The organism is Collinsella aerofaciens (assembly GCF_028207065.1).
GTDB classification, from domain to species: Bacteria; Actinomycetota; Coriobacteriia; order Coriobacteriales; family Coriobacteriaceae; genus Collinsella; species Collinsella aerofaciens_AR.
In genome coordinates this window covers 20,535-78,205 of sequence record NZ_JAQLFP010000004.1, presented here as the reverse complement: position 1 = coordinate 78,205, position 57,671 = coordinate 20,535, and the positions used below count along the sequence as shown (strand labels likewise).

The following is a 57,671-nucleotide window of genomic DNA, read 5'->3' as shown; positions in this document are numbered from 1 at the left end:
GTTGAGCGAGAGCAGGGTCTCGTCATCGATCTCGAGGTTGAACTCGTCCTCGATAGCCGTAACCAGCTGCAGGCGCTCGAGCGAGTTGGCATCGAGGTCGTCAAAGGTGGTCTCCTCGCTAATTTCGGCAACATCGACGCCCAGAACGTCAGCAGCGACCTCGGCGATCTTGTCGAAGATTTCGGAGCGGTCCATAGCGCTTCCTCTCATAGTACATGAATACCAAAAGAATGGTACCGCCCGGGCGGTACCAAGACACGGTTCTGATTCTACCCCACGACGTGCGCCGCGAAGCACATAACAGCGCTCTAACTCGCTCTTACAAAACGATACTGTCCATAGAGTTGGCGACATTCTCGACCAGCCCGGCGCGCACGGCTTCGGCCGCCGCGAGCGTACCGTTTTTGACAGCCTCGACCGAGGTGGCGCCATGGCCGATCAGGACCACGCCGCGCAGGCCCAGAAGAATCGCGCCGCCCTTGGCGTCGCCAGAGAGCTTGGCCTTAATCTCGCGCATCTGCTTTTTGATGAGCAGCGCGGCGATCTTGGTGCCGAGCGAGGCCATAAAGGCGCCCTTGAGCTCCTGCAGCAAAAACTTGGCAGCGCCCTCGGTAGCTTTGAGAGCGATATTACCCGACATGCCATCGGCAACGACGACATCGAAGTTACCTGAGGTGAGGTCGGTGCCCTCGCAGTTACCAACAAAACCGGGAACGGCGGCCTTCATAGCAGGGAAACAGGCCTTGGTAAAGTTGGAGCCCTTCTCATCCTCGGTGCCATTGGCAAGCAGGCCCACGCGAGGATGCTCGATGCCCAGGACGACGCGGGCATAGGCGCTACCCATCTGGGCAAAACGCACCATGTCATCGACCTCCACATCGGGGTTGGCACCCATGTCGCACAGCATCGTCAGACCGCCGGCGCGATTGGGCAGTGCATTGGTGAGGCACGGACGCACCGGCTGCTTCTTACCCTCGGCCTGATAGCGAAACGGCGTCACGTAGGCGGTAGCGGCAGCGGTCATGGCGCCGGTGGAGCCGGCAGAGAAGAACGCGTCCGCGTTACCCTTCTTGATAGCGCGGCAGGCAAGCACGATCGAGGACTTGCGCTTGGTCATCACGGCTCGAATGGGATCGTCATCCATGGCGATGACATCGGGCGCCTCCAAGGCCTCAACGCGAGCGTGAGCCGCGGCAAAGGGGTTCACGAACTCTGCGGGACCGACGGCCAAGACCTCGATATCGGGATCCGCCGCAAGCGCCGCCTCGATACCGTCGAGGACAACCTGTGGCTTCTCGTCTCCACCCACAACGTCTACACAAACGCGAACGTTACTCATATACATGCTCCTTATACAAAAATGGCCGACTCATTAAGCCGGCCATTGTGGTTCCAGTTGGAACGGCATCGCATCCAGAGTATACAGTTACTCGGTAACGATAACCTCGCGGTCCTTGTAGAAACCGCAGCTGGGGCACACGTGGTGCGGGAGCTTAACAGCACCGCAACGGGGGCACGTGGACTGAGCCGCAGCCGAGATCTTCATGTTGGCGGAACGGCGGGTGTGAGTGCGGATACGACCCTGCTTTTGTTTAGGTACGGGCATAGTGACCTTCCTTATGAACTATCCAGTGTGGCGATTACGCGCAAGTAGCGATACTACCACAGTTTTACTCGTCAAGCTTGAGATTCTTTAATGCTGCAAATGGATTTTCCGTGGCAGCGGCCCATTCGGCCTCTGCTTGAGCGGCGCAATCGCATTGCTCGACGTTGAGATTGATGCCGCAAGTGGGGCATAGGCCGCGGCAATCGGGCTTGCACAGGACAACGAACGGCGTGTCCATGACGACCGCGTCGTTGATGGGCTCACCCAGATCGACGATGCGATCCTCGCCCAGCAGCTCGTAGCCATCTTCGTAGGCCTCGGGGTCCTCGGGCTCGTTAAAGAGATAGAATTCCTCGATCTCACCGGCAATATCAAACGAAGCAGGCTCCAGGCAACGGTCGCACTCACCGGTTGCGTGCGCGCGGACCATGCCCGTAAGCAGAACACCGGTGCCGGCATTGGTAAAGACCACATCGTAATCAATGCCGTTCTGCAGCTGGTACTCCTTCTCGCCCACCGTATAGGTGGCAACATCGACCTTACCGGTCAGCGGGTACGAGTCTCCGGGAAACTCGAGCTGCTCGGAAAGATCGACGGTAACGCTCGGGAACTCAGCCATTACCACTGACCATTCTGCTGGGCGGCACCCTCGTTGAGCTGCTGACGGCAACGGGTCACCGTGCCGGTCAGGCTCTTGAGGTTCTCCTCGAGGTGCGTAAAGACCTGCTCGGCGTAATCCTCGGCGGCATAGCGCGTCTCGCGCTCATACTGCTGGGCACGATCGCGAATGTCGTCGGCCTGCTGCTGAGCTAAGCGGACAATCTCCTGCTCACCGGCAATGGTAAGGGCCTGCTGCTGAGCATCGGCGATGATGGAATCGGCCTGAGCGGCGGCGGAAGCCATAAGCTCCTCGCGCTCCTTGAGGATACGGCGGGACTTCTGCCATTCCTCGGGATAGCTCATGCGGATCTCGTCGAGGATGTTAAAGAAGACGTCGGCGTCGATAACCTTCATCTGGGCGTTCTTGCCGAACGGCGTCTTAGCCTCTTCGATGAGCCCCTCGAGCTCGTCGACAAGACTCACGATCCTGTCGCCAGGAAAATTCTCGCCCGGCATCCGGTCTCCTTTCATAGGTAACATATCATCGAGTTAGTTTACCACATGCCACCAGGCATTAAAAAACGTCACGAAAAGCGATGTTTGAGCGCCTTGACCACATTGGGCGGAACAAAATTAGAGACGTCGCTACCGAGCGAGGCAATCTGGCGAACCACCGAGCTCGAGATATAGCCGTACTGCGGCGCGCTCATGACGAAGATGGACTCCAGCTCGTTATCCAGGCGGTAGTTGAGGTCGGCCTGCTGCAACTCGTACTCAAAGTCGGTCATAGCACGCAGACCCTTGACCACGGCTCCTGCTCCCTGTTCGCGGGCAAAATCGACCAAGAGGCCGGTGAAGGGTAGCACCTCAACGCCGTCAATATCACCGAGCGCCTCACGTGCCAGCGCCACGCGCTCATCGAGCATAAAGGTGGTGCCCACGCCGTTTTTTCCCTGCGACTCGGCAACGGCCACGATCACGCTGGGGAAAATGCGGCGGGCACGGCGAATCACGTCGATGTGGCCAAACGTGATGGGATCGAAGGTGCCCGGGACGATTACGCGGTTAATGGTGTCACTCATGAGCATCCTCCGTGGGTGCGTCGCTATCGTTGCCATCATCCTCGCCGTTACCAACCCAACGAAGCAGGTCGACCGAGGTAATGCCGTAACGCTTCTCGCGCACGGTCTCAAAACCTGCCGGATGCGCACCCGCATCGGCGGCAGCGTGCTCAAACAGCGCATAGGCACCCTGCGCCAGCAAGTCCTGCTGGGCCAAGTTCTGCAGCAGCTCCTCGACCGGCTCGGCGCCATAAGCATAGGGCGGGTCGAGCAGGACCAGGTCAAAGGGACCGCCCGGCACGCGGCCGCGCGAAGCGCTTGCCAGCACGTCGCCGCCCACCACACGCCAACGCGCACGGTCGCGGCACAGCGACTCGATATTCTTGGTAATCAGACGAGCAGCGTTGCGATCGATCTCGAACGTGGTGAGCGAGCGGGCACCACGCGAGAGCATCTCTAAACCTAAGGCACCGGAGCCGCCAAAGGCATCCAGCACGCGGACCTCGTCCAGATCAAAGTCGAATGCCGACATGACCATAGATGCGCACGCCTCGCGCACGCGATCGGTCGTAGGGCGGGTGACATCGCGACCACGGGGCTCCTCGATCTTACGACCGCGCCATTCGCCGCCGATGATTCTCATCCTCCGCTGACCTCCTTAAAGATGTGTCGATACCGCATGGCGACCGCATCGCGCAAGGGGCGCGTCGCCACGGAGTCAAGGTTGCAAGCATACCGCAAGAGCTCGACCGCGTCCAAATGGGCCCACTCGATCAATTCCTCATCGGCGTCCAGGTCCACAAAGCGCAAGGTCACGCCGCCATGCTGGCGGTAACCAAGAATCTCGCCCTCGTGGCGCAGACGCAGGTCCATCTGGGCGAGCGTAAAGCCGTCCGAGGTCTTCTCGAGCGACTGGAGGCGTTCCTGTGCCGCCGACGCGCCGCCGTTGCCCTTGGAGTGAGTCATGACCAGGCACGTACCCGACACGCTGCCGCGGCCTACGCGCCCACGCAGCTGGTGCAAGGCCGCCAACCCAAAGCGCTCGCCATTCTCGATGACCATTACGGTGGCGTTGGGCACGTCGACGCCCACCTCGACCACCGTAGTCGAGACGAGCACATCGATTTCGCCACGCTTAAAGGCATCGATGACCCGGTCCTTCTCCCCCGCAGGCATGCGACCATGAAGACGCTCGATGATAAGCCCCGGTAATGCCAGACGGAGGCGATCGAGCTCGGTCACCGTGTCATGCAACGGCACGGGAACGGTCACGCGACCTTCGTCGTCGCGAGCGATGCCGGGCACGTCTTCGAGCTCATCAGCCGAATCGCTCGGCTCCACGAGCGGACAGATTACGTAGGCTTGCTGCCCCTTTTCGTGCGCCTCGCGAATGGCGCCATAGGCCAGGTCGCGACTCGACTCGGTAAGGACGCGCGTCGTCACGCCGGCACCCGGAACGGGACGATGGCGGATGATGCTCGTATCAAGGTCACCGTACACCGAAAGCGCCAGCGTGCGCGGGATCGGCGTGGCAGTCATGACCAGCAAGTCGGCGCCCGGGCCCTTGGCACGCAGGGCATTGCGCTGGCCCACACCAAAGCGGTGCTGCTCGTCGATGACGACAAGCGACAGATGCTTAAACGCCACGTCATCCGAAAGGACCGCATGGGTACCAAAGAGCACGTCGAGCTCGCCCGATTCCAGCTGCGCATGGATCTGCTCGCGCTCGGCCGCCGGCGTGGCACCCGTCAGGAGCGCCCAGGACATGCCAGCCTGCGAGAGCAAGGGGCCGGTCTTATCGGCATATTGACGCGCCAGCACGCCCGTAGGCGCCATAACGCAGGACTGAGTACCCGAATCGGCCGCGACGGCCAGCGCGCAAGCGGCGACGGCCGTCTTGCCGGTACCGACGTCGCCCAGCAGTAGGCGGTTCATCACGCGCCCGCCATCGCACATGTCGTGCAGGATGTCTTGGAACGCGGCCTCCTGCTCGTCGCTCAGCGAAAACGGCAGGGCCTCCTTGAGCGCCGCCAGGTGCCCGCCCGCGGCATGCGCACAAGGCACCACGTCGACCATACCGCCATCGTTGCGCAGACGCAGTGCGAGCTGCAAGCAGAGACACTCCTCGTACGCAAGACGCCGGCGTGCGATGTCGCGCTCGGCAATGCTCGAGGGAAAGTGGATCGAGCGCAGCGCACGGGCATTGCTCATGAGCTTCCGCTTTGCGCGCAGCGGCGCGGGAATGGGATCAAACGGATTGGCAGCCACTTCGAGCGCACCGCTCACGATACGGCGCATCCATGCCTGACTCACGCCATCACTCACGTAGTGGACCGGCAAAATGGTACCCGCGGCACGCCCGTCCTCGAGCTTTTCAAAGTGGGGCGAGGCCATCTGCTTAAAACCGTAGGCAAACTCGACCTTGCCCATCACGGCCAGGCGGTCGCCCTGCTTAAGCTGTTGGGCAATCCAAGGCTGACGGAAAAAGGCAACCTGCAGCACGCCCGTCTCGTCCACGAGCGAGACCTCAGTCACCTGCATACGCGGACGGGGCTGCTTTTGGACAATACGATCGACCGTGGCGATGATGGTACACACGGTACCGATGGGCGCCATCTCGATGGACCACGAGCGAGTGAAGTCCAGGTAGCGATGAGGAATATGGAGAAGGAGGTCCCCCACCGTCCGAATTCCCAGACGGCGAAGGGCCTCCTCACGTTTACCCGAAACATATTTGAGTCGCGCGATATCCTCGTCGAGCGCATTGCTCTGGGCAAAGCGCTCCGAGACGCGCGGCACGGAGCACAGCTCGGACATGGGCAGTTGCCTACTCGATCGAGAAGATCACGGGATAGAGCGGCTGCTCGCCACGATGGGCGTCAATCTCCAGATCGGGCTGAGCCTCCTCGATAGCGTCGACGATCTCCTGGAAGGCCTCATCGGACAGCTCCTCGCCGGCCAGAATCGTCAGCGCGTCGCCCTCCTCTTCCTCCTGCATGCGGTTGATGCAGTCGAGCGTGACCTGCTTCACGTCGGAGCCGACCACGTCGATGGAGCCGGCGATGATACCCATGACGTCACCGGAGTGAATCGGAGAACCGTCAGAGGCACTGGAGTCGCGCACGGCGCGGGTGACCTCGCCATCGCGGACCTCGCTGATGGCGTCGACCATGGCGGCGACGGCATCCTCGAGCTCGGAATCGGGCAGGACCGCGAACAGCGCGGAGAAGGCCTGCGGGACGGTCTTGGTGGGAACGACGGCGACCTTCTTGTCGGTGCAGGCTGAGGCAGCAGCCTCAGCGGCCATGCGGATGTTGCCGTTGTTGGGCAAGATGATGACCGAGGTCGCGTTGACCTGGTCCACCGCGCCCAGCAGGTCGGCGGTCGAGGGATTCATAGTCTGGCCACCGGACACGATCACGTCGACGCCGAGGGACTTGAGGATGTCGGCCTCGCCGGAACCGGCGGCAACGGCGACAAAGCCCAGCGCCTTGGCGGGCTCGGCGGCCTTTTCCTGATCCTCGTGGATCTTGGCGGTACGGTCGTGGGCCTCCATCTCCATGTTGTGGATAAAGACCTCATAGATCTGACCGAGCTGCAGCATGTGCTCGAGCACCAGGTTGGGGGTGTTGGAGTGCACATGGATCTTGTAGTCGGGATAGGCGCCCACGAGTAGCTCGCAGTCGCCCATGGAACCCAGGAACTTAAGGCACTCGTCCTCGTCAAACGGGGCGTCGGCCTTAAACAGGAACTCGTTGCAGTAGCGGAACTCCGAGCCCTCCCAATCGTCGTTGGCCTCGATCTCAACGCGACCAAGGGCCGCGTCGCGGGCAGAGCCAGCGGAATCAAACGTGGCGGAGAAATCCTCGACAACGGTACTGCGGCCAAGTGCTGCAGCCACAAAGTTCTCAAGGAAGATGGCGAAGCCAAAGGCACCGGAGTCGACCACGCCGTTCTCCTTCAGAACGGGCAACAGATCGGGTGTGCGGGCGACGGACTGGTACGCCTCAACGACGATGGCATCGAGCGCATCCTCAGCCGAGAACTTCTTCTTCTCGCACTCATCGGCCTTGGTCGAGACATCGCGCAGGACCGTGAGGATCGTGCCCTCGATGGGCTTGCGGACAGCCTGGAAGGCGACCTTGACGGCGCGACGGAAGGCAAAGGCGATGTTGGCAGCCGTAATAGGCTCATCGGCAGAGACGAGGCCCTCGGCCACACCGCGCAGAATCTGCGAGGTGATGACGCCGGAGTTGCCGCGGGCACCCATCAGGGAGCCGTGGGTGATGGCGCCGGCGATGGCTTCCATGTCGGCGTCGGCAGGAAGAGCAGAAAGCTCCTTGGTCACCGAGGCGAGCGTGAGCGACATGTTGGTGCCGGTATCGCCATCGGGTACGGGGAAGACGTTGAGCTTGTTGATCTCCTCGGCCTTGTCGGAAACGGCAGCCGCAGCGATCGGAAAACAGGTGCGAATGGTCTTTGCAATCATGGGTATTTGAATCTCCGTTTTCGGATGCTAGTTCAGACGGCTCTTGAGCGCGTCGATGTGGATGCCGATCTTAAGGCTGGCGGGATCGATCTGGGCGATCTCCTGCAGAGTGAAGGCAACGGAGCTCGAAAGATTGTGGCAGACGGACTTCATGTTGACGCCGTTCTCGAGCACGACGTGAAGATCGACCGTAAGGCCGTTCTCGTCGGCGGAGACAAGCACGCCCTTGCGGAGGCGCTGACCGGCAAGCAGGCGCACGCTCTCGGCGCCCTGGAGCTGCTCAGCCATACCGACGACGCCATAGCACGTCATCGCGGCATAACCGGCAATATCGGCAATAACGTCGTTCGAGACACTCAGGCTGCCGTTAATGGTCTCAGACACAAGAATCTCCTTATCTGGTGCTCGCGGCACCATCTCGTGGGAGCAATCATTGCATTATTCTACAACGAGCGCGCCATGTTGAGGTGGTGGGTCGCGGGATTACATCCTCGACACGAAATGTTGATATGGCAACGTTCGCGCCAGGTGATCGCGGCAGAAAAAAACCCGCCGCATAAGCGACGGGTTTTACAACCTGGCTCCCCGGGTAGGACTCGAACCTACAACAGCGCGGTTAACAGCCGCGTGCTCTACCATTGAGCTACCGAGGAATTTAAAAGCCCTACGAAATGGGCTGAGAAATTCTGGCTCCCCGGGTAGGACTCGAACCTACAACAGCGCGGTTAACAGCCGCGTGCTCTACCATTGAGCTACCGAGGAATAGGTGCGTGCTCTCAAGCAACGAAGTTTATTATACGGACGATTGGGCGAAGGGCAAGAACTTTTTTAAGAAATTTTCTCGCCTTGATCCCTTGGGGACGGGCTAACTGCCGGCACCGGCAACGGAAACGCCGATGTTTTAACAATGCCAGCGAGCGGGCACCAGAGCGAACAAATTGGCATGAAAAGAGGACGGCATAGACCTTCTGGTCATGCCGTCCTCTTTGAATGACAAGTTGTCGCTCTGGTGTCCGCGCAGCGTCGGCCAGTTACGGCGTTTGGTAAAACGCCGTAACTACTAAGACTCGATGTAGTCCTTCAACTTGCTAGAGCGGCTCGGGTGGCGAAGCTTGGCCAGGGTCTTGGACTCGATCTGGCGGATACGCTCGCGCGTGACGCCAAACTCGCGACCGACTTCCTCGAGCGTGCGGGGGTGTCCGTCAACGAGACCAAAGCGCAGCTCGATAACCTTGCGCTCACGATCGGCAAGCGAATCGAGCACCTGGGTGAGCTGCTCCTGCAGCATGGAGAAGCTGGCCGCATCGGGCGGAACGATAGCCTGGGAGTCCTCGATGAAGTCGCCCAGCTGGGAATCCTCTTCCTCGCCGATCGGGGTCTCCAACGACACGGGCTCCTGCGAAATCTTCTGGATCTCGCGGACGCGGTCGGCGCTCATGTCCATCTCGGCACCGATCTCCTCGGGGGTCGGGTCGCGGCCCAGATCCTGGAGGAGCTGGCGCTGCACGCGGACGAGCTTGTTAATGGTCTCGACCATGTGCACGGGAATACGAATGGTACGGGCCTGGTCGGCAATAGCGCGCGTAATGGCCTGACGAATCCACCACGTGGCGTACGTGGAGAACTTGAAGCCCTTCTGGTAGTCGAACTTCTCGACGGCGCGGATCAGACCGAGGTTGCCCTCCTGGATCAGATCCAGGAACAGCATGCCACGGCCGACATAGCGCTTGGCGATGGAGACGACCAGACGCAGGTTTGCGCTGATGAGCGCCTGCTTGGCCTCAAGACCAACGTTCTCGATACGCGTAAGACGACGCATCTCGGCACGCGTGAGCTCGATCTCGCCAGCCTCATTTGCCTCGAGCTTCTCGGTAGCCTCGAGACCGGCCTCGATCTTCATGGCCAGATCGACCTCTTCAGATGCGGTCAGCAGGTCGACCTTACCGATCTCCTTGAGGTACATACGAACCGGGTCGCCGGTCAGCATCACCGTGGAGGCGTCGATACCACGCACGCGCGAACGCGAACGGGACGTGCGCACGGTGCGCTTCTTTTTGCTCTTGGAAGAACCCATCTCGGCGTCGGCCTGACGGGCCATCTTAAGCTCGTGATCGTCGAGCGAGCCGGAATCGTGCTCGTCGTCGTCATCAAAATCGTCGGTATCGTTATCGTCATCGTCGACGTCCATCGGGGCGTCGTCGTTTCCGCTCGCGGAGATAATCTGGATGCCGCTGTTGCGCAGCGCGGAATACACCGCGTTGAGCTGCTCATCAGAGACATCGATATCCTTCAGGGCGACCTGAATCTCGTCCTCGGTTACCGAAGTCCTGTTTGAGCCGTTGCCCATGAGCTTTGCAACGTAGGATTCCAGCCCAGTACCCGTGCTCTCAGTCTTTTTTGGCACAGATTCTCCCTTCGTAGTCCACAGGACTCAATACTTTAGCACACACATAGACGTCTATACCCAAAATAAAGACAGGATATTGGCGAGAATACGCTGGTTGACCACAACATCTAGGCCTGATCGGCACCTGCGGTCTCCAAACCGATCAAACGGAACGGGTCGGCCACGCCACCGATCGACTTTTGGAGCTCGCGCTGGCGCTGCGAATCTTGCATCGCCTGCATCGTCAGCACGCGACGGGCCTCATCGTCGAGTGAACGGTTCTGACGCAACTTGGCCTGCGCGGCTCGCATGCGACGCTTGATGGTGTAGAGCTCGAGCGTATCGAGCATAAAGACGATGTTCGTCTCGGTCGGGTGCTTACTCGTTGCCGAGATGCGCCCGGCGCTGACAAGGGAGGCCGCCTCGGGACACACCGCGCGCGCCGCATCCATGCAGGCCGCAGGATCGGTGCCCGGCGGCATCGCGAGCACGGCCCACGCAATGGACTCGTGACGCGGATCGACCCATTCGATAGAACAAATGCGGTCGGCATACGTGCGGAACAGATCGGGGTAGCTCGTGAGCATCGTCAGCAGCTCGCGCTCCCCCGCTAGGGATTTCCGCTCCAGATCGGTCAAAACAATCGGCATCGAAGGAGCTGCCGCCGCGTTTGAACTATCGGCAACAGGCGCAGCGCTTTCCATCCCCGCTGGCACATCGATTGGCGGCAGATCCTCGTCGACCTCCACCGGCGCGGCCCCATAGGCATCAACCGGAACGTAGTCGTACGGGTCCTCTTCGACCGGTGCGGACACCGGTGGCGTCGCACCCGCGGCCCAGGCACCGCGACCGGCACTGCGCGCGCCAGCCGCACCGCCGCCCGAGCCTCGACCCTGCGAACCGCCCGCGCGCTCAGCTTGCGCGCGTTGACGCTCGTAGCTCTGCTCACGCCGGCGCTCGGCATCCTCGCGCTTGGCGACATCGCGAAACACACGGCCCGAACTCGCGCGCACGGTCTCCAGGTCCAAACCTAACAGGTCGGCAATCTGGATAAAGTATGTGTCGATCATATAGCTGTCGCGCAGCGGATAGATGAGCGTCAGCGCATCCTCGAGCGCCTTGGCACGACCGCCCGGTGTGGTAATGTCGCTCGACTCCTGCAGCGAACGGTAGACAAAGTCCATGAGGGGCTCGGCGGCATCGATGCGCGCCTGAAGCTCCTGGCCGCCATGCGCCGTGATGAACTCCATGGGGTCGTTGCCGTCGGGCAGCACCACGCAGCGCAGGTCCATCGAATCCTGCTCGATAAACTGAATCGCGCGGCGAGCGGCCTTTTGACCGGCGGCGTCGCCATCGAACATATAGACAATGCGCTTGGCAAAGCGGGTGAGCGTCTTGACGTGATGCTCCGTGAGCGCGGTGCCCAGCGTGGCGACAACGTTTTTGATCCCCGCCTCCCAGCAGGCGATACAATCGGTATAGCCCTCCACCACGATGGCGGTATCCTGCGCGACGATAAACTCCTTGGCCCAGTTAAAGCCGTAGAGATTTCGTTTTTTATGAAACACGCTCGTCTCGGCGGTGTTGAGGTACTTGGGTTGGCCGTCACCCATGATGCGACCGCCAAAGGCAATGTTGTGACCCTGCTCGTCAAAGATGGGAAACATCACGCGGTCGTAGAAGCGGTCGGCAAGCTGCCCGCGCCCGCGGCTCACGGCAACGTTGGCGTCGATCATCTCCTGCGGGGTAAAACCCGCCTGGGACAGGTGCGACACCAGCGCGTTGCGGCCCGGTGCAAAGCCCAGGCAGTAGCGGCGGCAGACGTCGCCACCCATACCACGGCTGGCAAAGTACTCGCGTGGACGGCCGTCCTTACCGCGCATAAGCATGGTGTGGTAGAACTGGGCGGTCTCGGCACACAGATCGTAGATGCGGGCACGCTTGGTACCGCGCTCGCGACGATCTCCGGTGTCATGCAGCTCAATACCCGCACGATCGGCCAAATATCGGATTGACTCGGGAAAGCTCAAGTTCTCGCGCTTCATGATATAGGTGAAGACGTCGCCACCCTCGCCGCAGCCAAAGCAATGCCACACCTGTGTGGCAGGGATAATGTGGAAGGACGGCGTCTTTTCGCCATGAAACGGGCAGCAGCCCCAAAACTCATGGCCACGGGGCTTGAGCTCAACCGTTTCCTGCACGATGGCAACCAGGTCCGACGCCGCGCGTACCTGATCTTTTTCCTCATCGCTAATCACGGATACTCACCCCCTGCTCACCCAAGTTATGACGTATATCGTCGATATTACCCTCGACGGTCGCGATAAGCTCATCCAGGGAATCGAACACGCGAGACGGACGCAGCCAGCGCGTAAACGCCAGCGACACGGAAGCGCCATACAGGTCGCCCGCATAGCCGATTAAGTTGGCCTCGAGATGCGCCGAGGCGGCATCATCGGCATAGGTCGGCGGCAGACCGACGTTAACGGCAGCAGGCCATACGGTATCGTCGACCAGCACCAGACCCTCATAGACGCCATCGGCAGGCACTTGGATGCCGTCGGGCACCTGGATGTTTGCCGTGGGAAATCCCATGTCGGAGCCCTCGTGACGGCCAGCCGCCACAACGCCGCGCACCATATAGGGACGGCCGAGAAGCTCGGCAGCCAGCTCCACATGACCCTGGGCCAGCTCATGGCGGATGCGCGTGGCACAGATGGTCTGCCCGTTAACGCAGAGCAGGTCGTGACCGTAAACGTCAACCCCACGCTCAACACCCCAGGCGCGCATCTCGGCAACGCCCGAAGCGCCGCCACGGCCGAGCCTAAAGTCGCTGCCTACACGAATGGAGCGAATGTCGACAACGCGCGACAACAGCGCCAGGAACCCGACATGGTCGAGTGCCGCCACGGCGGGTGTAAAGGGAACGGCCACCACCGCATCGACCCCGGTTTGAGCCAGGGCGTGCAGGCGGTCGGCCGTCGTCATCAATTTTTGAGCGGGCGAAGGACTCACCACGACGTCCGGATCAGGATCGAAGGTGACCACGACCGCTTTGCTGCCGTGACCATGCGCATCGCGAATAACCGCGTCGATCAGCTCTTGGTGTCCACGATGCACGCCATCAAACACGCCAATGGCGATCGACGCGGCACCCAAGAACTCGCACCCATCAAATACATCGGCAGAAACGATACGGGCCTCATCCAACTCACCCGCGAAAAAGACACGCGCGAGCTCGTGGGGCGCCAGCATCATCGAACACCGCCGATCGCCTGCGGAAAGACGTGCTCCATCACAAAGCGGCCACCCTCGATGCGGGCCAGCGCCTTGAGCCCCCCATCAAGCACGAGCGCGAACGGCGCCTTCGCCGTATCGAAGTCCACAAGCGCGCGTTCAATGGGAATGCGGCGACCACAAAGCAGGTCGTCTGCAAGATTGCCCGGCAAATCGACACGCGTGGCACCAAGGGCGGCGATGGGATCCAGAGCAAAGCCAGCCGCGGACTCGGGAGAAAGCTCCTCAACCGCATGACAGGCGCCAATGGAAACCACGCCGGAGGCCGTGCGGCGCAGCGCGGAAATATGCGCAGCGCTATCGCAGGCGCGACCCAGATCGCGAGCAAGCGCGCGAATGTAGGTGCCCTTGCTTACCGAAAACGCCACGGTCCAGACGCACGTATCGCCTTCGCCGCACACGGCGATCAGGTCGGCGGCATAGACCTCGACAGGGCGCGGAGGTAGGTCCACCGCATTGCCCTCGCGAGCACTCTTATAGGCGCGAACGCCATTGACCGAGATGGCCGAAAACGCCGGCGGCACCTGCATCTGCGGGCCAAGCATAGCGGCCAGCCGCTCACGGGCGTAAGCGAGATCGCGCAGCTCGGGGACAACGGGCACCGTGCGGACGGCCTCGCCCTCCGCGTCATCGGTATTGGTCTCGACGCCAAACGAAATGTCGGCGACATAACTTTTGGTATCGAGGGTTAGCATGCCCAGCAGCCGGGTCGCCTGGCCCACGCCCACCACCATGACACCCGAGGCCATGGGGTCGAGCGTACCGGCATGGCCGACGCGTCGCTCATGGAGGGCGCGTCGGCACTGCGATACCACGTCGTGGGACGTACAGCCCACCGGCTTATCGACGGCGAGCAGCATATTCAATTGAGAAGGCGTACGACGAGCCATGTACCATCCAAAATGTTAGAGCTCGACGGTCACCGAAGCGGGATCCTCCCCTACCAGCTCGGCCAGCATGGGGAGTGCCGCGGTGAGCGTCTCGAGAATCGTTCCGTTGTTAGAGAAACCAGCGGCCGCGGGATGTCCGCCACCGCCAAAAGCAGCAGCGATCTCGGAAACATTGAGGTCGCCCTTGGAGCGCAGGTTGCCGCGTACCTTGGTATCGCCCTCAATGCCCTTCAGGAACAGGCAGACCTCCACACCCATCACCGAACGCACCACATCGACCAGGCCGTCGCACTCGTCCGAAGTGACGCCGCAGGCCTCGAGGTCGCTCTGATACGCATAGCTATATGCCACGCGTCCGTGCGCCACTGTCTTGATGCGACCCATAACGATGGACTTGAGATGCAAGAACTCTACGCGCATGCTCTGGTAGACCTCGAGCGCAACGCGCGCCGGATCGGCACCGTGCGCGACCAGGCGCGAGGCGGCGTGAAACGCAGCGGCATCGGCGTTTTGATACTGAAAACGACCGGTATCGGTCACCAGGCCGCACAACAGGCAGGTCGCGACACCATCGCGAGCCACAATGCCGCAATTATCCAAAAAGCGGTCGATGATCATGGCACAGGCCGCGGCATCGACGCACCTCAGGCTCAGCTCGGCAAATTCCTCGCGCGCCGGGTGGTGATCGAAGCACACCACATGCGACGAGCGGCGGAGCACCTCGGCGGAGTTGTTCAGACGCTCGACGACCGGCACGTCCACCGAGATGAACAGGTCCGGATTGCCGGTATACGCAGATGCCGGCACCAGACGGTCGGCGCCCTCCATAAAGCGGTAGATGCGCGGAACCGGGTCATCGTCTGCCAGCAGCAGGGCAATGTCCTTGTTGGGAAAAAACTTCATAAGCGAGAGGCCCAGACCCAGCACGGAGCCCAGGGCGTCGCCATCGGGAGACGTATGTCCCGAAATCGCAATGGAGGACGCACCCTCGATGAGCTCAAGGATGCGTCGCTGAATATCTGCAGACTCGCACGATGCAAGGTCGGCGGAATTACTCATCTAAAGCTGCCTCCTGGGCGGCATCCGCAATTGGATAGCCGTCCTCGTCCTTTTCGATCGCAAGCGTGGCGGGAACGTTTTCCAGCGCACGCGTGATGCGCTCGGCCTCATCGGTCGAGCGATCGATGCGAAAATCGAGCTCGGGCGTGACGCGCCAATCGAGCGAGCGGGCCAGCAGGCTACGGATGCGGCCCTTGGCGCTGGCGAGCGCCTCCATGACCTCGTCGTAGCGGCTCGCGTCGCACGACACATACACACGCGCGAACGAACGGTCCACCGCGACCTCGACCGCGGTCAGGGTGACCAGGTCGAGACGCGGATCGGAAACCTCAAAGAGCAGGATATAACCGAGCTTCTCGCGAAGCTGCTCGCCCAAACGGCGGGTTGCCTGCGTTTGCTTCATAGCGCTACCCCCTACTCGGTACGGGCAACCTGGTCGATGCGGTAGCCCTCAATGGTGTCGCCAGGCTTGATGTCCTGGAAGTTCTCCAGGCCAATACCGCCCTCGGAGCCGCTCTTGAGGCTCTTGGCCTCGTCCTTGTAGTGGCGCATCGAGGCGATTTTACCGTTGAAGACCACGATGCCGTCGCGCACCAGGCGCACGGAATCGGTCGCGGCGATCTCGCCCTCTTCGACGCGGACACCGGCGGCGATACCGACCTTGGGCACCTTGAAGGTGTCCAGAACGGTCGCGGTACCCGTGGAAACCTCGACCTCGGTGGGCTTGAGCATACCGATACGGGCTGCGTCGAGGTCCTCGAGGCACTTGTAGATGACGTCGTAGCAACGGATCTCGACGCCCTCGCGCTCGGCGGCGGAGCGGGCCTTGCCGTCGGGACGGACGCCAAAGCCGATGATGATGGCGTTGGAGGCGTCGGCCAGAACGACGTCGGTCTCGTTGATGGCACCAACGGCGGAGTGGATCGTGTTGATGCGCACCTCGGACTGGTCCATCTTGTCGAGGGAGTCCTGAAGGGCCTCAATAGAACCCTGGACGTCGGCCTTGATGATCAGGTTGAGCTCCTTGACCTCGGCGTCGGCGATGGTCTCGAAGAGGTTCTCGAGCGTCACATGCTTCACGCGGCTCTGCTCCTCGATGCGGGCCTTGAGCGAACGCTCGTCGGCCAGGGCGCGAGCCTCGCGCTCGTCCTCGAACACGCGGAACTCATCGCCGGCGTTGGGGACGGACTGCAGGCCCAGAATCTCGACGGCGTCGGAGGGACCGGCCTCGGTGACGGCGTTGCCCTTGGGGTCGAGCATGGCGCGGACGCGGCCGTAGGTAAGGCCGGCGACCAGCGTATCGCCCACGTGCAGGGTACCGCGGGTCACGAGCACCGTGGCAACCGAGCCGCGGCCCTTGTCGAGCTTAGCCTCAAGGACGTTGCCCGAAGCGAACGTATCGGGGTTGGCCTTGAGCTCGAGCACGTCGGCCTGGAGCAGGACGGTCTCGAGCAGGTCGTCGATACCGATCTTCTGCTTGGCCGAGATGTTGACGAACATGTTCTGTCCGCCCCACTCCTCGGGGATGATGCCGTACTCGGTGAGCTCCTGGCGCACGCGGTCGGGGTTGGCACCCGGCTTATCGATCTTGTTGACGGCGACGACGATGGGAACACCGGCGGCCTTGGCGTGGTTGATCGACTCGATGGTCTGGGGCATGACGCCGTCGTCGGCAGCCACGATCAGAATGACGATGTCGGTCACCTTGGCGCCGCGGGCACGCATGGCCGTAAAGGTGGCGTGGCCGGGGGTGTCGATGAAGGTGATCTTGCGGTCATTGATCATGACCTGCGAAGCGCCGATGGCCTGCGTAATGCCGCCCGCCTCGCCGGCAGCGACGCCGGTGTGACGGATGGCGTCGAGCAGGCTCGTCTTGCCGTGGTCGACGTGACCCATGACGGTGACGACCGGGGCGCGCGGCTTAAGGTCGGCGGGATCGTCGTAGAACGAGAAGGTGTTCTCCTCCTCGGGGGTGATGATCTTGATCTGACGGCCCAGGTCGTCGGCAACGAGCTCGACAAGGTCGTCGGACATGGACTGCGTCATGGTAAGCGGCGTACCCAGCAGGAACAGGCGCTTGATGATGTCGTTGGCCGGAACGTCGAGCGCCTCGGCGAGCTCCTGGACGGTAACGCCCTGGGAGACCTTGATGGCGTCGAGGTCCTCGGGGTTCACGCCCTGGGCCAGCGCCTCCTCAATCTTGCGCTCTTCCTGAGCCTTTGCGGCCTCGCGCTCGCGCTTCTCCTTGCGCTTTTTGCGACGACCAGTGGACTCGCGAGAGGCCTCCTCGACGGCGGCACGAGCCTCCTCGAGCACCTTCTCGCGACTGTACTCCTCGGCCTCGCGAGCCATGCGGCTGTAGTGGTCCTCTTCGTTGTTGTGACCGCCCTTGCGCTTCTTGCCCTTGCCCTGCTTGTCGGGGTTGGGGAAGTCCATACCGGCAGCGACGTTGTTGCTGGCATTGGTGCGATGGCTGTGCGGGCGGTTCTCGGAGGCGTTGCGCTCGGAGTTGTTGTCGGAGGCGTTGCGATCGTTACGACGGCCACCGCGACGGTCGTTGTTGCCACCACGACGGTTGCCGCGCTCGGCAGCGCGCTCGGCCTTGGCCTTCTGCTCGGCGTCCTTCTTCTCCTTGAGCACGGTCTCCTGTGCGGCGATCTGGTCGAGCAGAGAGCGGAAACGCGAACCGGAGTCGGAAGCGGGAACGGCGCGGCGCTGGGCCTCGCGGGCGGCCTCCTCCTTCTCGCGAGCAAGACGCTCCTGCTCGGCCTTCTTCTTGGCCTCGGCCTCGGCACGGGCGGCCTCCTCGGCAGCCTGGGCGGCGGCGAACTGACGGCGCTCCTCCTCGCGTGCCTTCTCGGCGGCGATGCGCTCGCGCTCGGCCTCGGCAGCGCGTGCTGCCTCCTCGGCGGCAGCGGCCTGCTCCTCGGCCTGCTTGGCGGCCTCGACTTCCTGGGCGCGGGCCTCGATCACCGAGGCGAGCTGCTTGCGGACCATGGCGACGTAAGCGTCCTCCAGGGCGGAGGAAGCGGACTTAGCGGGAATCTTCATTTCGGCGAGATGACCCATCAGTTCCTTAGAGGTCATGCCGAACTCTTTGGCCAGGGTGGACACACGGACTTTTGCCATATGACTTCACCTACCCTTTCTGGCACCTTGGGTGCCTAGAGACTGAACGAGCGTGGGGTATGCGCTGGGACCTGCCCGACGCGACCGCGCGCTAGATCAGGTCCTCCGCATCATCGAAGGCGTCGGTGTCGTGGACACCGCAGAAACGGGAGCCGGGACGGGCCTGGTTGCGGCACTGGATGCCGTCCTCGGACACGAACTCGCAGCGACGGACGTCCTCGTCCTCCTCGTCACCGATCAGGTCGGCGGCGGGCTCCTCGTGAACGGGAACGTTCTTGAGGATGTCGGCGGCAAGGGTCTCGGACTTGATGTCGATATGCCAACCGGTCAGGCGCGCGGCGAGGCGGGCGTTCTGGCCCTCCTTGCCGATGGCGAGGGACAGCTGGTCGTCGGGCACGATAACGCCGGCGTAGGCCTTCTCCTCGTCGATAAGGACGCGGGTGACCTTAGCAGGCGACAGGGCGTTGGCGACATAGACGGCCGGATCGGCATCCCACAGGATGACGTCGACGCGCTCGCCACGGAGTTCGCCCACGACGGCGCGAACACGGCTGCCCTTGGGGCCGACGCAGGCGCCAACGGGATCCAGGCGATCGTCGAGCGAGTGGACGGCGACCTTGGAGCGCTGGCCGGGCTCGCGGGCGATCGACTTGATCTGGACGGTGCCCTCATAGATCTCGGGCACCTCCTGCTCAAACAGACGACGCATGAGCTCGGGGTGGGTACGGGAGATGACAATCGGCGGACGGCTGTGCTCGCCACGAACCGGCTGCAGGTTGGAGTTGGGGTCGCGAACGTCGATGATCACGGCCTTGATGTGCTGATTGTGCAGATAGCGCTCGCCCATCGGACGCTCGTTGCGCTCGTTCTCGTAACGGCGCTGGTCGAAGTGCGGAAGCTCGGCCTCGACGCCCTCGCGGATCTTGACGATCGTGAAGTCGGGCGTGGACTGCAGCACGGTACCGCTAATGAGGTCACCGATACGGCCGGCGAACTCCTCGTAGATCTGCTCGCGGGCGGAGTTGCGCACGATGGCGTTGATCTCGGCCTTGGCGTGCTGGGCGGCGATGCGGCTCGTGTTCTTGGGGGTGACGTCGATCTCCTCGAACTCGGTGAAGTTGCCTTCCTCGTCCATGGAATCGTCGATCGGCTCCAGGCGGTAGACGTAGATCTTGCCGGTGGTGCGGTCGATGGTCACCTTGGCGCCCCACTCAAGATGCAGGATCTCGGCATAGCTCTTGGCGAGCGACTGCTCCAGGCGGTCGATCAGGTAGAGCTGGTCGATGTGCCTTTCCTGGCAAAGCTCCATCAGGGCGGTCATCATGTCGGATGCTGCCATCTTACTTTCCTTCCTTCGCGGGCTTGAAGTCGTAGGTGGGCTTCAACTTGCACTTTTTAACATCAGAGAAATCGAGGGTGACGGACTCGCCGTCCTCGAGCTCGAGGGTCACGTCGGTCTCGGTCGCAGCGGCAATCTTGCCGGCGTACTTGCGACGGCCCTCGGTGGCGGTGGAGGTGAGCTCACAGTTCTCGCCCACAAAGCGGGCAAAGTCGCACGGGCGGCGCAGCGGACGCGCCATACCCGGGCTCGACACCTCGAGCGTATAGCTCGAAGAGATGGGATCGAGCTCCTCAATCACGTCGCCGACCCACTTGGTGTTGGCCGTGACGTCGTTGAGAGACAGGCTCTGACCCTCGGCACCCTCGATACGCACACGCACGCAGGGGGCCTTGGTGGCACCCACGAGCTCGACGTCAACGATGTCGACATCGTGCTGGGGAGCAACGGCCTCGAGCGCGTCGATGATCGCCTGCTCGGTCTTAGTCTTGACCATTGCGGCACCTCCATCCATACAAAAAAGAAGCGGGGCCGAAACCCCACTTCTTTCAATTACAACTTCATTTGCAAGCAAACTATACCAATAGCTGCGGAAACGTGCAAGCACCGTACGAATCTGCAGGTCAGCGTGCGCACAGCTTCTCCACAAGAATAGGACAATTGGTCGAGGAACCCCATGCGGCGCACCCTCAACAGCCCCAAAACGGGCCATGCGTCCCAATCCACAGGCCCGTTCGAACCCCAAGGGCATTCCTCCCCGAGCCCCTATCGAACAGACTTACGCTAAGGGACATTCTGTAACAAGCCGGCCAGCAAGTCGCGCAACGACGAACCTTTCCAAATCCTCTACGGCAAGGAGGCACACATGAAACGCCTAGGAACCCCCTGCATGACTGCACTCGTCATCGCAACGTGCTCGTTGGCCCTCTTGGGCTGCGGCAACACGAATGGCAAAACCGGAACATGCGAGCCGGATCTCGGCAGCACAAAAGCCATCGAGAAAACGACGCTATCGGAGAGCTTCGACAAAATAAACGAAGACACCGTCGATCCCCAGGGCCTGGGTCCCGACCCCCAAGAACAGTTCCCCATCGACCTTGAGGCAGACGAAAACGTCCATGTTACCTGCGTGGGCAAGGACACCGACGGCTACGGAGACGCGGCGCTCGTCTTTACGGTGACCAACAATACCGATGTCGACATGATGTTTGGCGATGTGGACTCCTATGCCTACGTCAACGGCGTGGTCCGCGATGTGCGCATGCGCCAGCAGGTCGCAGCGGGCGAGGAAACGCGCGCCATGCTCACCTTTGTAGGCACCTTCGACGACCCGGACTTTGATGTGAACAACGACCTCAACGACATCTACCTCAACATTTGGATGTTCGAAGAGGCAACGGGCAACGTTTACTTTAGGGACCTGGTACACATCCCGTAGAAGACGGTGCGACGCACTGACTAAGCAGGGCAGACAACACAAAACGAGGGACGACCCAACCGGACCGTCCCTCGTTTATTGCATGTCAGCTTTACGCGCAGCGCTTACTTGACCACCAGGTTGACCAGCTTGCCGGGCACGCAGATGGCCTTGACGACCGTCTTGCCCTCAAGCCACTTGGCAACGGCTTCCTCAGCGGCAGCTTGCATCTCCTCGTTGGAGGCGTCGCGGGCGACGTCGATGCGGCCACGGACCTTGCCGAGCACCTGGACGACGATCTGCACCGTATCCTCGATGGACTCGGCCAGGTCGAACTCGGGCCAGGCGGCGGTGTAGGCGTTGCCCTCGCAGCCGAGCGCCTCATGCCACAGCTCATCGGCCCAGAACGGGCAGATGGGGGCAAGGACGCTCACGATATCCTTAGCCACGCCGTAGCACAGCGCCTTGTCGCCGGCGGCACCCTCGGTGGCGTTGAGGTAGGCGCTCGCGGCATTGACGAGTTCCATGACGGCCGAAATCGCGGTGTTGAACTGGCCGCGGTCAAAGTCCTCGGTGCACTTGGCAATGGTGCGGTGACGCTCGCGATAGAGCTTCATCGCGGCCTCGTCGAGCGCGGACTTGTCAAAGGCCACGTTGGCGTCACCGGACTGGACGAGCTGCCACACGATACGCCAGGCGCGCTTAATGAAGCGGTTGGCGCCCTCGACGGCCTTGGGATCCCAGTCGAAGTCCTTCTCGGGCGGGGCGATAAACAGGATCGCCAGACGCATGGTGTCGGCACCGTAGGGTTCAATGACCGAGCTCGGGGGCACGACGTTGCCCTTGGACTTGGACATGGTGTCGCCGTTCTCGTCCTTGACCATGCCCTGGCACAGCAGGTTGGTGAAGGGCTCGTCAACGCTCAGCAGGCCCAGATCGCGCAGCGCCTTGGTAAAGAAGCGGCTGTAGAGCAGGTGCAAAATGGCGTGCTCGATGCCGCCGATGTAGTTATCGACGGGCATCCAACGGTCGGCAGCCTCACGGGAGAAGGGCAGCTCGGTGTTGTGCGGGTCGGTATAGCGCAGGTAATACCAACTGGAGCAGGTAAAGGTGTCCATGGTATCGGTCTCACGCTTGGCCGGGCGACCGCAGACCGGGCAGGTGGTCTCGTAGAACTCCTTGCACTCGGCGAGGGTCTCGCCGGCACCCAGGTCCAGGTTCTCGGGCAGCGTCACCGGCAGCTGGTCCTCGGGCACGGGCACGATGCCGCAGTGCTCGCAGTGGATGGCCGGGATGGGGTTGCCCCAATAACGCTGACGGCTGATGAGCCAGTCGCGCAGACGGAACTCGACCTTGCGACGGCCGCAGCCCATGGCCTCGAGGTCGGCCACGATGGCAGCCTCGCCCTCAGAGTGCTTGCCGCCGCGCATGCCGGTGTACTTGCCCGACTGGACCAGCGTGCCCTCGGCAGCGTGGGCGCAATCCCAGTCGACGGTCTCGGCATGGAAGGTGTCGATGGTCTCGCCGCTAGCCTCGACGGCAGCGCGATCCTCATCGTCCAGGATGATCGGCACGATCGGCAGGTCGTACTTGCGGGCGAACTCAAAGTCGCGCTGGTCGCCGCAGGGAACGGCCATGACGGCACCGGTGCCGTAGTCGGCAACGACATAGTCGGCAACCCACACGGGGATCTTCTCGCCGTTGACGGGGTTTACCACGTAGCGGCCCGTAAAGGCGCCGTGCTTCTCGAGGGTACCCTGGGCGCGCTCGACGGCAGAGATATGCTTGGAGTCCTCGACGATCTTGGTGACGGCCTCCTCGTACTGAGTGCCCTCGACGAGCTCGTGCAGGCGCGCGTACTCGGGAGACAGGACAAAGAAGGAAACGCCAAAGAGCGTGTCGGCGCGCGTGGTGAAGACGGTGATCTTACCCTCGTCGCCCTCGATGGGCTCGCCATCGGCGTCGCACAGGGTAAAGTCAACCTCGGCGCCCTCGGAGCGGCCGATCCAGTTGGCCTGCATCTGCTTGACGCGCTCGGGCCAGCCGGGGAGCTTCTCCAGATCGTCGAGCAGCTCCTGGGAGTAGTCGGTGATCTTGTAGTACCACTGCTCGAGGTCACGCTTCTCGGGCTCGGTGCCGCAACGCCAGCACTTGCCCTCGGTTACCTGCTCGTTGGCCAAAACGGTCTTGCAGGTGGGGCACCAGTTGACCGGGTTCTTCTTGCGGTAGACCAGACCCTTTTCCCACATCTTTTCAAAGATCCACTGACCCCAGCGATAGTAGTCGGGGCTACAGGTCTTAACGGTACGATCCAGATCGTAGGAGAAGCCCATGCGCCTCATCGTGGCGAGCGCCTGGTCCATGTTCTTATACGTCCAGGCGGCAGCCTGCGTATTGTGCTTGATGGCAGCGTTCTCGGCGGGCAGGCCAAAGGCGTCAAAGCCGATGGGGTGCAGCACGTCAAAGCCGCGCATGCGGGCCTGACGGGCCATGGCATCGCCGATGGTGTAGTTGCGCGCGTGGCCCATGTGCAGGTCGCCCGACGGATACGGGAACATCTCGAGCACGTACTTCTTGGGCTTGCTGGCGTCGGTGTCGACGGCAAAGAGGTTGGAGTCCTCCCAGGCCTTCATCCACTTGGACTCAATGGCCTGTGCGTCATAGGCAGGGATCTCGTCCTTATGATCTGTGCAATCGCACATATCAGCTCCTTTAATCTTAGCTGGGGTCGGTCGGCTAGGCTTTGCTCGCTGCTGCGGACAGTCCTGCTCGCACGAAGGCCACATTAAGTGGCCTTCGGCTCGTGCGGAACTTGCAGCGAGCAAAGCCTAGCCGCCCGACCCTAGGGTTAACTTGGATGATTCTAGCAAATACAACAAGCGAGATGCCTGCGACTTGCGGGCATCTCGCTTTATCTAAATAACGTGGCTGAGAATCAACCTTTGTCTGAAACTCGTTCTAACACGAACGGGTTTTCCAGGTGCCGCAGATTGCCGTGAAAGAGGAGCGACGCGTACTTTGGTACGCGAGCGACGGTTTGAACGGCAAGGTGCGGTGCTTGGGAAAGCCGCTTAGCGGTAGCTGACGCTTTGCTGAGAGTCTTTCACGACTACATCGTGGGCGCCGCCTTCGACGATGGAGGTGGAGCTGACCAGTGTCAGGCGTGCCTTTTCCTGGAGCTCGGGGATCGAGAGGGCACCGCAGTTGCACATCGTGGACTTAACCTTGTAGAGCGTGCCGCCCACGCCGTCCTTAAGGGATCCGGCGTACGGGACGTAGGAGTCGACGCCCTCGACGAAGCTGAGCTTCGCGGCGCCGCCCAGGTCGTAGCGCTGCCAGTTACGGGCACGCGCAGAACCCTCGCCCCAGTACTCCTTCATGTACTGACCGTTAACGTTAACGCGCTCGGTCGGGCTCTCGTCAAAGCGAGCGAAGTAGCGGCCCAGCATCATAAAGTCGGCGCCCATGGCAAGGGCGAGCGTCATGTGGTAGTCGTAGACGATGCCGCCGTCGGAGCACACGGGCACGTAGACGCCGGTCTCCTCATAGTACTCGTCGCGAGCGCGGCAGACGTCGATCAGCGCGGTGGCCTGGCCACGGCCGATGCCCTTGGTCTCGCGGGTGATGCAGATGGAGCCGCCACCGATACCGACCTTGATGAAGTCGGCACCGCAGTCGGCCAGGAAGCGGAAGCCCTCGGCATCGACGACGTTACCGGCACCGACCTTGACGTCCTCGCCGTAGTTGGCGCGGATCCACTCGATGGTGCGCTTCTGCCACTCGCTGAAGCCCTCGGAAGAGTCGATGCACAGGACGTCGGCACCGGCCTCGACGAGCAGCGGCACGCGCTCGGCATAGTCGCGGGTGTTGATGCCGGCGCCGACCATGTAGCGCTTATCGCCGTCGAGTAGCTCGTTGGGGTTGGTCTTGTGGCTGTCGTAGTCCTTGCGAAAGACGATGCCCATGAGGTGATCGTTGTCATCGACGATGGGCAGGGCGTTGAGCTTGTTGTCCCAGATGACATCGTTGGCAACCTTGAGGCTGATGTTCTTGTCGCCCACGATAAGCTGCTCACGCGGGGTCATGAACTCGGAGACCTTCTTCTGGTGGTCATCGCGGCTGGGGCGATAGTCACGGCTGGTGACGATGCCCAGGAGCTTACCCTTGGGAGTGCCGTCGTCGGTGACCGGCATGGTGGAGTGACCGGTCTTATCCTTGAGCTCGATGACCTGCTCCATGGTCATATCGGGGGTCAGCGTGGAATCGGACTGAACGAAGCCAGCCTTGTGATCCTTGACGGCCTTGACCATAGCAGCCTCGGACTCGGGGGTCTGGGAACCGTAGATGAAGGACAGGCCGCCCTCGGTAGCGAGCGCGACACCCATGTCGACGCCCGAGACGGATTGCATGATGGCGGAAACCATGGGAATGTTCAGGGTGATTGCCGGCTTCTCACCGCGCTTGAAGCGGGTTAGCGGCGTCTTGAGAGAGACGTTGTTGGGAATGCACTGCGAGGACGAGTAACCAGGGACCAGCAGATACTCCGAAAACGTGTGGGACTCACCGGGAAAGAACGTAGCCATGTTTCTCCTTTTTCCATGCGACCGGTCGGCTGCAGGCCTCGTAGGACCCAGCCCAACCTTGGGCGCCCAATACTGGGGAAGTATCTTAGCGCACTTTGACTGCTACAATGCATGATTTAAGAAGAGCACACGAGGGTTTGACGCAGGCTATGCGTTTGCCCAGCAAACACTTTAGCGGGGAGACGTAAGGCACATGGAGTACAAGACGACCGCAAAGTTGGTCATTCAAGCGTGCGACAAAGACCTGCCGGGCGTGTTCGGCCATGGTTGCGTTTTGTTGCTGCAAGGCATCGCCTGCGAGCACTCGCTCAACCGCGCCGCCAAAAGCATGGGCATGGCCTATTCCAAGGCTTGGCGCATTGTGAACGAAGCCGAAGGGCAGCTGGGTTGCAAGCTCATCGAGCGCGACGGCGCCCGCGGATCCACGCTCACGCCGGCCGGCGAGCGAGCCATCGAAGCCTACGAGACGCTGCAGGCCGACATCAACCAGGTCATCGCCACTAAAGCCGACGCCCTCATCGCCAACATCAACGCGGAGTAGTCCTTTTGGGCGGTTTTTAGCCCACAGCGCCCTCGGGTTGAGGCTCGCGCCACAAAACGGGCCCATCTACTACGTTTAGTTGAATACCCACGACCATACCGGACATTATGAAATTAAAACCGCTGGTAAACAGCTTGGTAATTTTCAAAATAGGCGGGTGTGGTCGACCCCTATTGCTTAAACGTAGTAAATAGGCCGTTTTCGTGACACAGACCCCGATTAGCTACTTGCGAAGGGCGTTATCGAGAGTGGCAGCCACCTGCAGAGGGTCGTCGGTGCCGGCGAAGAGGCGGATGGCGCTCCCCTGCTTACCGCGCGGGGCCGAAAGGCGCGTTGTTGAGCCGCCGGCGGGTGATGTGCGGAATTCGTCCGGCAGTATGCTGAAAAATTCACCCGCGATGCAGTCCATCAGGTCAAACTCTACTGCCGGGCCAAAACCGTGCTCCAGGATGCCGGTCGCGATGGCATGGTCGGGATGCGAGGTCAGCCCGGGATAGCGCACGTTGCGTACCATCTCGTTGGCGGCCAGATACTCGGCCAGCGCACGGGCGCGATCGAAGTGCGCCTGCATGCGAGCGTCGAGCGAAGACAGCCCCCGCTCCAGCATGCAAGCCTCATTAACAGAAAGGTCGAGTGCAGACGCACCGCAATCCGCAAGAAGCGCATACGCACACTCGGCGGCGGCATCCACGCGATGGCGCTTAAGCTGCGAGCGCGCCACCGAAGCGGCGACGAGCTTGCGCGGCGCAACGCCGGCACACACACGGTCGAGCGCCTCGAGCGAAAGCACGGCGCCCAGACGCAGCGGGTTACACCCAAAGACGCCTGACACAGTGTTATCAACCACGAGCAGCGCATGCGGCTCACGAGCGGCGCGGCCCAGAGCGCGAAGGTCGGGCACACGCAGACCAAACCCGCCGATGGAGTTGACGAACCACCACAGGTGCGGCCCCTCGACCTCAAACGAAGCATCAAAGCCCTCGGACGCGGCGGTAAACGCCGCAACCGCGGGCTCCCCCACCAGCGCGACATCGCAGCCATCAAAGCCGCACGCAAACGCATCGGCAAAGTCGTCCGCAAAGGCCACCAAGCGGTCACCGGGACGCACAATCCCCAGCAGCGACAGCGCCGCCGGCACGTGCGAGGCCGCAACAAGACGCGCCTCACGCGCGCCGGCCCTTGCAGCCCAGGACTCTTCTAGCTGTTGCACGTCCACGCGGCACCATCCCTTACATAAAACCAAACCAAGACCAGCCCACCCAGGTCGAGAAAACGTCAGCGCAAGCAGCATCGAGCGGTCCGGCGTTTGTTAAAACGCCGGAACAAAATTAGCCGTGATATTCGCCGTTGTATTGGATCAACGTTAGATCTTCCACGCCATCGAGCGCGCGGATGGCGTCGGCGTAGGGCATGTCCACACCGTCCGAGAAGACCTCGACGGCCATCTCGACCTTGTCACCACGCATGGTCTTGGACTTCACCGTAAACTTGGTGCGCCCAAATGCACGCACGATATCGTCGCCGGTGGTCTGACCCGTGTAGTGGATGACCATCATGTACACGCGCGCCTTGTCCTGGTGGCTCGCAAAGCCGGCGATCATGGCCACGATCACCACTGCCGTGAGCCCCACGAGCGCATACATGCCGGCACCCGCCGTAATGCCCGTGGTAATGGCCCAAAACAGGTACAGCAAGTCGAGAGGGTCCTTGACCGCTGTACGATAGCGGACGATGGACAGAGCACCGACCATACCGAGCGAGATGACCACGTTCGTCGAGATCGCGAGCGTGACCATGCAGGTGAGCACACACATGCCCACGAGCGTCACGGCAAAGCTGCGCGAATACACCACGCCGGTAAAAAAGCGCTTGTACACGTAGTAGATCAGGATGCCCATGGCGAGCGCCACGAGCAGCGAAAGGCCAATCTTGGCGGGGTCGACCTGGCCAAACGCCTCCAAGACGGAGTTCTTAAAAAAGTCCCTGGTGCTCATGGTCTAAATATCCCCTCGGTTCTCAAAATCCGATTCCCAGTAATTAAATCCGCGAAGGTAGGCGGTCTTTTCGTAACACAGGCAGTACTTGGAGACCGCCGTAAGCTCGGCCGCTCCCGGCGGCACCATATCGCGCACCAGCTGCGGGCAAAACTCCGTAAACTTGACCTCCATCACCTGCTTGCCGGGCTCCAGGACCGGCAGCGCGGGCAGCGTCGCGTCAAAGATATCGAAGCTTCCCACCGCGGCACGCACGTTCATGTCAAACGTGATGCGCACGGTGCCCTCATCCATCACCCACGGCTCGCGCTCGTAGTCCACGATGGTCCGCGGGCGCATCATATTGCAGATGCACTCGATGTAGAACTCGCGACAGAGCGGATAAGGACTCCTCAGCAAAAAGTCGTAGTCGCCAGCCAGAATCTGCTCAAACTCGCCACGCGTGAGCGGCGCGTCCTCCTTGTAAATCCAGCTGCCGTACTTCTTTTTGCGCTCGAGCTTAATCACCTTGTCGCTGCCGTTATAGATGCGCACGCGATACTTTTTGCGCATGAGAATGCCGGCGTCTTTTTCCTCGTAGGCCGAGTTGCAGTAGTCGTCAAAGTACAGGCTGCGAATGGTGTAACCGCCTGCCCGCGCATGCTTGTCCAGCTTAAAAACCGGCGCCATGCGACAGGCAAGCGCAGCGTGCTCGCCCTCGTTAATGAGATATTTGAGCTCGTGGCGGTAACGCTCCTGCGTGGCACGCACAGGCGGGGCCGCCAAGCGCTCAAGCAGCGCGCTAGCCCTCCTCATACGTGTCCTCCACGACCTTACCGCCGTCTTGCACGTAAAAACACTTCATGCCGTAGTGCTTGCCGTCGTCGGTCACATAGTAGTCAAACGCATCTTGCGTATAGCCGTCGGAGTTGGTGGCACGCACGCGCACAAAATACTGGCCGGTATCGGGCGCATCACAGGTCACCTCGGGAAGCAGCACGTCCTCGGCCTTAAAGACCACGTCGCTTATGGCATAGTCACGCGCAAGCTCCACGGTGTAGCGAATGTCGCGCGCCTCAAAGTCGTAGGACGCATCCCAGTTAATACGCAGCTTACCGTTATCGATCTGCGGCACGCCGATGTAGAACGGCATGGGCTTATTAAAACTCTCGCGAAAGCTCTTGTAGTTCTCCTCGATCTCGGAGGGAATCGCCGCGGCGATCTGCTCGTATTGGTCCTTGGTGACAGGCAGATGGTCGATATCGGGCGAAGCAAAGACCAGCGATTCAGTAACCTCGCGGTAGTGCTTGATCATCTTGCTCAGGCGTGCCTCGGTCATATACGAACGCAGGTCCTTGACGGCGCGGTCGAGCTCGCTGCGGAACGATTTGCTGCGCAGCGCACGATTGAACAGTACGTTGCCCCAGTAGTTGCTTGCGCCGCGCTCCCAGCTCGCGTAGTCCGAAAACCCGGTAAGAGAAAGCTCCAGCTTACGCAGCATGCCGTCGTTATCCCAATCTAAAAAGTACCAGGTATTTGAGTTGAGCGGGCTGTACAGATAGCAGTTACGGTTCTGCGTATCGCAGTTGCCCGTCAGGATCTGAAACGCCAGCCAATAGACCAGATTTTCGGTATCAAAGTAGGTGCCGAGCACGTCGTCGATCTTTTGCGATTCATCGTTGAGCGCATCGAGCATCTCGATGAGCTTGGTGTGGTCCGAATCGCCCTTAATCTCGAGCATGCCCTCAAATTTAGCCTGGTTGTAGTCGGGATCGTCGGCGAGCTTAATGGTATCCTCGTAGCGATGGAAATCGAAGCTGTTCACCTTATACAGGTGTCCGCTCTTATCCAGGCCATGTGCCTTAAGCGCCGTCTTGTTGAGCTGCTCCACCTGCGTAAACAGGCCGTAGTCCTCAAAGGTGTCGTTGGACTTTTCGGTCTGGTCGCACACCCACAGACGCACAAACTGCGTGCGCAGGCCCATCATCTGGGGAATCCCACGGATAAGGTCGTAGGCCATCTTGTTGCGAAAACGCATACCCTCGCCCATGTGCTTGTTGAGCGCAATCGCGCACTGTTGGCGCCAGGTACCCTTGCCCTTTTTGAGCTCCACCTTGTAATTCTTTTGCGAGTTATTGCTCGATGTCTGACCGCGCACCTGCACGGTGGCATTGGGCGCTTCCTCGCCATAGCCAACCTCGCCGGCCACCGGGCCGTCTTCGTCGCCCGGCTGCAGCAGGCCCATAACCTGATAGCGTGTCACGCCCATGTCGGCATAGTCATACACCGAGTACGTGTTGATCTCGGCCCAGCTGTGGTCGGTGTTCTCGGAGCTGTTGCCACGTGAGACCGTCAAGTACATGGTCACAATACCCGAGTCATCGTAGACCTCGTAGAGCTCGTCCTTGTCGCGCAGGTGCTTGGCCTCATTCGAGGCCTCAGCCTTTTTAATCTTGTCCTGCTTTTTGACCTTTTTGGTCGAGGAGTCTTCCTGCACCGAGCAGCCCGAAAGCAACAGCGCACCGGCAGCCGCCTCAAACAGGCGACGGCGGGACATCATTCTATCGGTCATCAGAACCTCCCCAATGCTTGCGATACACGTGAACTACAGCGCACTCAAACGCACCATGCGGCACGCCCTTATGTCGGCCTTCCTCATAGCGCTGTTCGGCATGGTCGAGCAAGCGGCCCAGCTGTGTAAAGCGACCCGTTTTGTCGGTCGCCACAATGGGCTGCTGGCTCAGGATACGATACGGCAAGTTGGCGGTATAGGTATCGAGCCGCAGCAGCGCCACGATAAAAAACACCGCCGCACCCAACAAAAAGCCAAAGCCGTAAAACTGCTGCGGCAAAAGCAACGACACGGCAGTCGCCAGCCCGGCCACACCCGCAAACAGCCCCGAGGCCAGCACGGCCCCCTTGTAGTCGGTAAAGTAAAGCAAGATGAGCATCACCGTATTGCCCACGGCATACAGGCCATAGCCCACGCACAGCGTGCGAAAATACCCGTGCATCAGGTTGTTAAAGCCCAACGGTAGGGCCGACAACACCATGGTCTCGAGCGAAATGACCGCCGCGGTCACAAACAGCTGCTTGAGCGCACAAAAGCGCAGTTCGCTGTTAAGCGTGGAGAGCATCTCCTCCTCGGCCACCACAATGTCGCCCACCACGCCGCCGTCATTGAACAGGCTGTAGTAGTCGCGGTAGCGCGGATAGAAGTTGACCTCGACCGAGACCACAAAGTTAACGGTCGTGACCAGGATCGTCAAAAACGCAATGAGCGCCGGCACATCGTAGTAGGGCGCACCATAAAACAAGCCCTTGACCTGCACGCCAATAGGACCGGCCCAAATAATCACCAGGTGCGCAAAGAGTCCCAGATTGGTTAACAGGCCCGTGAGCGCCAGCGGCATAAACTGATCGAGCCACTGCAAAAAGGGCCAGGGGCTGCGGTCGCTCTGAGGAAAATACCGGTACAGCAGTACCACGTCCCAGGCGAGCATGACGCCGTAGCCCAGAGCAATTGACGCCAACAGGCCCTCGACCGGCGGCAGTCCCAGCGCCAGCGCGGCCAGGGCGCACAGGCACGCCACGCCAATGGCAGCCGCAAAGCTGCACAGGATGCCGCGGTAATCCTTGATGGCCGTGAGGTAGCTCATGCCGTTCCAGTTGACGATCATAATGTTGAACAGCCACAGGCACAGCAGCCCCTGCAGCAGCGTGGCGCCCGAGAACAGCAAAAAGACGCCGTAGAGCACCGTGCCCGCAACGAGCATGATGGCGTTGGAGCCCCAAAACGAAGGCAGTATCTCATCCTCGCGCTCGGCAAAAAGCATGTCGGCCAAAAAGCGCGTGACCGGCATGGAGAAAAAGCTTGTAAGCGTAAGCGACGCCAGCAGCGTATAGGTCACCATGCACACCAGCAGATCCTGGTTGGCACGGCCCACACCCCACAGACCGCACAGCACCAAGATACCCACCTGGAGCAGCACGCCCAACAGCATGGGACCCGTGCACACAATGCCGGCGTAGCCGTAAGCGCGCATCGTGGCAAACAGGCCCTTGCGCCTAAACAGGCACTTGAGCTCAAAACCGATTCCGGCCACCGGCTACTCCCCCTCTCTGGGCAGGTCAAACGCTTGCGCCGTCTCGTCGTACAGCGCGCGATAGTTGGCGAGCATCTGCTCGTGCAAGAAGTACGTGGCAACGCGACGCTGGCCGCGCTCCCCCATCTCAATGCGACGAGCGCGGCTTGTGCACATGCGTTCCATGGCATCGGCCAAGCCCTTGCGATACATAGGCGGCGTCACAAAACCTGCCACGCCAAAGTCGTCGCCCGGAGCGCCTTCGAGTAGCTCGCGGCAGCAGCCCACCTCGGTCGTCACGCAGGGACGACGCGCTGCAAGCGACTCCAGCACGCTGAGCGGCTGACCCTCGGAGATGCTCGTTAAAATGGTAAAGTCGAGCTTTTCCATGTACTCGACCACGTTGACGCGACCGGTAAAGATCAGGTCGCGCACGCCCAGGGTATCGACCAACGCGTGGCACTCGGCGCCGTACTCCTCGTCGTCCACGCCGCCCATGATGTGCAGGCGCACCTTGGGCAGGCGCTCGTGCAGCTCAAAGAAGGCATAAATCATGGTCTTGACATCCTTGATGGGCGCCAGGCGCACCACCGCGCCAATGTCCACCCAGCCGTCATCGGTCTTTAAGGGAATATCCTTAAAGCGATCGAACTGGATGCCGTTGGGTATGACCAGGCATTTGTCCGCATCGCAGCCCATATCAATCTGCGTCTTGCGGGCGTTATGGAACAAACTCGTCACGTGGAAGGCGCGGCGGTAGATCTCCTCCGAAAGCAGGTAGAAAAAGCGGATCCAGCGGTCCTTAAACGACGGTACCACCCAATCGGCGCGAATGATCTCTTCCTCGCGCTCGCGGGTATAGATGCCATGCTCGGTCAGCAGCACCGGCGCATGGTGAACGCTTGAGTCCAAGCAGGCGAGCAGGCCACCGTAGCCGGTCGAGATGGCATGGTACACATCGGCCACCGGCACCTCGCTGCCCAGCAGGTAGAGCACCGGCAACAGCATAGAGCGCATGGTGTGGAATGCGTCGGCAAAGGGCGTGTAGGGGTACTCGGCAAGGCACACGTCGCGGAAGATATCCATAAACGTGCGGCTCTGCAAAAACGAGAGCGGATGCACGCGACGGCGCTGAAAGATATCGAACAGCACGTCCCAGTCCGGATTGGAGAGCGACACCAGGCGGCGCAGCGCCTCGCGCTCGCGGGCGTTAAAGTCGGCCTCTTCTTGCTCGCCCGATAGGCGCAGGGCATCGTCTAGAAACACCTCGTGCACCTCGACCACGTTGCCGGGCAGCTCGTAGACAAACTTGCCGCGGTCGACAGCATGCGCGCCAATCACCCACAGCACAAACTCGTACTCGGGCATGGCCTGTATGTAGCCGTGCATCCAGGTGGACACGCCGCCGTGCACATAGGGGTAGCAACCCTCGAGTACCAAGCAGATTCTCATTTGTCGCCACCCTCCTTGCGTGCAATGGTCACCGTCTTGTCCGTGGCTTTGACCAGGTACAGGTCGCCCATCAGATGCGTAATCTCGCCACCCGTGACTGCACCTGGCTCACCGTTGTTGGCGCGGAACATGAGCCACGCCTCGTCGTGGAAATTGCCCAGGCTGAGCGTCCAGGCATCCGCACTTGTATCCACGCTCACCGTCACGGACGAAAAGCGCTGGATGGCGCCCGAGCATTCCGAACCGGTCTGGCGCCGCAGGTCGGGCGCAGACTTGGTAAGCCACTCCAGGTAGTTGGTCAGACCGCCCTTGTAGACCTCCCAGCCCTCCTTGGCTCCGCGACCGGGATCCAGTAGGTCGTCCGGATGCATAAAGTGCGTACTCACGTAGTGCATGTTGAGCTCGGACACGGCTGCCAGACGCATATAGGAATCGTTGACCATGCCGCCCGAGACAATACGTGGCTGCTCCACAATGCCATCGCTCGCCACGCCAAACTCCTGCACATAGGGCAAGTCGGTGCCATCCTCAAAATACGTACTGGCGATGGTCTTAATGCGCGGAACGTCAGTGCCGATAAGCTTGCGCGCACGGGCCGAAAGGATATTCGACGGTGGCACATAGACCGAGCCATGCGCGTTGGGCAGCACCTCGTCCTGGAAGGCTATAAGCTCGTTGAGCGATGCGACGAGCGCCTCCTTGTTCTTCCAGGTCTTGTAGTCGTACAGCGTGCCGTAGTCGGTGTCCCAGAGCGCCAGAGGCTGATGGTTGTAGCCGTGAAAGCCCAGCTCGCCGCCCATCTGCAGCAGCATGCCGCCAAAATAGCGGAACTGCGTGGTATCGGGTTGGCGCGCGGGCTCGGTCTGGTTGACCGCGTCCTCGTAGTTTTCGATCATCACGCCGGTATAGCGAATGCCATATTTTTGCGCGAGCTTTTGCAGATCGGGCCACCAGACCTTGGTGTAAAAATCCGCAATGGAAAGGCCGTAGTCACGCTTGATATAAGTACCATCGCCCGAGGGCACGGGGCTGGGAAAGTCGTCCAAAAAGAACACGGCGCTGTTGATGACCGGATAGGCCGTTGCATCGCCCAGGAGGCTGGTCGCCGCGGCGTAAAAGCCGCGCATGACCTTGTCATAGATACCGATATTGCAAACCACGGTGCGCCCGCTACCGCAGTCATTCGACCAAATGAGTGGGGCGCCCGCATCGCCGGTCTTAGCCCACACACGAGCCGTCTCGCGCAGCGATACCGAAAGCGACGAATCAAAGGGGTCCGAGAGCTCGTAGCGCTCTCCCCCGCCCAGCATAAAGTCCTCACTCGGCACAATGCTTTCGGCTTTTGCATAGTCATATCCGGCCGATTCAATGCCAAGCTTGGAGGCAATCACTTGCAGATAGCTCGAGTTATCCGGCGGCATGGCGAGCATAAGTGAACCGCCGGCACTCACCCAACTCATAATGTCGGTCAGATGCGTACTGAGCCCATCGAGCGACGGCATGAGCAAAATCACGCGATCGAAGGAGGTCAGCGAGGGAATGGCATCCGCACCATCCAGGGCAAGGTCCACGTCGCGGTGCGCGATCTTCATGTCGAGCAGGATCTGGTCGAACTGCTCCTTTACGTCCTCGACGCCCGCTTGATCGGAATCGGTAATGACCAGGCACGTGGGCTTTTGGCCAAAGATTGCCGAGGAGGCAGGCACCGCATCGTTGGCGGCAAGCATCCCCAGCTTATGCTGACCCGCACTGTACTGCACGCCGGCACGCTCCACCAGCAGCACGGCGGCCATGGCAATAAAGACCGCCCACACCACGAGGAGTCCCATCCAACGAAAGCGGCCTGCACGGTCGCGGATATGTTGCGCCACGCTCATCCGGCCTCCTCCCCGTCGCGCCAAAACGCCAACTTTTCGCGGTTGTCGGCGCTCAAATACACATGTTGCTTGTCAATCGCATCGATCACACGGTGAACCTCGTCACCGTCGCGGCGCATCACGGCCAGGCGCAGGCAAAGCATCCAAACCTCCTGCTCCTCGGGCACGTCGAGCACCAGCCGGTCGGTCACGGTCTGCGCCTCGTCGATCTGTCCGACATCGGCCAGCGCCGTCGCGTATCGAATGCGCAGCTCAAGGGTATCCTCGCGCTCGCAGCGACGCGCAAGCAGGAGCGCGTACTGCTGGCGCTGAATCTGAGCCACGCGCCCCTCGGCCAAGCCCGAGCCCAAGTATTCACCAAGAAAATCACAGTATTCGTTGAGGTTTTGCGCGCTCGGGTCCGTCTTAAAGGCACGCTCCAGCTGCTGCAGTTTAAGGTCGGACTCCTTGGAGATCTGCGCCACCGCCGTCGCGGCATAGTGCGCCACCTCAACGTCGTCGTTAAGCTTAGCCGCCTGCAGCTGCGCCAGGTACGCGTCGGGCTCCTCGGTGAGCATGGAGAGCATTAGGCGGCGCCGGTATGCCGGGTCGTTGACGATAAGCGCCTCCTCGAGCGGGACCACGCCCGCATCGGCGTCACGGTCGTGCACCAGGATGCTGCGATGCAGGTCGTCGTTAAAGCGCAGCGACTCCAGCGCAGACTCTTTCAGCCCCTCGCCAAACACCGCGCTGCGCACCGATAGCAAAACCACCAGCAATGGGCCCCACAGCGGCACCAGCACTATCACAGCCAACATGTGCCCGCGCACCGGCAGCAGGCCCAGCTTCATGAGCGTCCACAGCATCAGGCAAACCAGCGCATGAATCAGCAGCAAGACGGCAGCAACGACAAGCGAGATCAAGCGACATCCCCCTCGCCGTTACCGGTGTCGGCAATGTGCTGCAGCAGCGCCAAAATGTCCTCGCCGTCGACGGGCTCCACCGCAATCTGCTTCGCGCTCAGGCGCTCGTGGATAATGGGCAGATCGCACGCCTTTGCCTGGCGCATAAGCAGGTAGAGCACGTCGTCATCGACCAAGCCCGCCGCGTCGCTCTCGCGGATTGCCGACCCAATTGCGCCCACCAGCTCGCCGACAGGCTCCATGCCCGGTACCACGCGCAGGAGCAAATAACTCCCCATCTTGCTATCTGCGAGCGCCTGCGCCGCCGCGAGCTCTTGGCCAAAGGCAGCCTGCTTGAGCACGCAAGTGCCGTCAACGCAGCGTTTATCCTGCGCCACCGCCTCATAGTCAAAGGCACGGCCCAACGCGCTTTCGACCAACCCGCACAAGATGCGGAACAGGTTTTGATAATAGAGGGTCATTTGATTTTCGGCCGCACGACGCACAAAGATCAACACGGCGGGTGCCCCGTCGCGCTCGATCGCGTATCCAAACATGGGAAGCCCCGGCGTCAGCTCACGGTTCACCCACAGGTTCGAACGACCCCCGTCGCCCAAAAGAGGTGCAAGCTGCTCAAGCGTGAGCGAGCGTGCGGCATTTTCGGCAATCGCGGGACTTGCTACCACCAGGCGTGCAAATGCCCCGCCCGAAACATGGTAGATCGCCACCGAATCGTTCTCGAGGATCTCGCCCAGAAGCTCGCAGCACTTGCGATAGATGTCGCGTGGGTTGAGCACGTCGAGCTCCTGCGTCACGGCAAAGATCTTGCCAAAGCTGTCGTGGCGACCCACAATCTGGCGCCTGTACGCGCGCTTGTCCTCGATCGCGTCGTGGTAAAGCTGTGTGAGGAACGTATTGCGATTACGCACGAGCTCGTTTTGATCGCGCTCCGCCCTAATGGCTTCGCTGTTGCGCAGCTGCACATAGCCGCACACGGCACCCACCACAAAGTACGCAATAAACGGCAGCCAGTTGGACGGCTCGTAAAAGAGACCCTGGAAGGTATAGCCGTACTGAGTAAAGTAGCTCGCGGCCAAACCCACCGACGCCAGCAGCGCCGCAACCAGGCCAAAGTCCAAGCCATACAGCGTGCCGATCAGCACCACATAGAGCAGGCGATAATCGAGCACGTTGAGCTGGGCCGATTGGGAGAACAGATGCTCCAGCACCTCGAACAGGACCCAGGCGGCTGCCGTCTCCAGGCATTTAATAGGCAGCGTGCGCATCTGGATGCGGTCGATGGCGGCGCGCAAGGGGTTGACCTTCTTTGCACGGCCAGCATCCCAACGCGCTTGAATGGTCGAAAGATCGCGCACCAAGTCGTAGCGCTGAAACCAGCCATAGCGCACGCGAGCGACGCCGCTGGCGGGCAGGGTGTAGCCGGCGGAATCGCCATAGGCAACGGCAAGGCCGGGGAACAACGCCTTGAGGGCGTCCCCCACCTCACCCGCCGTGTGATGGAAGGCATCGGCAGCGTCGAGCGTCTCAAAAGAGGCATCCCAGCTATCAAAGATGCGGCGAATCAGCACCGCGAGTTCCTCGGCGCACAGCAGGGGAAACGCCGCATCCTCCGCGCCCTGCAGAGCAACCGATCCAGTTGAGCACGCGTCGAACAGCGGCACCAAAAACGGGTCCTCCAGCGCGGCAGACGCGGTATACAGGAAGGGCACGCGCAGGATCTTGGTCTGAACGCCCTCGCGAGCAGCGTAGTAGCGGCACAGGTCGTTGGCTGCGCGCGCGATAATGCCCTTGCCCGTTCGCCCCGCGGCATCGGCGGCACCCTCGGCACCTGCGGGCCCTGCTATATACAACAGCTGAATCCGGCGACCCATGCACGCGCGAAAGACCGAACGCAGTAGCTCGATATCGCCCACGCTATCGATATGCGGGGTAAGGTAATTAGAAAGGTAGACCACGCGGTCGAACTCGTAGGCCTGCTCCAAGTGCTGGAGCAGCTCTTTCCACGAGGCATGGGGCGACGACTTATCGCGGCGCGCTTCCTGCGCGGCTACAACCTTAACGTGGTCCCCAGGGAATGCCTTGGCGCAAAAGTCATCGTCAACATATGCGGTGTTGCCAACAACCAGCACCTCCATGGCGCACCCCTCCCCTAAAATCCACTTCTGTCATAGTCAAACATGCGTATTTTACGCTGTCAACGCGAGCTGGAACGCCTTTAAGGCTGTTTTAAGAACTTTTTTAGGGAATGTGGGGACTTCGAGAGTCCAAAATGAGCGCCCAATCCGGAAGTATGCGGCAAATTCAAGACATGCCGACAACACTGGATAGTAGCAACGCTTCTACCTGCGGCTTCTGTTCATGAAAAGGACCATGCTAATCCCACTCCTCGATGCGGGTGAGATACGGATCGGCGCCGTAGCGACCGGACAGGTATTGCTTGTCGAAAGCCGCGTTCTTGCTTACCAGATTACCGTTTGCCTCGTGGATGTCGGCGAGAGACCACAGTTGGCTCGCCTCCCCCTCGCCGCGCGCAGCGAACCATATCTCGTCACGGCGGAACACATCGTTTCGCATGGTAGACACGTCCTGGGACGAGAAGATGAGCTGTGCGCCACTCTTGTTGACCTCAGGATCCTTAAACAGCAGGATCACATAGCGAAGAAGCTTCGGGTGCAGTTTGGCGTCGAGCTCGTCTACCACAACGGTGCCACCACACTCAAGCGCTGCCATCAGATACGCAGCCAACCCCATGAGCTTCTGGGTGCCGGCAGATTCCTCGGATAAACGCAGCTCGTACGCTTTGCCGCCCACCTCGTGTCTCACGAAGACGCGCCGGCCGCGCCATTCCGGCGCCCTCTCCACTCTGAAGCCGTCAATACGCACATCAACGGCGCGCAAAAAACGCGTGACCTCGCGCGAGTCGCCCTCGTCGAGCATTTGCTCGAGCATCCGCTCCAGGTAGGAACTGTTGTAGTTGAGAAACACAGCGTCGAGAAACCAGCTGGCCGCCTCCTGGACCACCGGTGCATCGAAGTTGATGCAAAGGAACGATAGGTACGGCAGACTTGGGTTGAACCTCGCGGCCGTCACAAGCTTACGCAGTGTGGGGCCGAGTTCAACCTTTGTATCCTCGCGCTCGAACAGCATCGCCGTGCGTGACGCTCCCAATTTTCGCCGCCACAGGCCTTCGGACACGATCTCGTCCGCATGCACGGACAGGGCATAGCGGTACTCGTGCTCACCCGCGCGATAGTAGAGCTCGAACTCGGTGGGCTCGGCAGCAGACACATCATCGAACTTAAACGCCGAACAACGGGGTATCAAAGGGCGATCGCCCTCTGCTGCATCAGCACTGGCAGACAGCAGTCTTATCGGTCTGGCCACCGCCGAGCGAACGTAATCAAGAGACTCGAGCAGATTAGACTTGCCGCCAGCGTTGGGCCCGTACACCGCAGCCACCGGAAGGAAACTCTGCCCGTCGGAACACTCTATGAGGGAACGCTCAAACTCCTTCATCGGCGTCGCCTGCATGGAAAGCTCCACCTCATCGCGATAGGATCTATAGTTCCTGAAGGTGAACTGGCAAAGCATCGTCCTCAACATTCCTTTCATTGTTTTTAAAAGATATTTCAGAGTTTTTATTTGATTATAGAGTTTAAGCAGGCTAAATCAAGTGCTTGCTACACCAATGACAGCAGGCGCAAGGTGCCAAACCGCCCATACTCGACCATCCCATTGCCGGAATGGCGTTTAGCTAGCACGTTACGCATTACATGCATGGAAAAAGGGCAACACTCTATCAGAAAGCGTCACCCTTAAAGCTCCCAAAGAGCTTTTGTATTGAGATATGTACTCTACACCTCAATGAAGTGAACCATCATACCGCACCACCTCGTTTTCAAAACGCCCAAATATGCGCTCCAATGCGAACATCGAATCGACAGCATCGTTTACAACCTTCACCGCAATGATGAAGTCATTTAACGACAGTGGGCACACCATTACGGGCCGCTGTCGCTATGGAGCCGAACCCTTATCCCCTCGGTGGGAAGGGGTCGTGGCCATGGGAATCCCTTGCGCGAATCCTTCCGTCGCGACGATGGACAATCAACTCCGATTCTTGATTGGAGCAAATGCGTCGACCGAGCTTTATCGCCTCGCTCTGGGTCGTCGTAACGAAAGAAGCGCGACTTGTTCCCTCGCCCTTAACCTGCCAATTGCCATCAGAACGCTTCGTAACGTGCTGATTTCTGCCTTTCATACTCACTTCACCTTCAATTCTGAACTCGCCGATATGTCTATAGCATGAGATATGTGACAGGTACCTTCGTGCCGATTTTCAAAAGTGTAGCCACTGGCGCGGACATAAAATGAAGCGCACGCAACGAGCACGTTGATCTTTTTGTCTTCTGGCAACCCTGCAAACCAAAGCGAAAGAGCAGAAAGGGTGCTGAAGTTCACATCCAAAGAAGCTCATATCGACGACCTGATGGACAGGCGCCTCCATATGAACGCAGCCGGCTACTACCATGGTCTACCCGGCGAGCAGAGCGTTTCATTGGTAGCGTCTTTAGCGTACGGGATGGGCATCTACGCCAACTGGCTCTTGCCGATCTACTGCATGTTCACGGAGCAAGAGAGCAAGATCGCAAACAATACCGTCGTGATTACCGGGCGAATGATCGATGGGTTCCGGTGCGCCGACGCCAGATCGGTATCTTGCGATATGGCCACGTCGAGCGGCAGTTGAATCGCAAGATCGATTCTGGAGGTGACATTCCCTACACGGATGCCCCCGCACGGCCTCGCGCAGCCATGTCAAGCATGCTGTAAAATATCGTCAAAAAAAGAGGGCCGACGCATCAACCCTCTTCAGGTGTCGCCCGAGAGCTTCCACCGCAATTGGCTATATTCTACTCGATATCCTGTGTTTGTCTACGGGCCCCAACACAAGTGAAAACTATCTTCATCTTCAGACGCTGACTTTTAAGTTGCAGCTATATAACTACGGAGTGAATCCATCTTGCTCCTAGCTCCGGTATTAACTATCTTGTGAAAATCCGAGGAGGACAGAGATCCGTGCAGATCTTCTAGCACGTTCGAATAATTTCGAATAACCTGATAGCACTCAGTTTTGGAAACCATCATCTTTCTGAGTAGATAGACAATTAGGACGACATAATCAGTAATAGTTGAAAAGTCTATCGAAGGAACGCCAATCTCGGATGACAGCATCTGGCCAAGCTGATTGCCCACTTTTGCCCTCTTAAACCTAACGTCATAAACGGCACTATTATGAGCAATCGCGTTACGGAGGTCCTTGAGCGCAAAGATAGTACGCTCAAGAAGCCCGGGACCGTCGTAATTGTTCGGAAGCTTTAGGTCATCAGATATGCTCTGTCTAACCGAGCCCTTTAAGCACGAATAGAAAACACCGAAGTTTCCTAGAGTCATGACCTCGAATAGCGCCCAAATAGGCAAGGGTTTATCGCTGTCGTAAAAATGCCTAACAACAGGGTTCTTGGAATAATTGTACTGAATCAATCTATTGATTTCCGCGCGCAGACCCAGGCGCTTTTTCATAGCAGCGCTATAGTCTTTACTTTTTCTAGGGTAATCACGGTACGCCACGAGCGTTCGAGAGAAAACATCTTCCAGCACGAACGAGTGAGAATCTTCAAGCACGGCTTCTAGCGTATAGTTCTTTAGCGCAGTTTCAATAAACATTACGCTTGGATATAAGAGCGCCTTGACCGCCATATCAAACTCATTTAAGGCAATTACCTCGTCAAAGCTCGTTAAATCCAAGCAGTTGGAAGAATTGCCCACAAAACGATGACCCTTGTAGCCATGATAATAGCCGTAATTCTTCATCTTTCTTTTATGGACAGAGCCGTGCGTCTCTATCCCTTTATCCCTAAGATGTTTCATGAGGCCATTGAGAGTTTTCATTATGGGTCCTTAAGCGCGGAGCCGAAATTGAATTAATTATATCCGCTACCGGACACCACTAGAGCATTATCCCAATCGGTACCGTCCTCATTCCCCTAAAGCTGCAGCATATAACACGACTACGCCACCGGATCATTTGATGGCATCGCGAACGGATCGCTGCAGCTTATTCAACCGAAATAACGGCTCGTCTTCTATCATGCGAAATGACTGCTTTGGACAGCCGTAAATAGGAAGACTGATTCCGGAAGCAACATTTCCTCGCACGAACTCGTCTTTTACGGTGCCCCAGATTCAAGCGTGGCTAACAAGGCATTCCAAGGTATCCCGTGAAGCCTCGTTATCAAAACGCTCAAATATGCGTATCGCCGCGAGTATCGAATCATCGGGTCGCAACCGGTCGAGCGGCGCCTTAAGTCCGACGAGAAGAACCCTGGCCGAAAAATCGATAAGCATGATCACGAAGAGCGCACTCGGCGGCCGACAATCTAATGCCATGAATCTTCCAAATCATTCTTTAACCCTTGATTGGCAATACATCCCATTATTTATTCAGCGCCATAATGGACCAACCTCAACGCGACATAGAAGAGCCGAAGTCCCGCATCAGAACCTGACTATTATTCCCGCTGCTCCTCCGGAATAAATGCTTGCAATATTATAGCGACGGCAGGAATATCTCGCAGCTCGTCACAGCTATGGTTCGCCATGTAACTGAACGCATTAGTTAGCCATTTATTCGAACCGTGAACGTATTCCACCCCATAGGCTTCAAACAAAGATTCGAGTTCTCCAGAACTCAAAACTACCAATCCCTCGCGCGCAAGAAGCCGAAGCATCTCTTCAACGCTCACGCCCAGATCATCTGGAAGGTTTTCATAAACTTGGTGCTTATAATGACTTTTCACTATTTCTGGCATTTTGTCCCGCTGCCCGCCCGGACAGCCTTCAAGCTCTCGATAAAATCGCTCGAGGGAATTCCTCACTTCTCGAATTTCATTCCGTTTATCATTGGTAGTGATAAATAGATTGGATACGCGCTTAAAAATATCGTTATTATCCAATAAATCAAAATCCGTAATTACTTTGCATCTAATTCCAGCCGAATCATAAAACTTCTTAATGCTCTCAAAACCCGGCTTACCGTTAACAGAAACAAATAGGCCGCTGTAATTGGTATCAAATTTAGAAATCAGTTTACGATATACGGCGGCATCTCTAGGGCCTTCGACAAGGACGGCCTCACTCGAAAATAATGCATCCAGATACTCGGCTGAAAAATCCGAGCGGTCAATTAAGCTCAGGATTTCCTTATTGGAGAGCACTTTTGCGCAGCGCATGTCGCCATCTCGGTTAAGACGCACGATGGTAAGCTCCTCAGAACAAGACGAGATGAGCCCCTGGAGTAAGAAGGAGCTATGCGTGGAAATAAACACATTGTTGAGACTTTCGTTCTCAATAAAGTTTTTGCCCAGGATTTCCCCCATCCTGCGCGCATATGGAGGATGAAGAAAAGCTTCAGGCTCATCCAAAAGAAACACCGGCTTGCGCCTTCCCATCAAACTCAAAAGAACGGAAACAAAACTACGCAAGCCATCGCCCTCTTCGCGCAGCGGCGTAGCCTTAGACAAGATAGTCAGACGACGTGGCATATCATGTGTTGCACCACGATATTCCTCAAATGAATCGCTAACGACGGGGAGAATCCTTTGGCGACTCGTGCTCGCATCTAGAACAACGTCCCTGTTAAATAGTGGAGTAATTTCGGACGCTATCGTCTTGCAGTCCGGATCGGTGTCGTATGCCGAGCTAAGGCTGTTGTAGTTATCGTCGTTTATGCCATAAGCTTGATCGCCAATCGACATCAACAGGCGATCCTCGGTACCCACATAGTCAACCATCGCAGGTCCAAAAAAGCGCAGCGCCTCGCGGCGAGCTTGTTCTGGCCCTTCATAGTTGTCGTCATCAAAACACCGAGAAAAACTCTTGCGCCAATCATCGGTCGGGGAAAAGCAAGGGGTACGATAATTCGGAGAAAATGCTATTCCGCCCGGAGTCCAATTTATGCCGGTGTTGCAGTAATCGCGGAGACGCCATCCCCCATTACAACGAACAACTTTATCATCGAGACCATATGTATCGATTATTTCATTGCTGTTTGCTGGGAAATTGAGGTGGATTTCATTAAAGACAACGCGCTTGGTCGACTCCCCTCCGGAATAGCCCACCTCTGGATTACCCAAAATCTCAGAACGAATTTCTTTAAGTGATTTACTTTTACCAGAATTATTTGGTCCAATGAATACAGTAATCTTCTTAGGCTTTACTGTCGTACCGTCCACCGTGACCAGCTCATTGACTTTAAAAGAATATCCAGCCATATTCATACTCCTCGACCGCTGCTTTAGTCGATTATTACAAACTGCGGGGACATGCAGTGAGCACAATCGATGAGCGAACTGAAACAGAAAAATGGGCTCGAAGAACAGCGTACGTGCCGCCAGGCCACTCAGTCATGGTTTCGAATCGATGACTCAGCCAAAACGGCTCTTTTGAAAACCGCGACCGGATCCCTCAGATAGAGAAACGAAAGCCTTGTCAATGCGCCACCCTTTACGATATTGTCTCAATTCTCAAAATATCATGAGGGGGAATCGAGCCAACAATCGCTCCATCAATCTTGGGCAGGCAGTAATCCGTCGACATATTACTGCTGAGTACATCAATGAAGCTCGACAATATTGAATCATGGGCATAAGGCTGAATGCGATCAAAAGAGAAGGCAAATTTGACCCTGATTGAAACCCCCAGGCTTTTCAATGCCTCAACTGCTTCGGCTCCCGCAACATCCTCTAAAGACCACGCAAATGTTTCCCCACCCAACGTTGCTGAATATTTTGAATATTGCCCGGCCATGGATTTAAGCAGGTAGAAGCAGACACAGCCAGTCCTGCGTGGATGTTCAGCAAAATAATGATTTGCCTTCTGAAGAACAGTCTCAGTTTGGCCCAAGTTCAACCCAACAACCCCGGAAAGATAGCGAAATTGGTCAAATGCCTCTTCCCTAGAGAAAGCCTTCAAACCCATTTCCGCAATATCATCCGCAGAGAGCACTCTGGTAGCATGCCATCCAGTTATCGTTTCTTCTTCTAGCAGTTCAGCGAGAATGGCCCTTTCCGACCCGTAAGACCCAGTCAAGCGTTGGTGATAATCTGAAAATAGGCGCATTATGTCTTTTCGACTATCCAAGTCGTACATCTATCGACCCTCATCCAATCTGGACGAACAGTTGCAGCAATTTGACAGAACGCCCTTCTTTATAGAAAATTGCCTCGCAAAACCTTCGTCAAACGAAGCTTGCAGTTCTTTTAGAAAATCTTGCATCAAGCGTAAGCGGCAACATTTCATAACGAAGGAGCATGTCGACAATCGACAAGTCGACCAGCATCTTAAAATCTAGATTTGCATACTCCCCTTGCGTGCTCCTTCCTCAACTTTAGGAAACCCAAGCCGATAGGCACGCAGGCGAAAATAGTTGCTGTTCTTTTCCAGATAAGCTCTAGCATCTTCTTCACTCATCAGCGAGAAATGGACACCCCTAGATTTGAGATGATCAATCTGCTCTGACGCCGTAAGCCACGGCTTTCTATTGGCGTCGGTCATCAGATCTCCGTTCGCGATGATTAACTCAAGATTTTATATTAAGGCGTTTAACTGAGCGAATCACTAAGATTTGGCTGTTACGTCAAATACCCTTTAGCGCAACAACCCGAATACTCTGAAACTAAGGAATGCCAATCCGATTAATGGAATTATTCACCGTGCATTTGAGAACATCATCCTGCCCATCAAAAGTCATTGGAAAATACTGCAGGTAGCGGTTGCCAAGTATGTCCGAGTACGTGACGAGGATGCGATAGCCGGCCTCCATCACCGGCTTTGCTTCACCACCAAAATAGATAACCAGCTCACTCTCCCCTCCCACTGGAAGCTGTCGAGTCTGGCACCAGGCGACCCGCGGAGTTCCAAAATGGGCCCACTCATTTCTATTCGCAATTCCAACCCTCACATTAACCGCAGGCCCAGCTCCCATACTGGATATTGCATAACGATTAGCGGCATGCTCGTCCACAGGACTCTCGTCGCAAGGAATAGCTGGGGCTCCGCCATCAATCAGCAGACGATCAACGCAGTCCAAAGCACCCGATTTGTATTCATCGTCCCTGGGATCAGCCTCGGTAAACACACCGTGAGCGAAACCGTTCTTCGACATACATAGTTGCTTTTCCGACAAACGGGTTAAGGCAATACAAGGGAGAACGTTCATCACATCAGAATGATTCCGGTCTTCTCTACCAGCTAGCAGCGAGAAATACAGCACCGCGACCGCCGAAATTGAGCCCACTAACGCGCCAAGATACCCAAGCAGGCCGTTAGCGTCCCATACGGGATGCAGCCATGGAACTGGTGTATCAATTGAAAACGCAATCTGAATGACTATTAGCAAAAATACAGAGAGCACCACAACGCAAGCAATAAACGCCTTAATTAAATCGAATACCGAAGGCTTCCTCTTGCCCGAACACATTCCAACCAAACTCATTTCACGAAACACACGTTTTAATAAAGTTGGCCCCAAAATCGGTTACCTGGTAGCTCCAGCGATGGAAAACGAATTTCTTGTCATCTTCAAGCTCAACCTTCGCCTTCGCATTTTGGATAGCCTCGCTTGATTCGAACCTTTCAAGCGTAGCTTTAACATCATCAGCATAGTAATCACAACGCTTGAGGATGCCAAGTCGATCCAGGTTTCCCAGATACACCAGCGATTGATCAGGGTACTCGCAAACACCCTTACAGCACTCGTTATAGCCTTCTACGATAAGCGTCCATTTAATTGGAACTAGCTCGTCTGCGCTGACAATTCTTAAGTCAACGAGCGGAATAGACGCGTGTTCAGCATCATCAGAGCCAGTCAACGTACTCAGTAACTTAGCCTCGTCGGGACTAATCTCCTTAAGTAGCTGAACAAAACTGGGGTGGACGTACTCTGCCGTCCGATCATCCATCGAGGAAAGTAACAGATTCGCATACATCCCTCGTAATTCCTCGCTGTCATAGCAATATGCGAGTTGTTGAATTGCTGGAACTGCGATATGCGCCGGAGGTTCGGTAAGATGCTCCTCGGGAATCTTATCAACACGAGACTCTATAGCATCGATAGCCAGCTTGATGCTTTCCTCTCTATTAACAACCCAGCGATTCCACGAGGAAAGCCAAATGGCAACAGTCCGTGGAACCAGGCTAACCGTTTTTCCTATCGACTCCGCAGAGGGATGAACAAGGTCGTCATATGCCTTTTCAAGCACCGGTATAGTGGCAATTTCATTAACCTTATCGAGATCCATATCAAACTCCTTGCACCCCACCGTCGGTAAGCCAGTAAAGTCATCTCACACTAACGCACCAACAAGATCGTCTATCAAACGGGCTGGGAAACACCCCAGCCCTAACAACCCAGCAGGAAACACACTATTCCTCACAGGCATGGCTACGCAAGCGCGACGGCAGCAATTTGTCAATCTCCCCCGGCTCAAATGACTGGTGCCCGTTCTTAAGCCTGTCGCGAGCCTTCTCGTACGCCTTGTCGCTCGTCCTTGGCGCTTCATCGTATATTTCGGCTTGCTTCTCAATGAGCAAGTCGCGGCATCTGCGGATCTCTCCAACTTCAAGGTCGTCAAAATCCGTAAGCAACGACTCATAGTCCTGAAGAACAACCCAGAGTCGATTAGCGCAACGCACGTGTTCCTCAGCTTCCTCGGGCAGCTTAGAGCCACGGGTATACAGATTTAACCCAAGCGATAAGGCCGAGGTAATGGAAGCGACAACAGCCCCAACTCCGGTCCCGGTTTGACCTATAATGACGCTAATTACTCCACAAGTTGAAACCGCAGTTAGAATTATCTGGCTGATGGAAATACGATTGACCGTCTTACGCTTTAGAGTTGCCGCTTCCTGCTGCGTCTGATATGTATACGACAGCTTGCCGTAAGATTCCTCAATCTGTCCGCGCAGCCGCTCCCTATAATCCAATCTATCCAAAACAACCTCCTAGCGCGCCATTTGGCGAAGCACCTTTCCGAGGCACTCATAACTTTTGGCTGTATCGATAGCCTGCTGGCTACCTGGGCTAAAAAGCGCGAACGGCACCGCGCCTTGCAGGGAAAGGCGATTAAACTCATCCAAAAGTTGCATCTCATATGCCCCCGCTGGTGCAGAGCTCTCCCCATTCGCCCAACGCCAACCAGCAATCGCGGAGAACACGAAGCTATCGATAACGATGCCGGACAGCCTATAGCTTGAGAAGCTCGCGGCGTGGACATTTCGAATATGCTTGCAAGTGTCGAACAGGAGTCCCCTCGAGCTTGCGTTTTTCTCTTTCATCGCCTCCTGCTCCGCCTTGGGATCAGTCGCAAGCCATCGACCGCCCATATGAGTATCGGGGTAGTCGTAACTCACAAATGATCCCCAGCTGTCCACACGCTCAAATGCCGGGAGAAGTTCAAACTTCATTCCATCCGAGAAACTGACAACGACAACCTGACCATCACCCTTAACATCAGTCGTAGAGTAGGTTTCGGAAACTGCGGATTTAACAGCCTGAAGTAATCTTGATTGTCCATTCCCCCTATACATGTCATAACGCTCGTACTCGCTCCTAGGAAGGGACAGCAATACGTCAAGATCGCTATCTGTTGTTGCGGTACCACGCCCATAAGAACCAACATACAGTGAATGTGCCGTCTCGCTGTTGGAACTCCAAAACTCCGAGTTCACAGCCTTGGTAATCCGTTTGTACCTTTTGGAGATCAATTCTCTCTTTGCAGATTCAACGCCAACGATATTCTTCTTAACTCGGTCCATAAGCTCAACAACCTCACAATCTGCTCACCGACAAAACGACAGCCTAGGTCATGCCACATGAATAGCAGCGGCACTAATCCATTGAATCAATTTTACCGCCGAACACCCATGCGAACATAAGTGCTCTTATTAAGGTAATTCATATAAAACGGCTACGCGGCATCGGCAGAAACACCGCCAGAAACAAAAGGGCAGCGACCCCACATCGACTCCGATATCCTACGCCATTTCGCGGTGTTCTTCATCGTTCGAACAAAAGGATATATACGTCAAAAAACGAGACTGCACACGGCAAAAGCCGCTCGGCACATACATAATTAAAGAGATGCGGTTCCGCCGTAGAAGTGGTTCACCGGAGTAAGCATACTCGTCTCGCCCGCACGCTCATAATTGACGCCTGTGTCAGAAGGGCGTGATTTTACTACATCCATCATGCTTGACCCAGAGGTCTTTAACGGAAGCACCGTTACACCTGGGCGGCAAGCGATGCGAAAGCTCCTTAAAAACTGAGACGCGTTCGACCTACACTTAATCATCGAATCGCAGCCAGTCGATCGTCGATTAAAAAGCGGCGACAAGAACCAAAGGAGGGCACATGAAGAGCATTGCCACGCAGAGCTTGACCTATGCAGCAGCCTCGCGGACTTTTCCTGGAAGGTCTCGGTGCCGAGTCTCGAAGAGTCGCAAGGCGGCCTCATGCTGGAGTTGCCACATCGAGCATAGTCAACTATGCGCGGGCGGGACGCCGCTAACGGCCAACGCCCCAACAGTCAGCCACTCCCTCTCCCACAACATTACCCAGAAAGATCGCTGATGTTGACTGGGGTTCCCGTAAAATAAAACCCCAACTAAATATGTGCGGAGTGCCGGCCTGGAGCTGCCTTCGGACCCTATTGTCTGCTCACCGAGAGGCTCCGCTATGAAACGACCCCTTTACTACCTGCTCTGCGCGATCGCGTGCACGTCCATGGTCGGCGCGACGATGCCTATGGCGGCCATTGCGGAGGCGATTCAGCCTCAAGCAACAGCCGAGCAGCAGGCACAAGCCGACGCCACGAGCAGCGGCACAGGCAAGGCCGAAGACGGCACCAACACAAATGCGACAGCGGATACAGTAGAGGACAGCACCGCAACATCCACCGGCACCAGCCAGACCGACACCGCGGACGCCAACGCCACAGACACCGCCATGCCCGGCACCACCGCCGCAACCGGCACCCCCACCCCATCCCTCCGAGCCCAAGCCACCCCCGCGCCCGCCGCGATCTCCGCCACGTCACAAACCGGCTACGCCCACTCCACTACCGCAACCCAAAACGGCGTCACCTTCACCGTCTGGTGGAACGACGCCCCCGCGGGCACCGCGACGACCTTCCACGTAACCCAGGCCGACGGCTCGTCCCAGGCCAAGGCGCGCATGGACGTGCCCACCTACTGGGACGGCGGCGGCCAGGAAAGCGTCTGCGACCCGTCGCGCCAGGCATGGTCCAGCTACCACAGCCTGGGCACCGCGGGCCACGACTTCACCTTCGACTTCACGGCGTCGGGCACGTACCGCATCCACTTCTACTTTATGGACAACGACAGAAACGGCCCCCAAAACGACAAGGGGATCTACTACCTGCGCACCACGGCGGAGGTAACCGTAAACGACGCCGCCCGCCCGAGCGTCGCGCAGATCGTCAACAGCGCCGTGGACCTGTGCAGGCAAGAGACAAACGGCTCGGAATACGACATGGCGCTGTGGCTCCACGACTGGACGCTCGAGCAGCTGGAGTACGACCACAGCCTCAACTGGTACGGAGACCTGGACCAGCACCAAACATCAGCAGCGAACCAGCTATTCAAATAAGCTTCCGCCTGACGTCTTTTGCAGCAGTTCGACAAAACCGATCTGGTTTAACACGTGCTTAATCGCATACGTCTCAACATATCTCATAAGAAGCTCAGTGAGTTCCTTAATGAACCGTTTGAACTCATTCTCGGTCAGATAGCGCTCAAGCATCCAAACCATTCGAATGTAGTTGACGTTTTTGCGCCCACCGACCTTGGCGCAATAAAGCCTCTCATCATGGGCGCAAACATTGCGGAATTTAACGAGGACCTCAATCGAAACCCTCGCGTCATCCACACTGAAAAACCCGAGCTTGTGTGATCCGGTCCTACCCGTCGAGTCCACAATCATTTTGCAAACCGCAGACTTATCCTTGGGCTTCATTAAGTTATAGAAATGTTCGATGTTCCCAAAAGTCAGGTCGTTCACCAGCACCCAAATGGGCACCGCACCATATGAATTTCGGTAATGAGCGATGAAATCTGATTTGCTATTAGATACCCTACGACCCAAAACCGACGTAAGGCCAGCAATCTCTTGCGCGAAATTGGCCCCATTTTTCCCGGCGCTAGCAAATTCATTTTCATCGCAATAATTTGACTGGAGAAGATACGCTTCGGGAGCTCGGTGGGCATTCGAAAAAGCATAGGCGACCGCAGTCTTGATTTTAGCCTCAGCCAAAATCAAATATCGAAACGTAAGAGACCTTAGCTCTCTATCAAAAGTGAACAGAGTATATAAATCCGAAAACGATATGCCCTCAAGATACCGATCTTCGCCAGACTCTCTACTCTTGCCAGTATCGAGAAATGGATCCTTATAGCCATTGACAATTGAGTAGTAGCCCTCACGCATCAGAGTGGGACCAGTATCCTCATCGACATCCAAACCGCGAGATTCAAGAAGTCGAACTTGCTCATCGATAGTCAAAAAGGGCTTATCAGACATACCAACTCCTTAAATGAAGAGAGACGGCCATCCATAAGAACAGCCGTCTCTCCGCAGGACGTAGGCCCGTAGGTTGACTACGTCAATACCGCTATATTTACTTTATCCCCTGGACTCCAAGGGGTCAATTCAAATTAGGAGAGCAGAAATCCTTCATGAACCTGTTCCGACTGCGGCTCGATCACTAAGATGTCCTGCGGAGCAATCGAACCTTCAATAGCCCCATCAACCTCAAGCGAGAGCTGATCAGCATCGGAAAAACCGTCAAGCGCCTTTACAAACTTTGACATAATTGGATCCTGAGCATAAGGCTGGATACGATTAAAATTAAAGGCAAATTTCACCCTGATCGGAATTCCCATTTCCGTCAGCCTCTCACCCGCACCAGGCCCTAAACCGCCCTCCACCGACCACCTAAACGTTTCCCCACCCAAAGTCGCTGAATATTTCGAATAACGGTTGCTCATAGACTCAAGCAGATAGAAACATACATGGTTGCTCCGACGAGGATGTTCGTCTAAATAATGCTTCGCTATCCGAAGAACCGCATCAATCCTGTTTGAATCTAGCCCAACGATATCGTATAAACTGCGAAACCGATCAATCGTCTCAGTTTTTGAATATGCTTTGAGTCCCCCGTGCCTTATTTCTTCTTCCGAGAGCACCCTAGTCGCGTGCCACCCCGTAATTTTTTCCCTATTGAAAAGCTCTATGAGTGCGGCTCGACCCCTTCCATCAGAACCGCACAGCTTTCGATAGTCAGAATGCAATCGCATTAAATCGATACGGTTATCGAGATCGTACATATTTCAAGCCCTTCTTTAACGCCATCACACGAGTAGAATTGCTCAAGGCGAGATAGCAACAACACTAAAAAGAATATTTGTCCGCTTGAACACCGCTGTTTATTGCGAGACGGCGCACACGGCGTCGACGGGAAAACCATCGATACAGACAACGCTGTTAGCAATGGCATCCGCGCCTTACATACCCCAAGGCACCTTTAACGGATCAAATCTTGGAAAGGCGATTAACTCACAAAGCGAGCGTTCCAGCTTGGAGCGAACAGCCATAAGTTCGGTTTTAAACCCTTGCAAATCCAATCCCATCTGGTTATTACAGGCTATATCGAGTATTGACCACGAGGAGGAGCAACCGGAAGGATCAGACACAAGCTTCTCCGAAAAGTCGTAGTGCATGAATGCGTTTCGCAAAGGATGAGCGCGCTTAATCCATCTCTTATCTTCTCTCGAAATAAGCCTCTCGACTTCAGACAGAAACCTGTTCGTACAAAGATCAAGCTCCGCATGGGTCCTTGCAAAGGTAGTAAATATCTGAAGAGCCCTTGCGACATGGTCCAAACTCAAACAGGAATACTTAATAAAAACCGCGTCAGTAAAGAATCCTGCTTCAAACAAAACATCAACTGATACAAGCAGCATAAGGAGCTCAGAAAGAAAAAAGAAAATCACGTCGTCCTTGCATCCAATGATTTTTACCTTTTTGACCAAATCTTCGAATCGGCGATCATTCGAACGAGTTTCAAAGGCTGAAACATCAAAAACAGACCGATCTGCATAATACGATTGAGAAAAACGATATAAAAAGCTACCAGAAAACGCCGAATGGTATCCGATTTCATACGGAAAGCTAGTGGCGCTTGAACCGAGAAGCTCCGATGAGTCCTTGGTAAAGAGATGAATGGAAGAAAAGGTTGCATAACAGGGAAGTTCACCGTAATAGGTGATTCCGATATTGTTTCGAAACCTATTGAGAAGCTTTGGAAAGGGACCACCAGAGAATTGCTTATTGAGTTGATCTATTACGGCTCGGGTTTCCGAAAGATAATCATAGAAGCTCATTTTGTTCGAGCTGAGAGACTTTGTCATATGCCGAATACGAGTTACGCGTAGATCTTCTACGGGAATATGAAAACCGAGCTTCTTATTAATGAAAGGAATCGCATCGTGCACAGCAACCGCTACGAACGGAAGCGCCGTGATATCAAGAGCGATTGCCTCATTGGGAAATTGTTCTGCATGTCTCACCATACGACCAATGAATAGGCCCTCGTCGATGATAAGCCGCCAGCTAAACAAATCTCTGGAGTCAAGGTGGATATCTAGCATTGTTTATGAATACCCCGTTTACTATATCTAAGCCCGAAACACCCATCGCAGGCTCCGCCAAATCCGCTTACCCATACGACACCGGCTATCGCCTGGTCCAGAATCTCGGATTTAAACTCTCCTTTTCAATATGCTCGGCAAAGGCGACCCAGCTGCATCTCCATTCCGAGTAAAACGACTCAATCTCTAAAGCAGAATAGTTTTCGCCAATTTTCGAAGGCAAGACTGAGCCATGGGCGATTTCATTTCTTTTGTATTGGAAGTCATCGATATGACTCCAAGCTCTTCCCAAAATTGGCGCGGGGTCCCCCAAATCAAATAAATAACAGATAGTCCTAACCTGGGTCGACTTCATATAGCTCCCGTCATCTGGAAAATAATCAGTGAACTTCAAATCGCGAACACAAGAGTCGAGTAAAGACCGAACGTCCCTGGCGTTACCAATTTTGGTTTTTACATTAGACGCATCAGCATATGACCGAAAGGATGAATTTAAGGCTGCTGCTATAAACCCATCCTGCATGTTTTTCAATTTTCCCCTATAAGAATTGGCCGTCTCAAGAACAGCTCGAACAGTCCCTTTGAGTAGCTGCTCATAGGCCGAAAAAAGAAATACAAAGGAAATACCTTTAGCCGTCTTTACCAGAATATCATCAGGAGAGGGATTCGATTCTCTATCGCCGATCTGTTCGAAAATATTAGCGGACCTCAAAAGCAGCTCAAGTTCCGACATGGACTGTTCAAATAGATCGATCTGAGGTTTAAGGCTCAATGTATCCATGATTCAAAAAAGCCTCTTTTGCATAAGCAATCCGCCCCTTTACCTTAGGAAGCGAATTAGTTGCAGACGTCGTATACCCACGAAAAGCCTTAGAATCGATCCAGTTGTTTTTACTGCACACCTCAAGCTGGGGACATACTCTGAGAGCCTGCGCAGCCCCAACAGAGACTCCCTCAAACACGTTAGCAGGAGTTGATCCCTTTCCGCCCCGCTTCAACCCATTCGGAAAACACCGAGCAAGATAATTCATAACCCGATTGAATTCATCTCTATATTCATCAAGCAGCTCCTCATCGTATTGATTGCCCTTCTCGATAAAGGAGTTAAGGAACTCTTTAACCGAGTGTTTAAAACCCTCTACACCGTTTAAATAAGCAAAAAACCTGAGGACATATTCCTGAAGACTACCATCCGACTGGCGGTTTTTGGGGACAACAACAACAGTTCGAAAATCAGCATTGGATGACAGTTCATTAATTAAATCGAGAAAAACTCCGCGATAGATACAGGATCGCACCTCTTGAGATGTCAATGATATGCCTCCCGTATTCAGGCGCTCAAAGAGGTCGAAACGGACCTGACGATCGCTTTTGTCATTCAGAACCGTTACCTTTATTGGGCGATCGAGAAAAATCGAGCGCATGTCTTCTGGCAAATCCGAAAAGCAGCATCCATTAAGCTCGGGCAGCTTGCTTAATCCCTTAAGACATAGAGGAGCCTTCAAGCCCAACTCCTCGCGCTGTTCCCCTTCAAGAATAAAATTGACAATCGAGAGGCTACGCTGAAGTCCGTCCACAACTTCCCAAACAACAGCCTCATCTGGAGTAGAAGAAGTTGCCATAAATAAATTTGGAACCGGAATTCCCAGCAGAACCGACTCTATAAGGCCAGACTGTCTCTCATCGTCCCACCGAAACTGCCTCTGGTACTCAGGAGCAATATCGATTCTCTTTTTCAAAATCCTTCTTGTTAGCTCATCGCATGTAAGATCGTAAGTATCAAAACTAACTTTCATGCGCTGCGCTTGTAAAGCAGAACGCATGTCTTGAAACGTGGGTTTCATAATGCCCCAAACGTCATCGACCACTAGACCACTTCTGAGTTATTTTACTTTACGAACCGCGTTCACGAAATATCGACTCGCTTATGACAGGGTGGTCGCACGCATCCTCGCCCACAAGCGAGAGGATAGTCGAATCAGCCGCATTCCAGGTTCTTCAACGTCAAGACGATCCACTTCGGATTGGGCACTACGGCAACTATCACGACATCACCCAATCCGGCACGCAGGTTTGAGAAGCCGCCCTTATCTTGACAGCCAACACCCCGGAGCATACGACGCGGCCTGGCGCACGTCAAGCAACGAGAGGACTCGCCATGCCAATAGACGACATCATCTACCTACTGAAGTTCGCTCCCCAAGAGGAGTACATCGACGACCTGATGGGCGCCTCTATATGAACGCCGCCGACTACTACCACGGTTTGCCTGGAGAGCAGGGCGATCCGCTAGAAGCGTCTCTGGCGTACGGCGTGGGCGTCTACGCCCATTGGCCCTTACCGATCTACTGCATGTTCACGGTGCGGGAGAGCGACATCGTTGACAACGCTGTCGTGATTACCAAGCGAATGGTCGAGGAGTTCAGGTGTTCCGACGGCTGGATCGGCATCGTGCGGTACGACCGCTTTGAGCGGCTGCTAAATTGGGATATCGATTCTGGAGACGACATTTCCCTACACGGCTCCGTCCTCTATGGCGCTCCAACCCCTCCCCAACATTCCCCAGAAAGTTCGATGATGTTGACTGGGGTTCCCGTAAAATAAACCCCAATAAAATATGTGCGGAGTGCTGGCCTGGAGCTGCCTTCGGACCCTATTGGCTGCTCACCGAGAGGCTCCGCTATGGAACGACCCCTTTACTACCTGCTCTGCGCGATCGCGTGCATGTCCATGGTCAGCGCGACGATGCCTATGGCAGCCATTGCGGAGGCGATTCAGCCTCAAGCAACAGCCGAGCAGCAGGCACAAGCCGACGCCACGAGCAGCGGCACAGGCAAGGCCGAAGACGGCACCAACACAAATGCGACAGCGGATACAGTAGAGGACAGCACCGCAACATCCACCGGCACCAGCCAGACCGACACCGCGGACGCCAACGCCACAGACACCGCCATGCCCGGCACCACCGCCGCAACCGGCACCCCCACCCCATCCCTCCGAGCCCAAGCCACCCCCGCGCCCGCCGCGATCTCCACCACGTCGCAAACCGGCTACGCCCACTCCGCCACGGCAACCCAAAACGGCGTCACCTTCACCGTCTCGTGGAACGACGCCCCCGCGGGCACCGCGACGACCTTCCACGTAACCCAGGCCGACGGCTCGTCCCAGGCCAAGGCGCGCATGGACGTGCCCACCTAT

General features: G+C 57.5%; 50 protein-coding genes and 2 tRNA genes (1 of these 52 only partly in view). 5 read left to right on the top strand and 47 right to left on the bottom strand.

Annotated elements, in window-relative coordinates:
- The 21 genes from PMX72_RS02430 to PMX72_RS02330 all read right to left on the bottom strand — a co-directional run.
- Positions 1 to 195, bottom strand: the 5' portion of a protein-coding gene (locus PMX72_RS02430) for an acyl carrier protein (RefSeq protein ID WP_055286398.1). It extends 48 nt beyond the left edge of the window; the window shows 195 of its 243 coding nt (coding positions 1-195); it begins with the start codon at positions 193 to 195; the stop codon falls past the left edge of the window.
- A 124-nt stretch (positions 196 to 319) separates the two neighbouring features.
- Complete coding sequence (plsX, locus tag PMX72_RS02425; protein WP_271729813.1) at positions 320 to 1,339, bottom strand: phosphate acyltransferase PlsX; 1,020 nt, start codon at positions 1,337 to 1,339, stop codon at positions 320 to 322.
- Positions 1,340 to 1,426: 87 nt separating this feature from the next.
- A complete protein-coding gene (rpmF, locus tag PMX72_RS02420) occupies positions 1,427 to 1,606 on the bottom strand; it encodes a 50S ribosomal protein L32 (protein ID WP_022094017.1) in 180 nt (59 codons plus the stop codon).
- 64 nt (positions 1,607 to 1,670) lie between these two features.
- Positions 1,671 to 2,225, bottom strand: a complete 555-nt coding sequence (locus PMX72_RS02415) for a YceD family protein (protein ID WP_117637762.1) — start codon at positions 2,223 to 2,225, stop codon at positions 1,671 to 1,673.
- The gene (locus PMX72_RS02410) at positions 2,225 to 2,722 is read right to left on the bottom strand and encodes an ATP synthase subunit B family protein (RefSeq protein WP_022094019.1); all 498 of its coding nucleotides are present in this window, start codon (positions 2,720 to 2,722) and stop codon (positions 2,225 to 2,227) included. The genes PMX72_RS02415 and PMX72_RS02410 overlap by 1 nt, the downstream gene beginning before the upstream one ends.
- A gap of 68 nt (positions 2,723 to 2,790) precedes the next feature.
- Positions 2,791 to 3,288 (bottom strand): pantetheine-phosphate adenylyltransferase, encoded by a 498-nt coding sequence (gene coaD / locus PMX72_RS02405; protein ID WP_099431641.1) that lies wholly within the window; start codon positions 3,286 to 3,288, stop codon positions 2,791 to 2,793.
- Entirely contained in the window at positions 3,281 to 3,910 is a 630-nt protein-coding gene (rsmD, locus tag PMX72_RS02400; RefSeq protein WP_271729812.1) for a 16S rRNA (guanine(966)-N(2))-methyltransferase RsmD, read from the bottom strand. The genes coaD and rsmD overlap by 8 nt, the downstream gene beginning before the upstream one ends.
- Positions 3,907 to 6,084, bottom strand: a complete 2,178-nt coding sequence (gene recG, locus PMX72_RS02395; RefSeq protein ID WP_271729811.1) for an ATP-dependent DNA helicase RecG — start codon at positions 6,082 to 6,084, stop codon at positions 3,907 to 3,909. The genes rsmD and recG overlap by 4 nt, the downstream gene beginning before the upstream one ends.
- 10 nt (positions 6,085 to 6,094) lie before the next feature.
- Positions 6,095 to 7,756, bottom strand: a complete 1,662-nt coding sequence (locus tag PMX72_RS02390) for a DAK2 domain-containing protein (RefSeq protein ID WP_161115842.1) — start codon at positions 7,754 to 7,756, stop codon at positions 6,095 to 6,097.
- Positions 7,757 to 7,783: 27 nt separating this feature from the next.
- Positions 7,784 to 8,173, bottom strand: a complete 390-nt coding sequence (locus PMX72_RS02385) for an Asp23/Gls24 family envelope stress response protein (RefSeq protein WP_187361832.1) — start codon at positions 8,171 to 8,173, stop codon at positions 7,784 to 7,786.
- A 161-nt stretch (positions 8,174 to 8,334) separates the two neighbouring features.
- Positions 8,335 to 8,409: transfer RNA gene (locus tag PMX72_RS02380), tRNA-Asn, on the bottom strand.
- Positions 8,410 to 8,443: 34 nt separating this feature from the next.
- A tRNA-Asn gene (locus PMX72_RS02375) sits at positions 8,444 to 8,518 on the bottom strand.
- Between the two features lie 298 nt (positions 8,519 to 8,816).
- On the bottom strand, positions 8,817 to 10,160 hold the full coding sequence (gene rpoD / locus PMX72_RS02370) for an RNA polymerase sigma factor RpoD (protein WP_271729226.1): 1,344 nt from the start codon (positions 10,158 to 10,160) through the stop codon (positions 8,817 to 8,819).
- A 110-nt stretch (positions 10,161 to 10,270) separates the two neighbouring features.
- Entirely contained in the window at positions 10,271 to 12,400 is a 2,130-nt protein-coding gene (gene dnaG / locus PMX72_RS02365) for a DNA primase (protein ID WP_271729227.1), read from the bottom strand.
- Complete coding sequence (gene ribF / locus PMX72_RS02360) at positions 12,393 to 13,400, bottom strand: riboflavin biosynthesis protein RibF (RefSeq protein WP_233539712.1); 1,008 nt, start codon at positions 13,398 to 13,400, stop codon at positions 12,393 to 12,395. The genes dnaG and ribF overlap by 8 nt, the downstream gene beginning before the upstream one ends.
- Complete coding sequence (truB, locus tag PMX72_RS02355) at positions 13,397 to 14,329, bottom strand: tRNA pseudouridine(55) synthase TruB (RefSeq protein WP_271729228.1); 933 nt, start codon at positions 14,327 to 14,329, stop codon at positions 13,397 to 13,399. Before truB ends, ribF begins: the two co-directional genes overlap by 4 nt.
- A 15-nt stretch (positions 14,330 to 14,344) precedes the next feature.
- Positions 14,345 to 15,388: a DHH family phosphoesterase gene (locus tag PMX72_RS02350; RefSeq protein WP_271729229.1), complete on the bottom strand. Its 1,044-nt coding sequence runs from the start codon at positions 15,386 to 15,388 to the stop codon at positions 14,345 to 14,347.
- On the bottom strand, positions 15,381 to 15,791 hold the full coding sequence (rbfA, locus tag PMX72_RS02345) for a 30S ribosome-binding factor RbfA (protein WP_117647311.1): 411 nt from the start codon (positions 15,789 to 15,791) through the stop codon (positions 15,381 to 15,383). The genes PMX72_RS02350 and rbfA overlap by 8 nt, the downstream gene beginning before the upstream one ends.
- An 11-nt stretch (positions 15,792 to 15,802) precedes the next feature.
- Entirely contained in the window at positions 15,803 to 18,517 is a 2,715-nt protein-coding gene (gene infB, locus PMX72_RS02340) for a translation initiation factor IF-2 (protein ID WP_117779148.1), read from the bottom strand.
- A 91-nt stretch (positions 18,518 to 18,608) separates the two neighbouring features.
- A complete protein-coding gene (gene nusA, locus PMX72_RS02335) occupies positions 18,609 to 19,856 on the bottom strand; it encodes a transcription termination factor NusA (RefSeq protein ID WP_117758165.1) in 1,248 nt (415 codons plus the stop codon).
- A 1-nt stretch (position 19,857) separates the two neighbouring features.
- Positions 19,858 to 20,352 carry a ribosome maturation factor RimP gene (locus PMX72_RS02330; RefSeq protein ID WP_117629483.1) on the bottom strand — a complete coding sequence of 165 codons (495 nt, stop codon included), beginning with the start codon at positions 20,350 to 20,352 and terminating at the stop codon, positions 19,858 to 19,860.
- A 369-nt stretch (positions 20,353 to 20,721) separates the two neighbouring features.
- On the opposite strand from PMX72_RS02330, the gene PMX72_RS02325 reads away from it, so the two are divergent.
- Positions 20,722 to 21,294 carry a hypothetical protein gene (locus PMX72_RS02325; RefSeq protein ID WP_271729230.1) on the top strand — a complete coding sequence of 191 codons (573 nt, stop codon included), beginning with the start codon at positions 20,722 to 20,724 and terminating at the stop codon, positions 21,292 to 21,294.
- A 104-nt stretch (positions 21,295 to 21,398) separates the two neighbouring features.
- Here the strand turns inward: PMX72_RS02325 and leuS are convergent, their stop codons facing one another.
- Both leuS and PMX72_RS02315 read right to left on the bottom strand, forming a co-directional pair.
- Positions 21,399 to 23,975 carry a leucine--tRNA ligase gene (gene leuS, locus PMX72_RS02320; RefSeq protein WP_271729231.1) on the bottom strand — a complete coding sequence of 859 codons (2,577 nt, stop codon included), beginning with the start codon at positions 23,973 to 23,975 and terminating at the stop codon, positions 21,399 to 21,401.
- A 369-nt stretch (positions 23,976 to 24,344) separates the two neighbouring features.
- On the bottom strand, positions 24,345 to 25,856 hold the full coding sequence (locus PMX72_RS02315) for an IMP dehydrogenase (RefSeq protein ID WP_161154932.1): 1,512 nt from the start codon (positions 25,854 to 25,856) through the stop codon (positions 24,345 to 24,347).
- Positions 25,857 to 26,049: 193 nt separating this feature from the next.
- On the opposite strand from PMX72_RS02315, the gene PMX72_RS02310 reads away from it, so the two are divergent.
- Complete coding sequence (locus tag PMX72_RS02310) at positions 26,050 to 26,397, top strand: winged helix-turn-helix domain-containing protein (RefSeq protein WP_271729232.1); 348 nt, start codon at positions 26,050 to 26,052, stop codon at positions 26,395 to 26,397.
- A 223-nt stretch (positions 26,398 to 26,620) separates the two neighbouring features.
- Here PMX72_RS02310 and PMX72_RS02305 read toward each other — a convergent pair whose 3' ends face one another.
- The 19 genes from PMX72_RS02305 to PMX72_RS02220 all read right to left on the bottom strand — a co-directional run bounded on the left by PMX72_RS02305 (position 26,621) and on the right by PMX72_RS02220 (position 49,562).
- Positions 26,621 to 27,613, bottom strand: coding sequence for a PLP-dependent transferase (locus PMX72_RS02305; RefSeq protein ID WP_271729233.1), 993 nt, complete (start codon positions 27,611 to 27,613; stop codon positions 26,621 to 26,623).
- Positions 27,614 to 27,725: 112 nt separating this feature from the next.
- The gene (locus tag PMX72_RS02300; protein ID WP_195568033.1) at positions 27,726 to 28,391 is read right to left on the bottom strand and encodes a DUF4956 domain-containing protein; all 666 of its coding nucleotides are present in this window, start codon (positions 28,389 to 28,391) and stop codon (positions 27,726 to 27,728) included.
- A 3-nt stretch (positions 28,392 to 28,394) separates the two neighbouring features.
- Positions 28,395 to 29,186: a polyphosphate polymerase domain-containing protein gene (locus PMX72_RS02295; protein ID WP_195568031.1), complete on the bottom strand. Its 792-nt coding sequence runs from the start codon at positions 29,184 to 29,186 to the stop codon at positions 28,395 to 28,397.
- A complete protein-coding gene (locus PMX72_RS02290) occupies positions 29,173 to 30,942 on the bottom strand; it encodes a CotH kinase family protein (RefSeq protein WP_271729234.1) in 1,770 nt (589 codons plus the stop codon). The genes PMX72_RS02295 and PMX72_RS02290 overlap by 14 nt, the downstream gene beginning before the upstream one ends.
- Positions 30,932 to 32,476 (bottom strand): exopolysaccharide Pel transporter PelG, encoded by a 1,545-nt coding sequence (gene pelG, locus PMX72_RS02285; protein WP_195568028.1) that lies wholly within the window; start codon positions 32,474 to 32,476, stop codon positions 30,932 to 30,934. The genes PMX72_RS02290 and pelG overlap by 11 nt, the downstream gene beginning before the upstream one ends.
- Positions 32,477 to 32,479: 3 nt before the next feature.
- Complete coding sequence (gene pelF / locus PMX72_RS02280) at positions 32,480 to 33,907, bottom strand: GT4 family glycosyltransferase PelF (protein WP_271729235.1); 1,428 nt, start codon at positions 33,905 to 33,907, stop codon at positions 32,480 to 32,482.
- Positions 33,904 to 35,784, bottom strand: a complete 1,881-nt coding sequence (locus PMX72_RS02275) for a DUF2194 domain-containing protein (protein WP_271729236.1) — start codon at positions 35,782 to 35,784, stop codon at positions 33,904 to 33,906. The genes pelF and PMX72_RS02275 overlap by 4 nt, the downstream gene beginning before the upstream one ends.
- Entirely contained in the window at positions 35,781 to 36,686 is a 906-nt protein-coding gene (locus tag PMX72_RS02270; protein ID WP_271729237.1) for a hypothetical protein, read from the bottom strand. The genes PMX72_RS02275 and PMX72_RS02270 overlap by 4 nt, the downstream gene beginning before the upstream one ends.
- Positions 36,683 to 38,821 (bottom strand): DUF4118 domain-containing protein, encoded by a 2,139-nt coding sequence (locus PMX72_RS02265; RefSeq protein ID WP_271729238.1) that lies wholly within the window; start codon positions 38,819 to 38,821, stop codon positions 36,683 to 36,685. The genes PMX72_RS02270 and PMX72_RS02265 overlap by 4 nt, the downstream gene beginning before the upstream one ends.
- A 238-nt stretch (positions 38,822 to 39,059) precedes the next feature.
- Entirely contained in the window at positions 39,060 to 40,277 is a 1,218-nt protein-coding gene (locus PMX72_RS02260; RefSeq protein WP_158571020.1) for an AAA family ATPase, read from the bottom strand.
- Between the two features lie 442 nt (positions 40,278 to 40,719).
- Complete coding sequence (locus tag PMX72_RS10285; RefSeq protein WP_118270644.1) at positions 40,720 to 40,947, bottom strand: DUF2188 domain-containing protein; 228 nt, start codon at positions 40,945 to 40,947, stop codon at positions 40,720 to 40,722.
- Between the two features lie 725 nt (positions 40,948 to 41,672).
- Positions 41,673 to 42,638: an Abi family protein gene (locus PMX72_RS02255; protein WP_271729241.1), complete on the bottom strand. Its 966-nt coding sequence runs from the start codon at positions 42,636 to 42,638 to the stop codon at positions 41,673 to 41,675.
- Between the two features lie 620 nt (positions 42,639 to 43,258).
- Entirely contained in the window at positions 43,259 to 45,019 is a 1,761-nt protein-coding gene (locus PMX72_RS02250) for an AAA family ATPase (protein WP_271729242.1), read from the bottom strand.
- Positions 45,020 to 45,251: 232 nt separating this feature from the next.
- Positions 45,252 to 45,896 carry a hypothetical protein gene (locus PMX72_RS02245; protein ID WP_118270649.1) on the bottom strand — a complete coding sequence of 215 codons (645 nt, stop codon included), beginning with the start codon at positions 45,894 to 45,896 and terminating at the stop codon, positions 45,252 to 45,254.
- A gap of 198 nt (positions 45,897 to 46,094) precedes the next feature.
- Entirely contained in the window at positions 46,095 to 46,301 is a 207-nt protein-coding gene (locus tag PMX72_RS02240) for a hypothetical protein (protein WP_118270650.1), read from the bottom strand.
- Positions 46,302 to 46,422: 121 nt separating this feature from the next.
- A complete protein-coding gene (locus tag PMX72_RS02235) occupies positions 46,423 to 47,226 on the bottom strand; it encodes a hypothetical protein (RefSeq protein WP_147357341.1) in 804 nt (267 codons plus the stop codon).
- Between the two features lie 16 nt (positions 47,227 to 47,242).
- Positions 47,243 to 48,046 (bottom strand): DUF4393 domain-containing protein, encoded by an 804-nt coding sequence (locus tag PMX72_RS02230; protein WP_118270652.1) that lies wholly within the window; start codon positions 48,044 to 48,046, stop codon positions 47,243 to 47,245.
- 124 nt (positions 48,047 to 48,170) lie between these two features.
- Positions 48,171 to 48,740 (bottom strand): SLATT domain-containing protein, encoded by a 570-nt coding sequence (locus PMX72_RS02225; RefSeq protein ID WP_271729243.1) that lies wholly within the window; start codon positions 48,738 to 48,740, stop codon positions 48,171 to 48,173.
- Positions 48,741 to 48,749: 9 nt separating this feature from the next.
- Positions 48,750 to 49,562, bottom strand: a complete 813-nt coding sequence (locus tag PMX72_RS02220) for an SMODS domain-containing nucleotidyltransferase (protein WP_118270654.1) — start codon at positions 49,560 to 49,562, stop codon at positions 48,750 to 48,752.
- A gap of 919 nt (positions 49,563 to 50,481) precedes the next feature.
- Between PMX72_RS02220 and PMX72_RS02215 the strand changes: the two genes are divergently transcribed.
- Positions 50,482 to 51,414, top strand: a complete 933-nt coding sequence (locus tag PMX72_RS02215) for a hypothetical protein (protein ID WP_271729244.1) — start codon at positions 50,482 to 50,484, stop codon at positions 51,412 to 51,414.
- Here the strand turns inward: PMX72_RS02215 and PMX72_RS02210 are convergent.
- From PMX72_RS02210 to PMX72_RS02190, 5 genes are all read right to left on the bottom strand, one after another.
- The gene (locus PMX72_RS02210; RefSeq protein WP_118256117.1) at positions 51,403 to 52,344 is read right to left on the bottom strand and encodes an Abi family protein; all 942 of its coding nucleotides are present in this window, start codon (positions 52,342 to 52,344) and stop codon (positions 51,403 to 51,405) included. The two genes, PMX72_RS02215 and PMX72_RS02210, sit on opposite strands and share 12 nt — an antisense overlap.
- Positions 52,345 to 52,478: 134 nt before the next feature.
- Positions 52,479 to 53,150 carry a hypothetical protein gene (locus PMX72_RS02205; protein WP_118256118.1) on the bottom strand — a complete coding sequence of 224 codons (672 nt, stop codon included), beginning with the start codon at positions 53,148 to 53,150 and terminating at the stop codon, positions 52,479 to 52,481.
- A gap of 177 nt (positions 53,151 to 53,327) precedes the next feature.
- Entirely contained in the window at positions 53,328 to 54,473 is a 1,146-nt protein-coding gene (locus PMX72_RS02200; protein WP_118256119.1) for a hypothetical protein, read from the bottom strand.
- Between the two features lie 85 nt (positions 54,474 to 54,558).
- On the bottom strand, positions 54,559 to 55,254 hold the full coding sequence (locus PMX72_RS02195) for a HEPN domain-containing protein (protein WP_118256120.1): 696 nt from the start codon (positions 55,252 to 55,254) through the stop codon (positions 54,559 to 54,561).
- Positions 55,235 to 56,341, bottom strand: a complete 1,107-nt coding sequence (locus PMX72_RS02190) for a DUF262 domain-containing protein (RefSeq protein ID WP_118256121.1) — start codon at positions 56,339 to 56,341, stop codon at positions 55,235 to 55,237. The genes PMX72_RS02195 and PMX72_RS02190 overlap by 20 nt, the downstream gene beginning before the upstream one ends.
- Positions 56,342 to 56,711: 370 nt before the next feature.
- Between PMX72_RS02190 and PMX72_RS02185 the strand changes: the two genes are divergently transcribed.
- Both PMX72_RS02185 and PMX72_RS02180 read left to right on the top strand, forming a co-directional pair.
- Positions 56,712 to 57,077, top strand: coding sequence for a hypothetical protein (locus tag PMX72_RS02185; protein ID WP_271729245.1), 366 nt, complete (start codon positions 56,712 to 56,714; stop codon positions 57,075 to 57,077).
- 15 nt (positions 57,078 to 57,092) lie between these two features.
- Positions 57,093 to 57,671: hypothetical protein (locus PMX72_RS02180; RefSeq protein WP_271746130.1), on the top strand; the 579-nt coding region annotated here is incomplete at its 3' end.

Coding starts and splice junctions, on each gene's coding strand:
- plsX (WP_271729813.1), bottom strand. CDS start 1,339: ATGAGTAACGTTCGCGTTTGTGTAGACGTTGTGGGTGGAGACGAGAAG.
- rpmF (WP_022094017.1), bottom strand. CDS start 1,606: ATGCCCGTACCTAAACAAAAGCAGGGTCGTATCCGCACTCACACCCGC.
- PMX72_RS02415 (WP_117637762.1), bottom strand. CDS start 2,225: ATGGCTGAGTTCCCGAGCGTTACCGTCGATCTTTCCGAGCAGCTCGAG.
- PMX72_RS02410 (WP_022094019.1), bottom strand. CDS start 2,722: ATGCCGGGCGAGAATTTTCCTGGCGACAGGATCGTGAGTCTTGTCGAC.
- coaD (WP_099431641.1), bottom strand. CDS start 3,288: ATGAGTGACACCATTAACCGCGTAATCGTCCCGGGCACCTTCGATCCC.
- rsmD (WP_271729812.1), bottom strand. CDS start 3,910: ATGAGAATCATCGGCGGCGAATGGCGCGGTCGTAAGATCGAGGAGCCC.
- recG (WP_271729811.1), bottom strand. CDS start 6,084: ATGTCCGAGCTGTGCTCCGTGCCGCGCGTCTCGGAGCGCTTTGCCCAG.
- PMX72_RS02390 (WP_161115842.1), bottom strand. CDS start 7,756: ATGATTGCAAAGACCATTCGCACCTGTTTTCCGATCGCTGCGGCTGCC.
- PMX72_RS02385 (WP_187361832.1), bottom strand. CDS start 8,173: ATGGTGCCGCGAGCACCAGATAAGGAGATTCTTGTGTCTGAGACCATT.
- ribF (WP_233539712.1), bottom strand. CDS start 13,400: ATGATGCTGGCGCCCCACGAGCTCGCGCGTGTCTTTTTCGCGGGTGAG.
- truB (WP_271729228.1), bottom strand. CDS start 14,329: ATGGCTCGTCGTACGCCTTCTCAATTGAATATGCTGCTCGCCGTCGAT.
- PMX72_RS02350 (WP_271729229.1), bottom strand. CDS start 15,388: ATGAGTAATTCCGCCGACCTTGCATCGTGCGAGTCTGCAGATATTCAG.
- rbfA (WP_117647311.1), bottom strand. CDS start 15,791: ATGAAGCAAACGCAGGCAACCCGCCGTTTGGGCGAGCAGCTTCGCGAG.
- infB (WP_117779148.1), bottom strand. CDS start 18,517: ATGGCAAAAGTCCGTGTGTCCACCCTGGCCAAAGAGTTCGGCATGACC.
- nusA (WP_117758165.1), bottom strand. CDS start 19,856: ATGGCAGCATCCGACATGATGACCGCCCTGATGGAGCTTTGCCAGGAA.
- PMX72_RS02330 (WP_117629483.1), bottom strand. CDS start 20,352: ATGGTCAAGACTAAGACCGAGCAGGCGATCATCGACGCGCTCGAGGCC.
- PMX72_RS02325 (WP_271729230.1), top strand. CDS start 20,722: ATGAAACGCCTAGGAACCCCCTGCATGACTGCACTCGTCATCGCAACG.
- leuS (WP_271729231.1), bottom strand. CDS start 23,975: ATGTGCGATTGCACAGATCATAAGGACGAGATCCCTGCCTATGACGCA.
- PMX72_RS02315 (WP_161154932.1), bottom strand. CDS start 25,856: ATGGCTACGTTCTTTCCCGGTGAGTCCCACACGTTTTCGGAGTATCTG.
- PMX72_RS02310 (WP_271729232.1), top strand. CDS start 26,050: ATGGAGTACAAGACGACCGCAAAGTTGGTCATTCAAGCGTGCGACAAA.
- PMX72_RS02300 (WP_195568033.1), bottom strand. CDS start 28,391: ATGAGCACCAGGGACTTTTTTAAGAACTCCGTCTTGGAGGCGTTTGGC.
- PMX72_RS02295 (WP_195568031.1), bottom strand. CDS start 29,186: ATGAGGAGGGCTAGCGCGCTGCTTGAGCGCTTGGCGGCCCCGCCTGTG.
- PMX72_RS02290 (WP_271729234.1), bottom strand. CDS start 30,942: ATGACCGATAGAATGATGTCCCGCCGTCGCCTGTTTGAGGCGGCTGCC.
- pelF (WP_271729235.1), bottom strand. CDS start 33,907: ATGAGAATCTGCTTGGTACTCGAGGGTTGCTACCCCTATGTGCACGGC.
- PMX72_RS02275 (WP_271729236.1), bottom strand. CDS start 35,784: ATGAGCGTGGCGCAACATATCCGCGACCGTGCAGGCCGCTTTCGTTGG.
- PMX72_RS02265 (WP_271729238.1), bottom strand. CDS start 38,821: ATGGAGGTGCTGGTTGTTGGCAACACCGCATATGTTGACGATGACTTT.
- PMX72_RS02260 (WP_158571020.1), bottom strand. CDS start 40,277: ATGCTTTGCCAGTTCACCTTCAGGAACTATAGATCCTATCGCGATGAG.
- PMX72_RS10285 (WP_118270644.1), bottom strand. CDS start 40,947: ATGAAAGGCAGAAATCAGCACGTTACGAAGCGTTCTGATGGCAATTGG.
- PMX72_RS02255 (WP_271729241.1), bottom strand. CDS start 42,638: ATGAAAACTCTCAATGGCCTCATGAAACATCTTAGGGATAAAGGGATA.
- PMX72_RS02250 (WP_271729242.1), bottom strand. CDS start 45,019: ATGGCTGGATATTCTTTTAAAGTCAATGAGCTGGTCACGGTGGACGGT.
- PMX72_RS02245 (WP_118270649.1), bottom strand. CDS start 45,896: ATGTACGACTTGGATAGTCGAAAAGACATAATGCGCCTATTTTCAGAT.
- PMX72_RS02240 (WP_118270650.1), bottom strand. CDS start 46,301: ATGACCGACGCCAATAGAAAGCCGTGGCTTACGGCGTCAGAGCAGATT.
- PMX72_RS02235 (WP_147357341.1), bottom strand. CDS start 47,226: ATGTGTTCGGGCAAGAGGAAGCCTTCGGTATTCGATTTAATTAAGGCG.
- PMX72_RS02230 (WP_118270652.1), bottom strand. CDS start 48,046: ATGGATCTCGATAAGGTTAATGAAATTGCCACTATACCGGTGCTTGAA.
- PMX72_RS02220 (WP_118270654.1), bottom strand. CDS start 49,562: ATGGACCGAGTTAAGAAGAATATCGTTGGCGTTGAATCTGCAAAGAGA.
- PMX72_RS02215 (WP_271729244.1), top strand. CDS start 50,482: ATGAAACGACCCCTTTACTACCTGCTCTGCGCGATCGCGTGCACGTCC.
- PMX72_RS02210 (WP_118256117.1), bottom strand. CDS start 52,344: ATGTCTGATAAGCCCTTTTTGACTATCGATGAGCAAGTTCGACTTCTT.
- PMX72_RS02205 (WP_118256118.1), bottom strand. CDS start 53,150: ATGTACGATCTCGATAACCGTATCGATTTAATGCGATTGCATTCTGAC.
- PMX72_RS02200 (WP_118256119.1), bottom strand. CDS start 54,473: ATGCTAGATATCCACCTTGACTCCAGAGATTTGTTTAGCTGGCGGCTT.
- PMX72_RS02195 (WP_118256120.1), bottom strand. CDS start 55,254: ATGGATACATTGAGCCTTAAACCTCAGATCGATCTATTTGAACAGTCC.
- PMX72_RS02185 (WP_271729245.1), top strand. CDS start 56,712: ATGAACGCCGCCGACTACTACCACGGTTTGCCTGGAGAGCAGGGCGAT.